Source organism: Roseibium aggregatum IAM 12614, from assembly GCF_000168975.1.
Taxonomy (GTDB): Bacteria; Pseudomonadota; Alphaproteobacteria; order Rhizobiales; family Stappiaceae; genus Roseibium; species Roseibium aggregatum.
On record NZ_AAUW01000017.1, the window covers coordinates 1 to 56,868 of the forward strand.

At 61.3% G+C, this 56,868-nt stretch carries 51 protein-coding genes, 1 tRNA gene and 3 pseudogenes (1 of these 55 only partly in view); 32 read left to right on the forward strand and 23 right to left on the reverse strand.

What is annotated here, in order from left to right; all coding sequences use genetic code 11:
- Positions 1–233, reverse strand: a pseudogene (locus tag SIAM614_RS20995) (sugar ABC transporter substrate-binding protein); the annotation flags it as partial.
- Positions 234–547: 314 nt separating this feature from the next.
- On the opposite strand from SIAM614_RS20995, the gene SIAM614_RS21000 reads away from it, so the two are divergent.
- Positions 548–1,597, forward strand: coding sequence for a substrate-binding domain-containing protein (locus SIAM614_RS21000; RefSeq protein ID WP_006937695.1), 1,050 nt, complete (start codon positions 548–550; stop codon positions 1,595–1,597).
- Between the two features lie 8 nt (positions 1,598–1,605).
- Here the strand turns inward: SIAM614_RS21000 and SIAM614_RS21005 are convergent, their stop codons facing one another.
- From SIAM614_RS21005 to SIAM614_RS21030, 6 genes and pseudogenes are all read right to left on the reverse strand, one after another.
- The gene (locus SIAM614_RS21005; protein ID WP_006937697.1) at positions 1,606–3,126 is read right to left on the reverse strand and encodes an aldehyde dehydrogenase family protein; all 1,521 of its coding nucleotides are present in this window, start codon (positions 3,124–3,126) and stop codon (positions 1,606–1,608) included.
- Complete coding sequence (locus SIAM614_RS21010; protein WP_006937698.1) at positions 3,123–3,896, reverse strand: enoyl-CoA hydratase/isomerase family protein; 774 nt, start codon at positions 3,894–3,896, stop codon at positions 3,123–3,125. Before SIAM614_RS21010 ends, SIAM614_RS21005 begins: the two co-directional genes overlap by 4 nt.
- On the reverse strand, positions 3,893–5,467 hold the full coding sequence (locus SIAM614_RS21015) for an acyl CoA:acetate/3-ketoacid CoA transferase (RefSeq protein WP_006937699.1): 1,575 nt from the start codon (positions 5,465–5,467) through the stop codon (positions 3,893–3,895). Before SIAM614_RS21015 ends, SIAM614_RS21010 begins: the two co-directional genes overlap by 4 nt.
- 3 nt (positions 5,468–5,470) lie before the next feature.
- Positions 5,471–6,469 carry a Gfo/Idh/MocA family protein gene (locus tag SIAM614_RS21020; RefSeq protein WP_040440755.1) on the reverse strand — a complete coding sequence of 333 codons (999 nt, stop codon included), beginning with the start codon at positions 6,467–6,469 and terminating at the stop codon, positions 5,471–5,473.
- A 494-nt stretch (positions 6,470–6,963) separates the two neighbouring features.
- Positions 6,964–9,080 (reverse strand): annotated as a pseudogene (locus SIAM614_RS21025) (sensor histidine kinase).
- A complete protein-coding gene (locus SIAM614_RS21030; protein WP_006937703.1) occupies positions 9,081–9,824 on the reverse strand; it encodes a response regulator transcription factor in 744 nt (247 codons plus the stop codon).
- Between the two features lie 212 nt (positions 9,825–10,036).
- On the opposite strand from SIAM614_RS21030, the gene SIAM614_RS21035 reads away from it, so the two are divergent.
- The 5 genes from SIAM614_RS21035 (at position 10,037) to SIAM614_RS21055 (ending at position 16,669) form a co-directional block, all read left to right on the forward strand.
- On the forward strand, positions 10,037–11,077 hold the full coding sequence (locus tag SIAM614_RS21035; protein ID WP_006937704.1) for an ABC transporter substrate-binding protein: 1,041 nt from the start codon (positions 10,037–10,039) through the stop codon (positions 11,075–11,077).
- 197 nt (positions 11,078–11,274) lie between these two features.
- Entirely contained in the window at positions 11,275–12,303 is a 1,029-nt protein-coding gene (locus SIAM614_RS21040; protein WP_040440781.1) for an ABC transporter substrate-binding protein, read from the forward strand.
- 235 nt (positions 12,304–12,538) lie between these two features.
- Positions 12,539–14,770 carry an ABC transporter permease gene (locus SIAM614_RS21045; RefSeq protein ID WP_006937707.1) on the forward strand — a complete coding sequence of 744 codons (2,232 nt, stop codon included), beginning with the start codon at positions 12,539–12,541 and terminating at the stop codon, positions 14,768–14,770.
- Positions 14,767–15,828, forward strand: coding sequence for an ABC transporter ATP-binding protein (locus tag SIAM614_RS21050; RefSeq protein ID WP_006937708.1), 1,062 nt, complete (start codon positions 14,767–14,769; stop codon positions 15,826–15,828). The genes SIAM614_RS21045 and SIAM614_RS21050 overlap by 4 nt, the downstream gene beginning before the upstream one ends.
- A gap of 1 nt (position 15,829) precedes the next feature.
- Positions 15,830–16,669, forward strand: coding sequence for an inositol monophosphatase family protein (locus tag SIAM614_RS21055; RefSeq protein WP_006937709.1), 840 nt, complete (start codon positions 15,830–15,832; stop codon positions 16,667–16,669).
- Between the two features lie 27 nt (positions 16,670–16,696).
- Here SIAM614_RS21055 and SIAM614_RS21060 read toward each other — a convergent pair whose 3' ends face one another.
- The gene (locus tag SIAM614_RS21060) at positions 16,697–17,620 is read right to left on the reverse strand and encodes a GlxA family transcriptional regulator (RefSeq protein WP_006937710.1); all 924 of its coding nucleotides are present in this window, start codon (positions 17,618–17,620) and stop codon (positions 16,697–16,699) included.
- 96 nt (positions 17,621–17,716) lie between these two features.
- On the opposite strand from SIAM614_RS21060, the gene SIAM614_RS21065 reads away from it, so the two are divergent.
- Positions 17,717–18,556, forward strand: a complete 840-nt coding sequence (locus tag SIAM614_RS21065; protein WP_208984062.1) for an MBL fold metallo-hydrolase — start codon at positions 17,717–17,719, stop codon at positions 18,554–18,556.
- Between the two features lie 132 nt (positions 18,557–18,688).
- Here SIAM614_RS21065 and SIAM614_RS21070 read toward each other — a convergent pair whose 3' ends face one another.
- A complete protein-coding gene (locus SIAM614_RS21070) occupies positions 18,689–19,696 on the reverse strand; it encodes a Gfo/Idh/MocA family protein (RefSeq protein ID WP_006937712.1) in 1,008 nt (335 codons plus the stop codon).
- Positions 19,697–20,114: 418 nt separating this feature from the next.
- Positions 20,115–21,023 (reverse strand): polyphosphate kinase 2, encoded by a 909-nt coding sequence (gene ppk2 / locus SIAM614_RS21075; RefSeq protein WP_006937713.1) that lies wholly within the window; start codon positions 21,021–21,023, stop codon positions 20,115–20,117.
- Between the two features lie 222 nt (positions 21,024–21,245).
- On the opposite strand from ppk2, the gene SIAM614_RS21080 reads away from it, so the two are divergent.
- The 9 genes from SIAM614_RS21080 (at position 21,246) to SIAM614_RS21120 (ending at position 30,217) form a co-directional block, all read left to right on the forward strand.
- Positions 21,246–21,863, forward strand: coding sequence for a TetR/AcrR family transcriptional regulator (locus SIAM614_RS21080; protein WP_006937715.1), 618 nt, complete (start codon positions 21,246–21,248; stop codon positions 21,861–21,863).
- A gap of 99 nt (positions 21,864–21,962) precedes the next feature.
- Positions 21,963–23,570, forward strand: a complete 1,608-nt coding sequence (locus SIAM614_RS21085; RefSeq protein ID WP_006937716.1) for a carboxyl transferase domain-containing protein — start codon at positions 21,963–21,965, stop codon at positions 23,568–23,570.
- 4 nt (positions 23,571–23,574) lie between these two features.
- Positions 23,575–24,000, forward strand: coding sequence for an ASCH domain-containing protein (locus SIAM614_RS21090; protein WP_006937717.1), 426 nt, complete (start codon positions 23,575–23,577; stop codon positions 23,998–24,000).
- The gene (locus SIAM614_RS21095) at positions 23,997–24,518 is read left to right on the forward strand and encodes an O-acetyl-ADP-ribose deacetylase (RefSeq protein WP_006937718.1); all 522 of its coding nucleotides are present in this window, start codon (positions 23,997–23,999) and stop codon (positions 24,516–24,518) included. Before SIAM614_RS21090 ends, SIAM614_RS21095 begins: the two co-directional genes overlap by 4 nt.
- A complete protein-coding gene (locus SIAM614_RS21100; protein WP_006937719.1) occupies positions 24,508–24,837 on the forward strand; it encodes a hypothetical protein in 330 nt (109 codons plus the stop codon). The genes SIAM614_RS21095 and SIAM614_RS21100 overlap by 11 nt, the downstream gene beginning before the upstream one ends.
- A gap of 3 nt (positions 24,838–24,840) precedes the next feature.
- On the forward strand, positions 24,841–26,835 hold the full coding sequence (locus SIAM614_RS21105; RefSeq protein WP_006937720.1) for an acetyl-CoA carboxylase biotin carboxylase subunit: 1,995 nt from the start codon (positions 24,841–24,843) through the stop codon (positions 26,833–26,835).
- On the forward strand, positions 26,822–28,453 hold the full coding sequence (locus tag SIAM614_RS21110) for an acyl-CoA synthetase (protein WP_006937721.1): 1,632 nt from the start codon (positions 26,822–26,824) through the stop codon (positions 28,451–28,453). The genes SIAM614_RS21105 and SIAM614_RS21110 overlap by 14 nt, the downstream gene beginning before the upstream one ends.
- Before the next feature lie 118 nt (positions 28,454–28,571).
- Positions 28,572–29,432, forward strand: a complete 861-nt coding sequence (locus tag SIAM614_RS21115; RefSeq protein ID WP_006937722.1) for a hydroxymethylglutaryl-CoA lyase — start codon at positions 28,572–28,574, stop codon at positions 29,430–29,432.
- A complete protein-coding gene (locus SIAM614_RS21120) occupies positions 29,429–30,217 on the forward strand; it encodes a crotonase/enoyl-CoA hydratase family protein (RefSeq protein WP_006937723.1) in 789 nt (262 codons plus the stop codon). Before SIAM614_RS21115 ends, SIAM614_RS21120 begins: the two co-directional genes overlap by 4 nt.
- 230 nt (positions 30,218–30,447) lie before the next feature.
- Here the strand turns inward: SIAM614_RS21120 and SIAM614_RS32525 are convergent, their stop codons facing one another.
- The 3 genes from SIAM614_RS32525 to SIAM614_RS21130 form a co-directional block, all read right to left on the reverse strand.
- Entirely contained in the window at positions 30,448–30,639 is a 192-nt protein-coding gene (locus tag SIAM614_RS32525) for a hypothetical protein (protein ID WP_198137366.1), read from the reverse strand.
- Positions 30,633–31,271, reverse strand: coding sequence for a hypothetical protein (locus SIAM614_RS21125; protein ID WP_198137367.1), 639 nt, complete (start codon positions 31,269–31,271; stop codon positions 30,633–30,635). Before SIAM614_RS21125 ends, SIAM614_RS32525 begins: the two co-directional genes overlap by 7 nt.
- 192 nt (positions 31,272–31,463) lie before the next feature.
- Positions 31,464–32,285 carry a response regulator gene (locus SIAM614_RS21130; protein WP_157140001.1) on the reverse strand — a complete coding sequence of 274 codons (822 nt, stop codon included), beginning with the start codon at positions 32,283–32,285 and terminating at the stop codon, positions 31,464–31,466.
- 515 nt (positions 32,286–32,800) lie between these two features.
- On the opposite strand from SIAM614_RS21130, the pseudogene SIAM614_RS32785 reads away from it, so the two are divergent.
- Positions 32,801–33,977, forward strand: a pseudogene (locus SIAM614_RS32785) (integrase core domain-containing protein).
- A gap of 56 nt (positions 33,978–34,033) precedes the next feature.
- Here SIAM614_RS32785 and SIAM614_RS21140 read toward each other — a convergent pair.
- From SIAM614_RS21140 to hemC, 5 genes are all read right to left on the reverse strand, one after another.
- Positions 34,034–34,109, reverse strand: a tRNA-Thr gene (locus SIAM614_RS21140).
- A gap of 247 nt (positions 34,110–34,356) precedes the next feature.
- Positions 34,357–36,366, reverse strand: a complete 2,010-nt coding sequence (locus tag SIAM614_RS21145; protein ID WP_006937729.1) for a heme biosynthesis protein HemY — start codon at positions 36,364–36,366, stop codon at positions 34,357–34,359.
- Positions 36,367–36,444: 78 nt separating this feature from the next.
- Positions 36,445–38,385 carry a COG4223 family protein gene (locus tag SIAM614_RS21150; RefSeq protein ID WP_208984063.1) on the reverse strand — a complete coding sequence of 647 codons (1,941 nt, stop codon included), beginning with the start codon at positions 38,383–38,385 and terminating at the stop codon, positions 36,445–36,447.
- Positions 38,386–38,505: 120 nt separating this feature from the next.
- The gene (locus SIAM614_RS21165; protein WP_006937733.1) at positions 38,506–39,222 is read right to left on the reverse strand and encodes a uroporphyrinogen-III synthase; all 717 of its coding nucleotides are present in this window, start codon (positions 39,220–39,222) and stop codon (positions 38,506–38,508) included.
- A gap of 7 nt (positions 39,223–39,229) precedes the next feature.
- Positions 39,230–40,156, reverse strand: coding sequence for a hydroxymethylbilane synthase (hemC, locus tag SIAM614_RS21170; RefSeq protein WP_040440758.1), 927 nt, complete (start codon positions 40,154–40,156; stop codon positions 39,230–39,232).
- A 93-nt stretch (positions 40,157–40,249) separates the two neighbouring features.
- On the opposite strand from hemC, the gene tsaD reads away from it, so the two are divergent.
- The 4 genes from tsaD to SIAM614_RS21190 all read left to right on the forward strand — a co-directional run bounded on the left by tsaD (position 40,250) and on the right by SIAM614_RS21190 (position 43,459).
- Complete coding sequence (gene tsaD, locus SIAM614_RS21175; protein WP_006937737.1) at positions 40,250–41,356, forward strand: tRNA (adenosine(37)-N6)-threonylcarbamoyltransferase complex transferase subunit TsaD; 1,107 nt, start codon at positions 40,250–40,252, stop codon at positions 41,354–41,356.
- A 104-nt stretch (positions 41,357–41,460) separates the two neighbouring features.
- The gene (locus SIAM614_RS21180) at positions 41,461–41,964 is read left to right on the forward strand and encodes an NUDIX hydrolase (protein ID WP_006937739.1); all 504 of its coding nucleotides are present in this window, start codon (positions 41,461–41,463) and stop codon (positions 41,962–41,964) included.
- A 27-nt stretch (positions 41,965–41,991) separates the two neighbouring features.
- Positions 41,992–42,465 carry an NUDIX hydrolase gene (locus SIAM614_RS21185; RefSeq protein ID WP_006937740.1) on the forward strand — a complete coding sequence of 158 codons (474 nt, stop codon included), beginning with the start codon at positions 41,992–41,994 and terminating at the stop codon, positions 42,463–42,465.
- Positions 42,452–43,459 (forward strand): NAD(P)H-dependent glycerol-3-phosphate dehydrogenase, encoded by a 1,008-nt coding sequence (locus SIAM614_RS21190; protein WP_006937743.1) that lies wholly within the window; start codon positions 42,452–42,454, stop codon positions 43,457–43,459. Before SIAM614_RS21185 ends, SIAM614_RS21190 begins: the two co-directional genes overlap by 14 nt.
- 378 nt (positions 43,460–43,837) lie before the next feature.
- Here SIAM614_RS21190 and SIAM614_RS21195 read toward each other — a convergent pair whose 3' ends face one another.
- Entirely contained in the window at positions 43,838–44,782 is a 945-nt protein-coding gene (locus SIAM614_RS21195) for an IS110 family RNA-guided transposase (protein WP_006935220.1), read from the reverse strand.
- A gap of 227 nt (positions 44,783–45,009) precedes the next feature.
- Positions 45,010–45,291 carry a hypothetical protein gene (locus tag SIAM614_RS21200; protein ID WP_006937744.1) on the reverse strand — a complete coding sequence of 94 codons (282 nt, stop codon included), beginning with the start codon at positions 45,289–45,291 and terminating at the stop codon, positions 45,010–45,012.
- An 87-nt stretch (positions 45,292–45,378) separates the two neighbouring features.
- Here SIAM614_RS21200 and SIAM614_RS21205 point away from each other — a divergent pair, with 87 nt between their 5' ends.
- The 9 genes from SIAM614_RS21205 (at position 45,379) to SIAM614_RS21245 (ending at position 52,010) form a co-directional block, all read left to right on the forward strand.
- Positions 45,379–45,669: a YciI family protein gene (locus SIAM614_RS21205; protein ID WP_006937745.1), complete on the forward strand. Its 291-nt coding sequence runs from the start codon at positions 45,379–45,381 to the stop codon at positions 45,667–45,669.
- Entirely contained in the window at positions 45,670–46,095 is a 426-nt protein-coding gene (locus SIAM614_RS21210) for an EVE domain-containing protein (RefSeq protein ID WP_006937746.1), read from the forward strand. It abuts the gene before it with no gap.
- Between the two features lie 27 nt (positions 46,096–46,122).
- Complete coding sequence (locus tag SIAM614_RS21215; protein WP_006937747.1) at positions 46,123–46,794, forward strand: class I SAM-dependent methyltransferase; 672 nt, start codon at positions 46,123–46,125, stop codon at positions 46,792–46,794.
- 151 nt (positions 46,795–46,945) lie between these two features.
- Positions 46,946–48,118: a M20 aminoacylase family protein gene (locus tag SIAM614_RS21220; RefSeq protein ID WP_006937748.1), complete on the forward strand. Its 1,173-nt coding sequence runs from the start codon at positions 46,946–46,948 to the stop codon at positions 48,116–48,118.
- A gap of 122 nt (positions 48,119–48,240) precedes the next feature.
- Positions 48,241–49,035 (forward strand): AlbA family DNA-binding domain-containing protein, encoded by a 795-nt coding sequence (locus SIAM614_RS21225; protein ID WP_006937752.1) that lies wholly within the window; start codon positions 48,241–48,243, stop codon positions 49,033–49,035.
- Position 49,036: 1 nt separating this feature from the next.
- On the forward strand, positions 49,037–49,807 hold the full coding sequence (locus SIAM614_RS21230) for a sulfite exporter TauE/SafE family protein (RefSeq protein WP_006937754.1): 771 nt from the start codon (positions 49,037–49,039) through the stop codon (positions 49,805–49,807).
- A gap of 180 nt (positions 49,808–49,987) precedes the next feature.
- Positions 49,988–51,100 carry a 3-isopropylmalate dehydrogenase gene (gene leuB / locus SIAM614_RS21235; RefSeq protein WP_006937756.1) on the forward strand — a complete coding sequence of 371 codons (1,113 nt, stop codon included), beginning with the start codon at positions 49,988–49,990 and terminating at the stop codon, positions 51,098–51,100.
- A gap of 81 nt (positions 51,101–51,181) precedes the next feature.
- Positions 51,182–51,601 carry a hypothetical protein gene (locus SIAM614_RS21240; RefSeq protein WP_006937758.1) on the forward strand — a complete coding sequence of 140 codons (420 nt, stop codon included), beginning with the start codon at positions 51,182–51,184 and terminating at the stop codon, positions 51,599–51,601.
- A gap of 13 nt (positions 51,602–51,614) precedes the next feature.
- The gene (locus SIAM614_RS21245; RefSeq protein ID WP_006937759.1) at positions 51,615–52,010 is read left to right on the forward strand and encodes a VOC family protein; all 396 of its coding nucleotides are present in this window, start codon (positions 51,615–51,617) and stop codon (positions 52,008–52,010) included.
- A 46-nt stretch (positions 52,011–52,056) separates the two neighbouring features.
- Here SIAM614_RS21245 and SIAM614_RS21250 read toward each other — a convergent pair whose 3' ends face one another.
- Both SIAM614_RS21250 and SIAM614_RS21255 read right to left on the reverse strand, forming a co-directional pair.
- Positions 52,057–52,488 (reverse strand): YqaA family protein, encoded by a 432-nt coding sequence (locus tag SIAM614_RS21250; RefSeq protein ID WP_006937764.1) that lies wholly within the window; start codon positions 52,486–52,488, stop codon positions 52,057–52,059.
- Positions 52,485–52,943, reverse strand: coding sequence for a MarR family winged helix-turn-helix transcriptional regulator (locus SIAM614_RS21255; protein ID WP_006937765.1), 459 nt, complete (start codon positions 52,941–52,943; stop codon positions 52,485–52,487). The genes SIAM614_RS21250 and SIAM614_RS21255 overlap by 4 nt, the downstream gene beginning before the upstream one ends.
- A gap of 60 nt (positions 52,944–53,003) precedes the next feature.
- Here SIAM614_RS21255 and SIAM614_RS21260 point away from each other — a divergent pair, with 60 nt between their 5' ends.
- On the forward strand, positions 53,004–53,402 hold the full coding sequence (locus SIAM614_RS21260) for an antibiotic biosynthesis monooxygenase family protein (protein ID WP_006937766.1): 399 nt from the start codon (positions 53,004–53,006) through the stop codon (positions 53,400–53,402).
- A gap of 119 nt (positions 53,403–53,521) precedes the next feature.
- Here the strand turns inward: SIAM614_RS21260 and SIAM614_RS21265 are convergent, their stop codons facing one another.
- A complete protein-coding gene (locus SIAM614_RS21265) occupies positions 53,522–55,741 on the reverse strand; it encodes an esterase-like activity of phytase family protein (protein WP_006937767.1) in 2,220 nt (739 codons plus the stop codon).
- A gap of 225 nt (positions 55,742–55,966) precedes the next feature.
- Between SIAM614_RS21265 and SIAM614_RS21270 the strand changes: the two genes are divergently transcribed.
- A protein-coding gene (locus SIAM614_RS21270) for a multidrug effflux MFS transporter (protein WP_006937768.1) crosses the window boundary here: on the forward strand, positions 55,967–56,868 show its 5' portion. It continues 298 nt past the right edge of the window; the window shows 902 of its 1,200 coding nt (coding positions 1–902); its start codon is at positions 55,967–55,969; the stop codon falls past the right edge of the window.

Here is a 56,868-nt window from a genome sequence, read left to right on the forward strand (position 1 = left end):
GTGATATCGAAGCCGAGCATCTGCACCGCGGTGGGCGGGTTGCCGGAGGTGACGCGGGCGCGCAGCACGGTCATGGCCTGGGTACCGCCGCCACCTGCGACCGGCATGTCCTGCCAGCCGATGCCCTGGCTTTCCAGGTCCTGCTTCAGGACGTTAAGAGCGGCAGCTTCACCGCCGGACGTCCACCAATGCAGAACTTCAACATCGGCAGCGGACGCCAGGCTTGTGCTCATTGCAAGGGCGGCGAGGCCCAGCTTCAGCGATTTCAAAGACATCATATTCCTCCCATAGGTGCCCAAAGGCGTTTCGAGTGCCGGAGACCGGCATTCGGGTGTCACGCAACGTTTATTGTAACGTTGCAAACTGGCGTGCTGTCAACGATTTTCATCACGCCCGAAAATCGACTGGTTTTGTTTGTTTTACATACTATTAAGGCATGTGTTTCGGTGCTGCAGTGCAGCGTAATTTTGTGTTGTAACGTTTTAAAAGCCCTGATTAGACTTGACCGGCTTTTTACGCTAGAACGCTGCGGCTGAAGTGAACGGGCATGACGCGAAAAACCTTTGACCCCTCTGGCGGACGCGCCGCGGAAAAACTGCCTCGTCCCACCTTGCGCACGGTTGCGCAGGAGGCCGGCTTTGCCGTGACCACGGTTTCCCGCGCCCTCGCCGGAGACCCCAGGATCGCGGAGGCAACGCGCGAACGCGTTTCCGAAGTGGCAGAGCGGCTCGGCTATGTCCCCAACCGGGCGGCGCAGCGTCTGCGCACCGGCCGCACCAAGGTCATCAGTCTTCTTTTGAACACCCGGCACGAGTTCCTCAGCTTCACATCCGAATTTCTCGGCGGCATGTCCGAAGGTCTTGCCGGAACGGGCTACGCAATCACCATCACCGCGGATGGCCTCGCCGACGACCGGCTGGAGGTGATCCGCAACATCCGCAGGCATTCTCTGGCTGACGCCATCGTCTTCACCCGGACCGAATGTTTCGACGACCGGGTCCGTTACCTGCTGGAACACGATTTCCCGTTCGCCACCCATGGCCGGACGGACTTCACCACGCCCCACCCCTATGTCGATTTCGACAATGAGGTGTTCGCCCGCATGGCCGTGGAACGGCTGGTCGAAAAGGGGCGCAGACACATCTGCATGGTCATGCCGAACGAACGCTACACTTTCGGCCAGCATCTGCGGTTTGGCGCCCGTCAGGCAGCCATGGCCCACGGTGTTCAGCTCACGATTCCCACCGGTGTCGATCTCGACAGTGACCCCGATGAGATCGCCGCAACCCTGCGCGCCCTCCACGCCGGCCCCAACGCGCCTGATGGCTACGTCTGCGTCGGCGAAGTGATGGCACTCGTCACCCTGGCCTATCTCAACGACATGGGGCTGACACCGGGTTTGGAGGTCGACGTTGTCGCCAAACGCGCCTCGCCCATTTCCAATCACTTCCGCCCGAGAATCGAGACCATCGACGAGGACCTGCGCGCCACCGGCAGAGCCATGGCCAAGGTTCTTCTCGCCAGGATCGGCGGCGCCCCCATGGAGGATATGCAGATCCTCCTGAAGCCAGAGGGCGCCTTTTCGATTTCGGACTAGCTCGCTCATCACGCCACCCACGGAGCCCGCGTCTTGCCGATGCGCATGGTCACGGTCTTGGCTTCCAGAAATTCGTCCAGTCCGTACTTGCCAAGCTCCCGGCCCTGGCCGCTTTCCTTCATGCCGCCAAAGGGCAGTTCGGCAAAGCCGTCCATCCAGGTGTTGGTCCAGACCGTGCCGGCATGCGCCCGGCGTGCGAATTCCAGGCAGGTGTGCACATTCTCGCTCCACACACCGGCCGACAGGCCGTAGTCGGCGTCGTTGACGAGATCGATCGCCTCGTCCAGCGTCTTGAAGGTGAGCACCGAAAGCACCGGCCCGAAGACTTCCTCGCGCGCAATCGGCATGTCGCTTTTCACATCCGCAACGATCGTCGGCTGGTAGAACTGCCCGGCAAGACCCGGCACCGACAGAGCCTCACCGCCCAGACGAACGGTCGCCCCGGCCTCTGCGGCATCACGCACATATTTGTCGATCTTGCTCTGGTGGTCGGGCGTAATGATCGCCCCGACCTTGGTCGATGGGTCCAGAGGATCGCCGAAGGGCACCTTTCGCGACAGCTCAACCGTCGCCTTCAGGAACGCCTCGGCAATGTCTTCATGCACGATGATCCGGGAGCCGGAATTGCAGCATTCACCCGCATTGAAATAGACGCCGAAGACGACCGCATCGACAGCGCTTTCAAGATCGGCGTCGGGGAAGATGACCTGTGGGTTCTTGCCGCCAAGTTCCAGCGAGACCTTCTTCAAGGTTCCGGCCGCCGCCTTGACGATGGCCTTGCCGACGCCGGTCGAACCGGTGAAGGTGACCATGTCGACCCGCTTGTCGGCCGTCATCGCCGTTCCAACCGGATCGCCATAGCCAAGGACGATGTTGACGACACCGGCCGGGATACCGGCTTCAATGCAGAGTTCACCCAGAATGACCGTCGTTGCCGGGGTCATTTCGGAGGGTTTGATAACTGCGGTGCAGCCGGCAGCAAGTGCAAAGGGCAGCTTCTGCGACACGATCAGGAACGGGAAGTTCCAGGGCGTGATGATCGAGACGACACCGACCGGCTCCTTGAGCACCAGGCCGAGCATGTCGCTGCCGAGTGAATTGTAGCTTTCGCCGTGCATCGTGCGCGCCAGCGAAGCGGCAAAGCGCCAGATGTCCGATGCCCCTTCGATTTCCGCCATGGCCTGGCTGATCGGCTTGCCGGATTCCAGCGTTTCCCAGTAAGCGATCCGCTCCCGTTCCCGGTCGATCAGATCTGCAATCTTCAGAAGAAGCGTTGCCCGCTCCTTGCCGCTGGTGCGCGACCAGCGCCCCTTGTCGAAAGCCAGTCGTGCGGCCGATACCGCTGCATCGACATCGCGCACGCCGCCCTTTGCGGCCTGCGTGACAACGCTGCCATGGGACGGGGACAGGCGGTCGAAGGTCGCACCGTCGGCGCTCTGGCGCCAGTCACCATCGATCAGGTGACGGGCGGTGAAAGGTTCGGCCGGCAGTTTGGCTTCGCTGATGGAGACGACGTTCAGGTCACTCATGACTTCACTTCCAGGAAATTCGGTTTGCGCTTTTCGCGGAAGGCGGTGACGCCCTCGTTGCGGTCTTCAGTCGGGCTGATCATGCCGGAGCCAAGCGCCTCGATCATCGCGCTGCGATCTTCGCCGACGGCTGCATGGATCATGTATTTGGCCACTTCCACGGCCCGGGACGACTTGCCGGCCAGATTCTCGGCCATTTCGAAAGCAGTTGAAGCAGGGTCCTCGGAAATCTCCGCAGCAAAGCCCGCAGCAAACGCGCGTTCTGCGGATATCCGCCGGCCGAACAGGGCCATTTCCTTCACCATCGGCTCCCCCAGAAGGCGGATCAGCCGCTGTGTGCCGGACCAGCCTGGTACAATGCCGACAGAGGCTTCCGGCAGCGCCAGCGTCGCCCTTGGTGCCATCACGCGGATATCGGCGGTCGCTGCAAACTCCAGTCCGCCACCAAAGGCGTGCGCGCCAAGCGCAGCCACCGTCGGCTTGGAAAGCCGCGCCAGCCGGTCAAAAACCCGGTGGCCTTCACGCACCCAGTGGCGGGCAAAATCGTAAGGCGACAACTCGGACCATTCGAGAATGTCCGCACCGGCACAAAAGGCCTTGCTCTCCTCCGCCGTGATCACCACGGCAAGGATCGAGGCGTCGCGTTCCAGCTCGTCACAATAAGGCTCGACCGCCTTCAGCATGTCGAGCGTGAACGCATTCAGCTTGGCCGGATTGTCCAGCTTCAGCTCGGCAATCGAACCGTGTCGGATGAGATGCAGCGCGCTCACAGGCTCAGCTCCATCGCGCCTCTGGACAGCAGCGCCTTCGGCATTTCGATCAGATCGTTGGCAAGCCGGACCCGTCCCTTGGAAGCATCGACGATGTCACGCGCCGGATCGATACCCGGCATGATTTCCGTTGCCACCAGGCCCGCATCGGTCAGATGGATGACGCAGCGCTCGGTCACATAGATGACGTCCTGGCCCAGCTCCTTCGCCCTGCGGCCGGAGAACGTGACTTGCTCGACTTCATCCACCATCTTGGTGAACTTGCCCGGCGTCCGGACCTTCAGCGCATCTTCCGTCAGCTCCAGATCGGCACCGGCCTCGAAAAGACCCGAAAACACGATCTTGCGCGCATTGGCGGTGATATCGACAAACCCGCCGCAACCGGCCGTCAGATAAGGTTTCTTGCCGAGCTTGGAGACGTTGACGTTGCCGTCCAGATCAATCTCCAGGAAGGACAGGAAGGAAACGTCGAAGCCACCGCCCTGGAAGTAGGTGAACTGCTGCGGCGACGGCATATAGGCATCGGCGTTCGAGGCACAGCCAAAGGCAAAGCCTGTGAGCGGCATGCCGCCGGTCGCGCCCTGCTCGATCGCCCAGGTGACGGCCTGTTCCTGACCGGCTTCCAGAAGCACGCGCGGCACCATGGCCGAAATGCCGAAACCGAGGTTTGCCGTCTGGCCGGATTTGAGCTCCATCGCCGCCCGGCGGGCGACGACCTTCTCGATGCCATGCTCGGCCAAGGAGAAACTGGACCATGGCCGCATGATCTCGCCGGAAATCGCCGGATCGTATCCGGTCTCCGTGGTCTGGCGCTGGTCCGGATCGACGACGATGAGATCGACCAGATGACCGGGCACGCGGACATCATGCGGGCGGAGCGATCCGGAAGCAGTCACGCGCTTCACCTGCGCAATCACCAGACCGCCATGGTTGCGCACGGCGATTGCCTGCTCCAGACCGCCCAGATAAGCACCTTCATGTTCATAGGTAAGATTGCCGCGCTCGTCCGCGGTCGTTGCGCGGATGATCGCGACATCCGGCACGATGTTGGGAAAATGCAGCCAGGTTTCGCCGCCGAGCTCCAGCCGGGACACGATGGGCCGGTCTGCCGCGACATCGTTCATGGCGCAGCCCTGACGGATCGGATCGACAAAGGTGTCCAGTCCAACTTTGGTCATCACACCCGGGCGGCGCGCGGCAACATCCCGGTGCATGTCGAACAGAATGCCGGAGGGCACGTTGTAGGCAGCCACCCGGTTCTCCACCAGCATCTGCCAGATTGCCGGCATCGGCAGGTTGGACGGGCCGGAGGGATAGGACCCTGCGATGATGGTCGACAAGAGACCGTCCTTGGCAAGGTGGTCGATCCCCTTGATGCCGTACATGTCGCCGGCGGCAATCGGGTGGAGCGTCGTAAGGTTTCTCGGGTGCCCTTCGCTGTCGAACCTTGCGCCAATGGCCTCAAGGATCTTGTCCGGGCACCCGAGACCGGAGGAAGAGGAAACGGTGATGACCGCGCCGTCCTGAATGCGGGCGGCGGCATCCGCCATGGAAACGATCTTGGAGGTCATTGCTCAGAAGCCTCCATAATTGACGGCGACGGCCTTGCCGGACTGCGCTGCTTCGCGCACGGCAAGGGCAACGGCGAGCGATTTGACCCCGTCGACACCATCGGCGGAGGGGCGGCCCTTGCCGTTGACCGCGTCGGCAAAAAGACCGAGCGCGCGGTGGTAGAGGTTATGCGTGTCGTAGGAGATCGCATGTTCGCCATCCGCATCGACCAGCCGGACTTCGCCGACAGGTTCCTGGGTCATGACGTTGCGGGCAAAGATCGAGCCCTCGGTGCCGTGAAACTCGATTCCGGTTCCGGCAAATTTATGCGTGAAACTTTCATGTGACTGCACCATGGTGCCCGACGGCATCGACCAGACGGACATCACGCTGTCTTCGACACCTTCTCCGAGGCCGGAGGCAGCCGCCTTGGCAACGACCTCCTGCGGGTCTTCCCCAAGATGGAAGCGGATCGTGTCCGCGTCATGCACGGTGATATCGGGAATGACACCGCCGCCTGCAGCCGCATCGTTGATGCGCCAGCCCCGCAGGGCGTCCGGCAGATTGACCGCATGGAAGACGCGCGCACTCAGCACCTTGCCGATGCGACCGGAAGCGATCAGTTCGCGGATGGCCAGATGGGACCCGGCATTGCGCAGATGGTGATTGGTCGCAAAGACCACACCCTTGCCGGCCGCAGTGCGAACCATTTCACCGGCCTCATCCAGGGTCATGGCCAATGGCTTTTCGCACAGCACATGCTTGCCGGCAGCAATCGCGGCCAGTGCCTGCGCATGATGCTTTTCGTTGGTGGTGGAAATATAGACCGCGTCGACACTGTCATCGGCCAGGAGCGCATCCAGATCCGTGAAGCTCTCGGCAATGCCGTGTTCACGGGCATATGCCTCACCGCGCACCGCATCAGAACTCAGGACTGACTGGATGTCAGCATCCTGCGAACGGATGGCATCGATCATGTAACTCGACGCAATACGGCTCGCACCGATAAGGGCCCAACGCATCCAATTCCTCCCGAAAATTATGATATTTTGGAACGTTCCAATTTCTTGATCGGAACAATTACTGGAACGTTCCAAATGAGTCAAGGGAGGAATTTTGTGGGGAGGTAAAATTGGAGAGAAAGACGAGATCGATGATCAGGTTAGACAACAATCAGCAACACATTCGCATTGCTCAAAGTCTCCAGACATCTCCCGCCTTATCAACGGCTTAAGGCAGGTAGGCTCTCGCCTACTCGGCCCTGCATCAGAAATTGCCCCTGCCTCACGACACCCCCTTGTGTCACCCCGGGCGAGCAACGCGAGACCCGGGGCCTGCTCATTTCCAGAGCGTTTGCGAGGTGCAGCAAAGAGCCAAGAGAACAACAGTGGCTTCAGCAAGCGGCTCCGCGAGTAGGCCCCGGATCTGCGCTTCGCTTGTCCGGGGTGACTCAGGGAACGAGATGCTTGCCAGCGTGGTGAGTAAGGAAACGTTCTGCGGGTGGATAGTCAGCGCCTCAGGAAACCGCTTCAACGCATGGGGCTGTCGATCCAACCTCTTCCACATCCTGCGGAAACCGCAGCTCGACGGTCGTGCCCTTGCCCGGTTCGGAAAAGATATTTGCCGTGCCGCCGCTTTGGCGAACGAAGCCGTAGACGACGGCAAGCCCCAGCCCGGCGCCGCCTTCACTGGTTTTGGTGGTGAAATAGGGCTCAAAGGCCTTGTCGACCTCTTCCCGGGTCATGCCGATGCCCGTGTCCCGGACGGAAACCACGACCGCATCGCCAGTTGAAAATGTTGAAACCCTCACCTCACCGCCGTCGGGCATTGCCGCTGCCGAATTCAGGCAGAGATTGAGCACGGACTGCTCGAAGAGTTCCGGATCCAGCACCAGCGGCGGCAAGCTGTCGTCCAGCTCCAGCTTCAGGCTGCATTTTTCGCCGATGGCGATTTCCAGAATGTCCGCCATGCCGCGCAACAAGGAGGACATGCCGATACGGCTGAGATTGGCCGGTTGCTGGCGGCCGATGGTCAGCATGCTGCTGGCGAGCGAGCGGCCCCGGTCGGCCGCCTTGCGGATGCGGGCGATGTTGCGGGCCTGACGGTCGCTGAAGCCGCCGTCCCGCTCCAGCAGCCCGAGGCTTCCGGTGATGATGCCGATGGTGTTGCCGACCTCGTGGCTGAGCTGGTGCGTCAGGCGCATGATGCCGTCAAGCCTCTGCGCCTTTGCCGCCTCCGCCTCCTGCCGGTCCAGCAATGTCACGTCCCGTGCGAGCAGCACGACACCGTCGTCGCTCTGCCGCGAGAGCGATATTTCCGTAACCAATCCGTCTTCGGAACGATGGCGCACGGAAAAGGGCGCGCTCAGGGGCCGGCCGTCCGGGGCGCCGGGAAGCAGCTCGGTCCGAATTTCCGGAACAGGCGCAAGGAACTGGACCAGCGGCAACTTTCGGGCAGCACCTTTGTGACCCAGCAGTTCGAGGACCCTGCGGTTCATGGTCACCGGCTGGCCGGTGGCATCGAAGATGGCAATGCCCTCGTTCATGCTGCGGAAGGTGGACCGGATCGTCCTGGCCGCCGCCTCGGCGGTGCGCCTTAGGCGGGTGACCCGGTCGACACTTTCCTTGAAGGCAAGGAAAGCCTGCTGCAGATCCAGAAGCTCCGTTTCATTGCCCTGATAAACCGGTGGACCGACATCCTTCTGCCCCTTGGCAAGCGCGTTCATGCCGCTGGACAAAGAGACGATGCCTTTCGACACCCGGATAACCGAGCGGATCGACATCACTGCCATGGTCAGCACCAGCAGCGAGGCCACAGCAACGATCACCAGAAGCTGCTGCAAGGTGGCCGAGGTCGACTGGAAATCCCTGTTGAGGGTTTCGGTCACGATGCCCGACTGGGTTTCGGTGGCAAGGGAGAGTTCGCGCGCCACCGTATGCAGCCGGGCAATCGCGCTGCGCACGGCGAACATTTCCAGGAGATAACTTGTCTGCGCCTCGAAAACCCGTTCATAGGGCCTCAGATCCGAAGCGGAAGCGGCGCCAAAGCCGTGCCCGCCACATAGCGGCGTTTCAATTCGCCAAGCTGAAACAGGCTGCCCGCGCTCGAGACCGAATGCACGATCGCATTGAGCCGCTGACGCAGTTCCTTCTGGCTAGCTGTATCGGCAACTGCGATCATGCCCAGCGCCGAGGAAACCTGCTCCTTGTAGTGCTGTGCGGTTTCGGCTTTGGCAGACAGCACCAGCGTCTGCGCCCTGATCTGACCGAGCAGTTCGAAGATCCGCGTGTTGGCCGCCCGGTAGGTTTCCTTGCCGGGCGGATAGTCAGGCAGCGCATTCAACAACTGGTCGACCTGCTCCACCAGCAGCCGGCTCTTGCCAGAGACGGTGTAGGGCGAGGTCGCATTCATCAGGAAGGGGGCGCTGGAGACGAGGTCGGACACTTGCCGGGAAACGAGAGCGGCATCGGCCAGGCTGGTGAAGGCCTGCAGCCCATATGCGGCGGTTTCATCGCGCGCCTTTAGAAGACCGTAGATCGCGATGGCCGACAGGGTGAAGGCAACGGCGCAGATCAGGGCGATAGCCGCAGGCAGCCTGAAGGCGATGGAGGAGAGAACCGGCCGGCTGATCATCTAAGGCGCATGGGCCGGATCCCGGTGCAGGATGTAGCCCTTCCCCCGGCGGGTCTTGATATGCTGCGGTAGGTCCGGATTGCGCTCGATCTTGCGGCGAAGGCGCAGGACCAGAACATCGACGTTGCGGTCGATCAGCCGGTCCGTTTCCGCCCCCAGCTGTTCCAGGATCTTCGTCCGGCTCACCGGTTCGTTCGGTGTCGCGGCCAGGATCTCCAGCAGAGAAAACTCCGATGACGTCAGCGTCCGTGTGGGGTGAGACGAGCAAACAGCCTTGCGATTGACAAGATCGATCACCCAGTCGCCCAGAAGCAGCGCAGTCGGTTCGTGCTGAACGCTGACGGTCTCCTTGTCGGCGCTCCGCAGCGACGGGTGCAACCGCCGCAGCACCGCCTTGATCCGCGCCGTGAGTTCAATCGGCTCGAACGGCTTGACCACATAATCGTCGGCGGCCGTTTCAAGGCCCAGCACACGCTCTGCCGCGCTCCCGGCCGCCGTCACCATGACGATGCCGATATCCGTCTGCGACCGCAGTTTCTGCGCAAACACCCGGCCGGACATGCCGGGCAGGTTGTGATCGACCAGAACCAGGTGGAACGCATGCTCCGGCAGGATCCTGGCAGCCTCTTCCGCCGAGCGCGCAGCAACCGGCAACCAGCCCTCGGCTTCCAAGAGGTCCGAGATCAGTTCCGCCATATCCGGATCGTCCTCCACGATCAGGATCTTGATGCCTTCGTTCAGCAAACCTATGTCCTCCCGGATGGCATCATATGCATAGAGCCGTGTTATGCAAAGCCTTGGTTTTTCAATTGCTTGTCACAATTGTAAAGCTTGTAATATTTGTAACTATTTTCTTTTGCCAGCGAAACAACGGTAACCATTCTCCTGTTGCGAAGACTGCCCCGTCTGCCATGGTAATAGCTGTTCGGGACCAGGGTTCCAGACTGGGAGGAAACATGAAATTCATCACGTCACTCGGAGCGGGTGCGGTCGTAGGACTGTCGCTTTCGCTCAACGCCGCCTCGGCGCAGGACCTCAATGTCCTGTGTGCGGTGCAGGTCGAGTGGTGCCAGATGATGAAGGCCGTCTTCGAGGAAAAGACCGGCCTTGACGTTTCCATGGAACGCAGAAGCACCGGCGAGATCCTCGATAGTATCCGGGCCGAACGTGACGCCCCGAAGATCGATGTCTGGTGGGGCGGCACCGGCGACACGCATCTGCAGGCCGCAGGCGAAGACCTGCTGGAGCCCTATCAGCCGGAACACTTCGACGACACGCTGCCCTGGGCACAGAACTTCTTTCTGATGTCAGGCGGCAAGGCCGCCGGCATTTACGCGGGCGCGCTCGGATTTGGCTATAATTCTAAATTCCTGGCTGAGCACGGCGTTGAAGCGCCCTCCTGCTGGAAAGACCTGACGGCCCCGCAGTACGAGGGCCTTGTTCAGATGCCCAATCCGAATTCCTCTGGAACCGCTTATACGATGCTGGCAACGCTCGTCCAGCTTCTGGGCGAAGACGAGGCTTTCGAGTATCTGGCCGCTCTTGCCAGGAACATCGACCGCTTCACGGTCTCCGGTGCAGCGCCTGTCCAGGCAGCCGCACGCGGTGAAACGGGCATCGGCATCTCCTTCATCCACGACGCGGTGACGCAGAAACTCGAGGGCGCCCCCATGGTCATCGTCGCCCCCTGCGAGGGCACCGGCTACGAGATCGGCGCCGTCAGCATCGTCAAGGGTGCTCGACATCCGGAAGCTGCGCGCCTGTTTGTCGATTTTTCGCTGAGCCCGGAAGGGCAGGAAACCTGTGCCGCCTCCGGACAGAACCAGATACCTGCGAATGCAAAGGTATCTCTGCCGCCGGCAGCCCCCGATATCTCACTCATTCGCATGGTCGATTACGACTTCGCCACTTTCGGCTCGCCCGACCAGAGACGAAGACTTCTCGACCGTTTCGACAAGGAGGTGCTGCAGACGGCAACCCCTGTAGCCACCCAGTAAAGGACGCGATTTTCCCTTCCAGAGCGAAGGGAAAATCCGGAGTTCGTCATTTGATATTCGACCGGCAGCGGACCGTGGAGGCGGCTCCGAACGGGCAAGCTTTGCCTCAAGCCGGTCAGCACATCAGCCCTCGGGCTGAAACAAACGCCTGCCCCTCCGGGCAGGTAACAGGCTGAAAGCCAAAAGTGGAGGAAACCATGTCTTTGAAATCACTTTCCGTCGCACTGCTTGCAACGGCAGCAACCTATACGGTTGCCCCGGCCCTGGCAGCGGGCGATCTCAACGTCATCTGCTCGGCGGATGTCGTGATCTGCGAACAGCTGCAGGGCGACTTTGAAGCCAAGCACGACATCAAGGTCAACATGGTGCGTCTGTCATCGGGCGAAAGCTATGCAAAGATCCGCGCCGAATCCCGCAATCCGAAAACCGATATCTGGTGGGGCGGCACCGGCGACCCGCATCTTCAGGCAGCCTCTGAAAACCTGACCCAGGAATACAAGTCGGACAAGCTCGCCGAGCTTCATGAGTGGGCGCAGAAACAGGCGGAAAGCTCCGGCTTCAAGACCGTTGGCGTTTATGCCGGCGCACTCGGCTGGGGCTACAACACCGAAATCTTCAAGGACAAGGGCCTTGCCGAGCCGACCTGCTGGGCAGACCTCCTGAAACCGGAACTCAAGGCTGAAATTCAGGTCGCCAATCCGAATTCTTCCGGCACCGCCTATACGGCGCTTGCCTCCCTGGTTCAGATCATGGGTGAAGATGAGGCTTTCGACTATCTGAAGGAGCTCAACAGCAACGTTTCCCAGTACACCAAATCGGGTTCGGCACCGGTGAAGGCGGCTGCCCGCGGCGAAACCGGCCTCGGCATTGTCTTCATGCATGACGCCATTGCCCAGGCTGCATCCGGCTTCCCGGTCAAGGCCATCGCCCCGTGCGAAGGCACCGGTTACGAAATCGGCTCCATGTCGATCGTGAAGGGCGCCCGCAACCTGGACAACGCCAAGGTCTGGTACGACTGGGCCCTGTCTCCGGAAGTCCAGTCCCGCATGAAAGACGCGAAGTCCTTCCAGCTTCCGTCCAACAAGGCTGCCGAAGTACCGCCGGAAGCACCGAAGTTCGAGGACATCAAGCTGATCGACTACGACTTCGCCACCTACGGCAACCCGGACACCCGCAAGAGCCTCCTGGAGCGTTGGGACCGTGAGATTGGCGCTATCGCCAACTGACCCCAACACCCGAAGAAGCCCGCATCTGGCCTCAAAGCCTGGTGCGGGCTTCGCCCGGACCGGCTGCGTGGTACGGCAGGCATCCAATACGCTGAAATCTGTCGCCACCGGCATCTGACACATCGAAGACAGTGCCACAGCCCGTCCACATGTCCGGACGGTTGCGCCGACGCATCATGACAAGGATGCGGCGGGGCGCGTCCGTTATTGAAAAACCATAAATACAGGGGTGGCCATGCTGAGTGGCAACAAACGGCTGAACGCTCTACTCGGGCTGGGAATCGGCGCCTTTCTGATCGTGCCCTGGTACAGGGTGGAAGGTGGCTTCTTTTCCTTCGAATGGCCATCGGAGTTTCCGTTCTCCTCCGATCTCGCTCCCGGACTTCTGCAGATCCTTGCCGAAGGCCGTGTCTGGCTTGCGCTCGCGCTGGCGCTGTTTCTGATCGGCGGCAGCGCCCGCTTCATGTCCGACGCCAACAGGCGCGGCCGACTGCTTGTCGTCACCGGCACCATCGGCATTCTCTTCATGGCGCTTCAGGGGCTTGCCATCAGCTTCACGGGCTGGGCCTGGACCTTTCCCGAAACCGTCTTCGGCGCCTTGCCGCTCGGCCAGCCTGCCATGGGCGCAGGCGCCATCCTCACCTCACTGATTTTCGTTCTCTTCATCGCCTTCGGGCTTGCCGAACGCGGCTTCATGAAGGGCGACGCCTTTGTCGTCGGGTCGATCTCCATCCTGATCTTCCTGGTGACGGTGTTCATCTTCTATCCCATTGGCTCGATGTTCGCCGGCTCGGTGCAGGATTTCGACGGCTCCTTCAAGCCGGACGGGTTCATCCGCAACATGCAGGATCCGGCCATCTGGAGCCTCGACTGTGTCGTCGGTGGCAACCGCTGCGGCGTCGCGTGGCGCACGCTGTTCCTGGCCGTGATGACCGGCCTTGGTTCAACCATTCTCGGCCTTGCCTTCGCACTGGTTGCCACGCGCACGCGCTTTCCCTTCAAAAGGGGCCTTCGGCTACTCACTGTCCTGCCGATCATCACCCCGCCCTTCGTGATCGGCCTGGCGCTAACACTGCTCTTCGGCCGTTCCGGCGTTGTCACCGAAGGGCTGGACACGCTGTTCGGGATCGAGCCCAGCCGCTGGCTCTACGGGCTCACCGGCATCTGGATCGCGCAGGTTCTGTCCTTCACGCCAATCTCCTTCCTTGTCCTGATCGGGGTTGTCGAAGGCGTCAGCCCCTCGATGGAAGAAGCCTCGCAGACCCTGCGGGCCGACCGCTGGCGCACCTTCTGGCGCGTCTCGCTGCCCCTGATGAAACCGGGTCTCGCCAACGCCTTCCTGATCGGCTTCATCGAAAGCATGGCCGACTTCGGCAACCCGCTGGTGCTCGGCGGCAGTCATGGCGTGCTCTCGACCGAAATCTTCTTCGCCGTCGTCGGCTCGCAGGTCGACCCGTCCCGCGCCGCCGTGCTCGCGATCATTCTGCTCAGCTTCACGCTCAGCGCATTTCTGGCCCAGCGCCTGTGGCTGTCGGGCAAGAACTTCGCCACCGTCACCGGCAAGGGCGACAGCGGCGCCCATGCCGGTCTGCCGAAGAGCCTGTCCGTCACCGTCTACGGCATCGTGCTGCCCTGGATGGGCTTCACCATCGTCGTCTACGGCATGATCCTGTTCGGCGGCTTCGTGAAAACCTGGGGCCTCGACAACTCGCTGACACTGGAACACTACGCCAGGGCTTTCTCGGTCACCTTCCAGGATGGCGCTCTCGTGTGGACCGGCGTTGCCTGGAACTCCTTCTGGACGACCATGGAAATCGCCCTGATCTCCGCACCACTCACCGCCGCAGTGGGCCTGCTGACGGCCTATATCATCGTGCGGCAGAAATTCGCCGGCAAGAACGCCTTCGAATTCGCCCTCATGATGAGCTTTGCCATTCCCGGCACTGTCATCGGCATCAGCTACATCATGGCCTTCAACCTGCCGCCTATCGAGATGACCGGCTCGGCCCTGATCCTGGTTGCCTGTTTCGTCTTCCGGAACATGCCCGTTGGCGTGCGCGGCGGTATCGCCGCCATGAGCCAGCTAGACAAGAGCCTGGACGAAGCTTCGCTGACGCTACGAGCCAACAGCGCCCGCACCCTGCGCAAGGTAATCCTGCCGCTGCTGCGGCCGGCCATCACCGCCGCGCTGGTCTACTCCTTCGTCCGGGCGATCACTTCCATCAGTGCGGTCATCTTCCTGGTCAGCGCGGAATACAACATGGCGACGTCCTACATCGTCGGCCTCGTCGAAAACGGCGAATACGGCATCGCCATTGCCTATTCCTCCATGCTGATCTTCGTGATGATCACGGTCATTGCCGGCTTCCAGCTCCTCGTCGGCGAACGCCGCCTGCGCCGGGAGAACCGCGTCTCCGGCATGGCCCAATCCAGTAAAATCCGTATCGCGCAGGAGAAAACTGCATGACTGACCTCAAACCCGGCTCCGTCGTTTTTGAAAACATCCGCAAGGACTTCGGCACCTTCACCGCCATTCCGGACTTGTCGATCACCATCGAACCCGGCACGCTGGTGACCCTGCTCGGCCCGTCCGGCTGCGGCAAAACCACCACCTTGCGCATGCTGGCTGGCCTGGAACACCCGAGCGCGGGCAGGATCCTGATCGGCGGACGGGACGTCACCATGGTTCCCGCGCATGAGCGCGACGTCTCCATGGTGTTCCAGTCCTATGCTCTCTTCCCGCACATGAACGCGCTCGACAATGTGGCCTACGGTCTGGAATCCTCCGGATACAAAAAGCGCGAGGCCCGCGAACGGGCCGAGGAAGGTCTTGCCCAGGTCGGTCTTGCCGGCATGGGTCACCGCCTGCCCGCGGAGCTTTCCGGTGGTCAGCAGCAGCGTGTCGCGGTCGCTCGTGCGCTGGTGCTGAACCCGCAGGTGCTGCTCCTGGACGAACCCCTGTCCAACCTCGATGCCCGCCTGCGCCGGCGCGTCAGGACGGAAATCCGTGAGCTGCAGCAGCGCCTCGGCTTCACTGCCGTCTATGTCACCCACGATCAGGACGAAGCCCTTGCGGTGTCCGACCGGATCGTGGTCATGAAGGACGGCAAGATCGCTCAGGAAGGCGCTCCGCGTGAACTCTACGAAGAGCCCGTTTCCGAATTCATTGCCGATTTCATGGGCGAGGCGAATGTCGTGTCCTGCGAGATCGTCGGCCGGGAGGGCGATGATGCCCTGATCGATGTCGGCGGCCTGCAGCACCGCCTGCGCGCGCGGCAAGCCACCAGGGGCAAGGCCAAGCTGGCCGTGCGGCCCGGCTCCGTAGTGCTCAATCCGGAAGGAGCGGCAGGTCTCGGCGGCGAAATCCTGACGGCTGCCTATCTCGGCGATCACGTGGAATACGAGATCGAAACCCCCGTTGGAAATTTCTTCGTCATCGATCACTCGGTCGAACGATCCTTCGCGCCGCGCACCGCCGTCTCGCTCGGGTTCCGCAACCGGGGCCTTGCCCTTATCGAGGCATGAAATGACAGTCGCGACTGAAGACATGACCCCGTTGAACGACGCGCTGGCGGCAAGGTTCGCTGCAGCTCAGGACATTGCCGAAGAAGCCGGAGCCCTGGCACTGGATTATTTCCGCCGGCGCAGGGATCTAACCATCGAGATCAAAGGCGGGCTGCAGGACGTCGTCTCCATCGCCGACAAGAACGTGGAAACGCTCATCCGCGACAGGCTGCACACGTCCTTTCCGGAGGACGGCATTCTGGGTGAAGAACATGGCGTCGACCAGGGCAGCAGCGGGTTCACCTGGGTGGTCGATCCCATCGACGGCACATCCGCCTTCGTCCATGGTCTGCCGAGCTGGTGCGTCTCCATCGCGCTGCTGAGCGGCTCGGATCTGGTCATGGGCGTTATCCGTGTGCCCTGCGGCGATGAGAGCTTTGCGGCCGTCAAAGGGGGCGGCGCAACGCTGAACGGCGAAGCTCTGCGGCTCGATTCATCCAAGACGCTGCAAAACAGCCTGACCGGCATCGGCGCCAACAATGCCGTGCCGCCGGAGATGATCGGTGCGCTTATAACCGGCCTGATGGCACGCGGCGGCAACTACATCCGCACAGGGTCCGGCGCCCAGATGCTGGCCCTGGTGGCTGCCGGAAGGCTGGCGGGGTTCTACGAACCATCCATGCATGCCTGGGATTGCCTTGCCGGTTATTGCCTGGTTTCTGAAGCCGGTGGCAGCTACCGCCCGTTTCCCGTTGAAGGCGCCGCCATTCTGGAGGGCGGCCCGGTCCTTGCAGCCGGCCCCGGCGCATTTGAGGAGCTTTCCGCACTGGCAAGCGAAAGCGAGCGTTTGCTGAACTCTTGAGCGCGGGGTTGCCCGATTTCGCGCTCATCAGTCTGCAAGCTTCAGATCCTCCCGCCGGTACTGGCCCCGAAACGCACCCGGCGTCAGGCCGGAAAGGCGGGAGAACAGACGGACGAAGGACGGTGGGTCATTGTAACCGACGGCAAAACAGACATCCGAGACTGGCCGGTCCGTTTCGATCAGGAGGTCTCTCGCCCGCTCGATGCGCAATTCCTGGAGATACTGTTTCGGCGCAAGGCCCGTTGCCGCCTTGAAGCGCCTTTGAAAGGTTCGCGAGGGCAGCCCGCTTTCGCGCGCCATGTCGGCAACGCTGACATCGTCACCGGACCGGATCTCCAGGAAATGCTGCACCTTCAGGATGGACGCGTCGCCGTGACGAAGATCGGGCAGGAAGCGTCTGAACCGGCGCTGGTCGCGGCGGCGAAAATCGACAATGAAATGCCGCGCCGTGGCAACCGCCACCGGGTATCCCAGAAACCGTTCGATCAGCGCCAGCGCAAGATCGACCCAGGCCATCAGACCACCCGCCGTGATCAGGTCGGAATATTCGATCAGCAACCTGTCCGTATCCAGCCTGAGGTCCGGATAGGCAGCCGAAAGACGCTGTTCCAGCCCCCAATGGGTCGTCACTTTGCGCCCTGCCCCCAGCCCCGCAGCCGCCACGAACGTCAGCCCGGTACAGGCAGAGCACACGACGGATCCGTTGCCGTGCAGATGCTGTAAAAAGCCGGGCAGTACCGGAACATCTTCCAGACGAACCCTTCCGGCCGAAGGCGGCAGGATCACCGCGTCGTAGCGCTTCGACACCGCAGAGAAATCCTCCAGAACATCCAGCGACACCTCCGCCTCGCTGATGTGCCCGGCATGACCGAGCACGTCCTGCAGCCCGTAGACGGCGGATTTCAGGGATCCCGGATAAGCGAGAATTGCGATGGCGAGCGACTGACCCATTTGGCTGATTTAGCACATTCTTTGTCATTTGCGCCAATCGTTCCGGAAGGCACTCGAAGCTAGGTTTACGTTCTACAAACAGACATGGAGACCCCGATGCCCGGCACTCTCGAAAAATCCGCCACCCGCCTTGCACTTGGCGATCTGACCCTCACGGCCCTGTCGGATGGGTACCTCGACATTCCCGCCGCCTATTTTTCCAACGTGACGCCGGCAGAACAGGAGGCCGTCAACCCAAGCACCCGTTTCGGAGCCAATACCTGGCTGATCGAGACGGGCACACGCAAGATCCTGGTTGACGCCGGATCGGGTCATTTTCTGAGGGAGCGGTTTCCGGCAAGCGGCGCCCTCACCTGGCAGGCTCCGGAAAAGGCCGAAGAGCGGGCAGCGGTGACCGATATCATCATCACCCATATGCATGCCGACCACATCGGCGGTCTGTCACTGAACGGCAGTAGCCTCTTTCCGAATGCGGTCATTCATGTTCAGGCGACCGAGTGGAACTTCTGGACCGATGCGGCCCTGCTCTCCGCCGTGCCGGAAGACAAACGGCCGATGGTTCACCTCATTCAGGCGCTCGCAAAACCGGTCGGCAATCAGCTACGGCTTCATCGCGGCGATGCAGACCTCGGCAATGGCATCACCCTGCTTTCAGCGCCCGGTCACACACCAGGTCATCAGGCGGTGCATCTTTCTGCCGGCGCCGAGGAAATGATCCTGCTGGCCGATGTCGTCGTGTCCGATGCGCTGCAATTCGCCAACCCGGAAGTCCGCTACGCGCTCGACAGCGACCCGGCTCTGGCCGTTCAGACACGAAAGACTCTCTTCGACCGGTTGTCGGCGGACAGGATCCCGTTTGCGGCAACCCACCTGTCTACGGACCGGTTCGGATATCTGGAAACACGCGGCAATGGTTTCGCTTTTGCGGAGGTTTGAGCGCAAGGCGGCTTTTCAGTCACGCCAAGTTCTCTCATGACTGCGCAGGCCCTCGCGCAGCGGTCTCCTAAAAAAACAAGTCCCGGCTCAAGGCCGGGACTGCGCTGTGCGAAGGCAGAACGTTGATAAGGATCAGCCGATGCTGACCCAGCCGTCTTTTTCTGCCGATGCGAAGATTGCGTCGAGGATCTTCATGTTCTGCACCGCGTCTGCCGCACCGTAGGGAAGCGGCGCTTCACCGGTAATTGCCCGGCCGAACACATCCACCAGTTCGCCATACTGATCGCAGGGCGCGATGATGTCCGACTGCATCGAGGCATCGCCAAGCAGCGAGCCGTCGTCAAGACGAATCTGCACCGCCTCGCCCTGCGGCGCGTTGAACGGGATGACGATTTCCAGGCGCTTCTTCGTTCCAACCAGTTGAATGCGCTGATAGGGCGTGAGCTGGGTCGAGACGGTGAAGTTGAGATGCCGGTTGTTGCCGAAGTCGAGCAAGGCACTGGTCATCCGGTCCGTACCGAACTCCGGATCCCGGTCGATCAGCGACACCACCCGCTGCGGCTCGGCGTCGAAGAAGTACCGCCCGGCCAGCATGGTGTAACAGCCGATATCAAGCAGCGCGCCGCCGCCAATGTCGGCCTTGTTGCGGATATTGCCAGGATCATCATTGTAATAGCTGAAGAAGGTGTGGATCGCTTTCAGCTCGCCCAAGGCACCGGAGCGCACGATCTCGCGCGCCTTGATCCACTGCGGATGGGCCCGCACCATGAAGTTTTCGGCCACCAGCTTGTCTTTCGGCAGCTCCAGAAGCTGCGCAGCCTCCTCGGCATTGAGAGCCACCGGCTTTTCGCACAGCACGTGCTTGCCGGCATTCACCGCCTGGATCGTCACCGGCACATGCATGTGGTTGGGCAGCGGATTGTAGATCGCATCGATGTCCGGGTCGCCAAGCAGCTCCTCATAGGATCCGTAGGCTTTTTCGATACCCAGTTCCTTGGCAGCTTCCTGCGCCCGGCCAAGATCGCGCGAGGCGATTGCATAAGCGGTGCCCGTCTTCGAGCGCTGGATGCCGGGGATGACCTTTTCCAGGCCGATTTTCGCGGTCGAAACGATCCCCCATTTGATAGACTTTTCCGTCATGCCGGCATCCTTCCCATGATTTTGAGGTACGCACCCCAGATGGCATAAAACGATTTAACTCCGCAAGGGCAGATAAGGCGGAGAACGTCCTACATTTTCTGGTGCCTGCGAAAATCCAAACCAGCGTCTTGGATACGATAGATTCGCCTTATCCAATGGTGTCACCCTTGGACAAGCGCAGCGCAGATCCGGAGCCTACGCGCAAAACCCCTTGCTGAAGCCTGCGAAACTGTGGCCAGGCGCACACCACAGCACCACCGCTCTGGAAACGAGTGGGCCCCGGGTCTCGCGTTGCTCGCCCGGGGTGACACCGAAATTCTTACGCCGGTATTTGAGGCAGTTTCACCGCCTCACAACGTGAGCGACTTCCAGTCCAAGCGATCCAATTGCGACGTACAGACATCAGAGGTTACCCGCCTCAGAATTTCTCCGGCACGTAGAGGTGTTCCGGCAGGACCTTGCGTTCATAGTCGGAGTTATAGACGCGCTCCGGCAATTCGATCGGGTCGTGCGGCACCTCTTCGTAGGGGATCATCGACAGAAGGTGACTGATGCAATTGAGGCGGGCCTGTTTCTTGTCGTTGCCTTCCACGATGAACCAGGGGGCTTCGGGAATATTGGTCCGCTCGAAGGTCTCTTCCTTGGCCTTGGTGTAGTCTTCCCAGCGCACCCGGGATTCCAGATCCATCGGCGACAATTTCCATTGCTTCAGCGGATCGTGGATGCGCATCAGGAAGCGGAGCTGCTGCTCCTCGTCGGTAATCGAGAACCAGTATTTGATCAGCCGCACGCCGGAGCGCACGATCATGCGTTCGAATTCCGAAACGTCGTTGAAGAACTGCTCGACCTGGTTGTCATCGGCAAAACCCATCACCCGCTCGACGCCGGACCGGTTGTACCAGGAGCGGTCGAACAGCACCATTTCCCCTGCCGCCGGCAGATGCGGCACATAGCGCTGGAAATACCATTGGGTCTTTTCACGGTCGGTCGGCGCCGGCAGCGCAACCACACGCGCGACACGCGGGTTCAGCCGCTGGGTGATGCGCTTGATGACCCCGCCCTTGCCGGCCGCGTCACGGCCTTCGAAGATGATCACGATCTTCTCGCCGCTATGCTGAACCCAGTCCTGCAGTTTCACCAGTTCGGCCTGCAGGCGCAGCAGCTCATGGAAATAGGTGTTCCGGTCGATGGAAGACTTGTGTTTCTTGTCCGAGATGAAGGCGAGATCTCTGGCGATAAGAAAATCGTCGATCTCCATTTCCAGCTCTTCGTCCAGGCTGTCGGCCCATTCCGCTTCAACCCAGGTTTTTGCACTTTCTTCGGTCATCAATCGGTTCCTTTGAAATACATCCCGGAGGCACGACCAGGATCGGCGGTGCGTTCAACCGGACGCAGAATGCCCAAGGACTGTGAACAGGTTATCCATGAAAGTTTTTTGACAGTCGCGCCTGTTCCCCTGGCATTCTTTCTAGCAGCAACGCTTTCGCACTCAAATCGCCCTTGAAAATGAACAAACGTTCATTTACTTTTTAGGGTAGGGAGGATCGAAATGGCAAGCGCAGCCGCAAAACCGCAAAGCCGTTCCAGAACGGGAGCCAAGGGTCAGGAGACTGCCGCGCGTGTGCGCAAGGCAGCCCTGAAACGCTTTGCAGTCAACGGTTATGCCGCTGTCTCGATGCGCGAAATCGCCGCCGATGTCGGTGTCCAGCCAGGCGCGCTCTACAATCACTTCCCGACCAAACAGGATATCCTGAAAGACCTGTTGCTTGCGCATATGAGCGAGCTTCTGGCCGCCTGGGACGCAGCGGCCTTTCCGGTGGACATGGACCCGCTGGAGCGTTTTGTCCGTTTTCACATCCGCTATCACCTGGAACGGGCAGATGAAGTCTTCATTTCCTACATGGAGCTTCGCAATCTCGAACCGGACAACTTCGAGACCGTCGAGACGGAGCGCCGCCGCTACGAAGGCATCCTGACGGAGATTCTCGAAAAAGGCTCTCAACAGGACCGCTACAGCCTGCGCGAGCCGAGGGTCACGACCCGGGCGATCATCGCCATGCTGACCGCCATTCCAAGCTGGTACCGCGAAGGCGGGCGCCTTTCCAGACAGGATATCGAAGAGATTTACCTCGACCTGGCGCGCAAGGCCGTCGCGCCGGAAAAATGAGACATACCGGCCCTTCAGGCGTGAAACCGGACGCATGGGGAGCCAACTCAAGAACGCGATCAACCGCCCAAAGGGTTGTTCCAAGGGAGACCGGGTGACATGAGCATCCTGAAATCGAGCCTATCGCCGAGAAGCGAACAGTTTGCAGCCAACCGCGCCGCGCATGAGGCGGCCATGGACACCGTCAAGGCGGCCGCCCGGAAAGCCCTGGATGGCGGCGGTGAAACCGCCCGTCAGCGCCACGTGTCCCGTGGCAAGATCCTGCCGCGCGAACGCGTCTCCCGCCTGCTCGATCCGGGCTCACCTTTCCTGGAAGTCGGCATGCTGGCCGCCCATGACATGTATGATGGTGCCGCGCCTGCTGCCGGCATGATCGCCGGCATCGGCCGGGTTGAAGGCCGCGAGGTCATGATCCTTGCCAATGACGCCACCGTCAAAGGTGGCACCTATTATCCGATGTCGGTGAAGAAGCACCTGCGCGCCCAGGAAATTGCCTCGGAAAACAATCTGCCCTGCATCTACCTGGTCGACAGCGGCGGCGCCAACCTGCCCAATCAGGACGAGGTGTTCCCGGACCGCGACCATTTCGGCCGCATCTTCTTCAACCAGGCCAACATGTCGGCCAAGGGCATCGCCCAGATCGCGGTCGTCATGGGTTCGTGCACCGCAGGCGGCGCCTATGTGCCGGCCATGTCGGACGAGACCATCATAGTCAAGAACCAGGGAACCATCTTCCTTGCCGGCCCGCCGCTGGTGAAGGCTGCCACCGGCGAGGAAGTCACGGCGGAAGATCTCGGCGGCGGCGATGTCCACACGCGCCTGTCCGGTGTTGCCGACCACCTTGCCCGCGACGATGCCCACGCATTGGCGCTTGCCCGCCGAGCCATCGCCAGCCTCAACCGCACAAAGACACCATCCGTCGCCCTGCAGACACCGGAAGATCCGCTCTATGATCCGGAGGAAATTCTCGGCGTCGTTCCGGCCGATCTGAAAACGCCCTACGATATCCGCGAGGTGATCGCCCGCACGGTCGACGGGTCGCGCTTCGACGAATTCAAGGCCCGCTACGGCACCACTCTGGTCTGTGGCTTTGCCCATATCCATGGCATGCCCGTCGGCATCATTGCCAACAACGGTGTGCTCTTCTCCGAAAGCGCGGTGAAGGGAGCTCATTTCGTCGAGCTCTGCTCCCAGCGCAAGGTGCCACTGGTGTTCCTGCAGAACATCACCGGTTTCATGGTCGGCCGCAAATACGAAAGCGGCGGCATTGCCAAGGACGGCGCCAAGCTGGTGACCGCAGTTGCCACCACCTCCGTTCCAAAGATCACCATGCTGGTCGGCGGCTCCTTCGGCGCCGGCAACTATGGCATGTGCGGCCGCGCCTATTCGCCCCGCTTCCTGTGGACCTGGCCCAATTCCCGCATCTCCGTCATGGGCGGCGAACAGGCCGCCGGCGTTTTGGCCACCGTCCGCCGCGACGGTATCGAGCGCAAGGGTGGCAACTGGTCGGCGGACGAGGAAAAGGCCTTCAAGCAGCCGATCATCGACCAGTTCGAACAGCAGGGTCACCCGCTTTACGCAACCGCCCGGCTCTGGGACGATGGCATTGTCGACCCGCGCAAGACCCGTGATATTCTGGGCCTCTCCCTGTCGGCAGCACTGAACGCCCCGATCGAAGACACGCGCTTCGGTCTCTTCAGGATGTGATCCGATGTCCATCGACGCGCTGAAAGCAAAATACCCCGGTGCCGAAACCTTCAAGTTCGGCGACAATGCGGACCTGTGTGCCCAGCTCATCGCCCTTGTGCGCGCAGGCAAGAAAACCGCCACATGCGGTGCCTTGCAGAGTTATGAGGACGGCGGCGAGGTCCTGCCCGTCCATGGTCGACGCGACATTGCCCTCAACTGGGACGACACGCCCGCGCTGGTGATCGAGACGCTTGAAGTCTCCGTCGTACGCTTCTGCGATGTCGGGGAAGACTTCGCCCTGGCGGAAGGAGAGAACGAAGACCTGGCAGGCTGGCGCCAGGATCATCAGACCTTCTTTGAGCGCAACGGCGGTTTTGATCCGGAAATGGACCTCGTCTGCGAGCGCTTCAGGGTTGTTGAAGATCTGCAGCCGGAGCTGAAACCGTGAGCAGGATCGAGACCCACATCGGCGACATCACCCGGCTTGCCGTGGACGCGATCGTCAATGCAGCCAATTCATCGCTGCTTGGCGGCGGCGGTATCGACCGGGCTATCCATCGTGCGGCAGGACCGGAACTCCTGGCCGAATGCAGGACGCTCAACGGCTGCGGGACCGGCAATGCCAAGATCACCAAGGGCTACCGCTTGCCCGCCCGCCACGTCATTCACACGGTCGGCCCCGTCTGGAAAGGCGGCAGTGCAGGCGAAGCGGACCTTCTTGCATCCTGCTACGAAACCAGCCTGCGTCTCGCCGCGGACAACGACTGCTGGAGCATAGCTTTTCCGGCCATTTCCACCGGCATTTACGGCTATCCGGCCACCAAGGCGGCAACCGTCGCGGTGACAACGGTCACCCGGGTTCTGGACGACCTGCCGGATATTCTGAGCGTCACGCTGGTCGCCTTCGACGAGACCAGCCATGCCCATCTACAGGAAGCACTCGGGAGGAAGACGGATGCAAGGTGAAGTCCGCTCGATGGTGGAATGCGGCCCGGATATCGAAGCTGCGTTTCGTGACCAGCACCCCGATGTTCACCTGACACAGCCGCTGACCGCCATCCTCGTCGCGCTTGACGAAGGCAGCATCGACAAGGGCGACACACTGTCCGTCGGTGGCCTGAAGGTGGACGTGCTGGCGACCGGCCGCAGCGCCCTTCTGGCCGACGGCAGCCGAAACTCCGTCACCGTGTTCAGCGCGCTGCCGATACAGCATATGCCGGATCTTGCTCCGGACCGAAATGCCGACACCCCCGGCGCAATAGTCACTCCCTGGGAGGAGAACTGATAAATGTTCAAGAAGATCCTCATTGCCAATCGCGGCGAGATTGCCTGCCGGGTCATGGCAACGGCCAGAAAGCTCGGCATCAAGACCGTTGCGGTCTATTCCGATGCCGACGCCAGGGCCAAGCATGTGGCCATGGCTGACGAAGCCTTCCGCATCGGCCCGGCACCGGTGTCGGAAAGCTATCTGAAAGCGGACAGGATCATCGAAGCCTGCAAGCTCAGCGGCGCCGAAGCGGTGCATCCGGGCTATGGCTTCCTGTCGGAAAATCCGGACTTCGTCGACGCCCTGGACAAGGCCGGCATTGCCTTCATCGGCCCGAGCGCCTCTTCCATCCGGGCCATGGGCCTGAAGGACGCCGCCAAGGCGCTGATGGAAAAGGCCGGCGTGCCGGTGGTGCCAGGGTATCATGGCGAGAACCAGGACGCGGACTTCCTCAAAGAGCAGGCCGACCGGATCGGCTATCCGGTGCTCATCAAGGCGCGTGCGGGCGGCGGCGGCAAGGGCATGCGCCGGGTCGATGACCCGAAGGATTTTGCCGACGCCCTGAAGGGCGCGCAGCGCGAAGGCGAAGCCAGCTTTGACGACGGCCGCGTGCTGATCGAGAAATACCTGACGAAACCGCGCCACATCGAGATCCAGGTGTTCGGAGACAGCCACGGCAATGCGGTGCACCTGTTCGAGCGCGATTGCTCGCTGCAGCGCCGCCACCAGAAGGTGATCGAGGAAGCCCCCGCCCCCGGCATGCCGGAAGAAATGCGCCAGGCGATGGGCGACGCTGCCGTGACAGCGGCCAAAGCCATCGATTATTCCGGTGCCGGCACCATCGAATTCATCGCTGATGTCTCCGAAGGCCTGCACTCCGACCGGTTCTACTTCATGGAAATGAACACGCGCCTTCAGGTCGAGCACCCGGTCACCGAGCTCATCACCGGGGAAGATCTGGTCGAATGGCAGCTTCGCGTGGCCTCCGGCGAACCCTTGCCGAAACGCCAGGAAGACCTTGCCTTCAACGGCTGGGCCTTCGAAGCCCGGCTCTACGCTGAAGACGCACCAAAAGGCTTCCTGCCCGCCATCGGCACGCTGGAGCATCTCGCCTTGCCGGAGGACAGTGCCCGGGTCGACAGCGGCGTGCGTCCCGGCGACGAGATCACGCCCTTTTATGACCCGATGATCGCCAAGGTGATCGTCCATGGCCCGACCCGTCAGGCCGCACTCGGCAAGCTGCTGGCAAGCCTTGAGGCGACGGAGGTTGCCGGCTGCGTCACCAATGCCGGGTTTCTGGCGGCCCTGTGCCGCCACAAGGGCTTCGCCGCGGGCGATGTCGACACCGGCCTTATCGACCGGGATCTGACCCAGCTCATCGAAGAGCCCTCCATTCCGGTGGATGCCATTGCCCTTGCCGCCCTCAAGGCGCTCGGCCTGACCAAGCCGGCCAGCGGCAACGACCCCTTCGACACGCTGGCCGGATGGCGCATCTGGAGCGCATCACGCCAGTACGCGCTCCTGGAAATTGCCGGCGAGCGCCGGGACGTCGAGGTCCACGCCCTCGGCCATCAGCGGTTTGCCGTGCAACTGGAGGAAGGCTCGCGCGAATACGCGCTGGTGAAGGTCGACGGTGGCGCGATCACCTATGACTGTGACGGCCACCGGGCCCGGGCCGTGGTGGTGGAGGACCGCAAGGGCCTGACAGTCTTCCTTGGCGGCCATGCCTTCCCGGTGGCCCTGCCCGACACCCTCAGCGCCGACGAGGAAGCCGGCGGCGCGGATGACCAGCTCGTCGCGCCGATGCCGGGCCTTGTGAAGGTTCTGAACGCCAGGGCAGGCGAAGCCGTGACCAAGGACCAGCCGCTGGTGATCCTGGAAGCCATGAAGATGGAACACACGCTGAAGGCCCCGCGTGACGGCGTCATCGGCGAGGTTCTGGTGGCAGAAGGTGAACAGGTGACCGACGGCACGGTTCTGCTTGCGCTCGCGGAGGAAGCCGATGCTGCCGCATGACGCCACAAGCTACGACGACCTTTCCGGCAGGTTCAAATGGGAGATCCCGGACCGGTTCAACATCGGCGTTGCCATATGCGACGACTGGGCGGCACGCGAACCGAACCGGGAGGCGCTGGTCTATACGGACGAGGACGGCAGCGCCACCAGCTACACCTATGACGACCTTCGGCGGCTTTCCAATCAGCTTGCCAACCTCCTGACCGCCCGCGGCGTCCAGCCAGGTGACAGGATCGGCGTCCTGATGCCTCAAAGGCCAGAAACAGCCTTTGCCCATATCGCGGCCCTGAAACTCGGCGCGATCTCCATTCCGCTCTTCACCCTCTTCGGGGAAGAAGCTCTGGAATATCGGCTGAAGGATTCCGGCGCCAAGGTGGTGATCACGGATGCAAGCGGCGCGGCCAAGCTGGCAACCATCCGCGACCGGCTGCCAGAGCTGACGACCGTCCTCTGTGCCGATGAAGACGTTCCGTGGGCGGAGAGCCTTCACCATCACATGGCCGGACACGAAGGCACATTCCATCCCTTCGACACAGGCCCGGACGACCCGGCCATCATCATCTACACCTCCGGAACCACAGGCCAGCCCAAGGGCGCCCTGCACGGCCACCGGGTGCTGCTCGGCCATCTGCCGGGCGTCGAGATGAGCCACGATCTGCTGGGCCAGCCGGGAGACCGGATCTGGACCCCGGCGGACTGGGCCTGGATCGGCGGCCTGCTCGACGTGCTCATGCCCGCGCTCTACCTCGGTGTGCCGGTGGTTGCCTGCAGGTTCCGGAAGTTCACCGCGGAAGCAGCCTTCCAGCTTCTGCAGGACCAGAAGATCCGCAACACCTTCCTGCCGCCAACCGCGCTGAAGATGATGCGGCAGGTGGAAGCTCCCGAAAAACGCTGGCGCTTCACCCTGCGGTCCGTTGCCTCCGGCGGCGAAACGCTCGGCGCGGAGCTGATCGACTGGGGCCGTCGCACGTTCGGCCTGACGATCAATGAATTCTACGGCCAGACCGAGTGCAACATGATCGTTTCCAGTTGCGCCAGACTGATGGAAGCGCGTCCCGGCATCATGGGCCGTCCTGTTCCCGGCCACCATGTCAGCGTCGTCAGCGACAAGGGCGAGGAACTGCCTGCGGGCACACTCGGCAACATTGCCGTCAAACGTCCTGATCCTGTGATGTTCCTGAACTACTGGAACAACATGGAAGCGACGGAAAAGAAATTCGCAGGCGACTGGCTTTTGACGGGCGACACCGGCATCAAGGACGACACCGGCTGGATCCGTTTCGTCGGCCGGGACGACGACGTCATCACCTCATCCGGTTACCGCATCGGTCCGGGCGAGATCGAGGATTGCCTGATCAAGCACCCGGCGGTCGCCATGGCCGGTGTCGTCGGCAAACCCGACAGTCAGCGCACGGAGATCGTCAAGGCGTATATCGTTCTGAAAAAGGGTTTTGAGCCGACCGACAAACTTGCCGGGGAAATCGCCGACTTCGTCAAGACGCGGCTTGCAGCCCACGAATATCCGCGCGAAGTCGCTTTTGTCGACGCCCTGCCCCTGACCACCACCGGCAAGGTGATCCGCCGCGAGTTGCGCGCCCGAGCCGAGCAGGAAGAGTGATCGTGTCAAACACCGTTTAACGAATGCCTCCGCGATTTGCTTGGTGCCGTCCCCCGGACGAAGCGCAGCGAAGAACCGGCCTCACCTTTAGGCCTCACGAGAAGCTAGAGAAGAAAACATGTCTGAATTCGTCACCCTGTTTGAAATGGGCCCGCGCGACGGTCTGCAGAACGAGAAGATCTTTGTGCCGACCGCGCAGAAGATCGACCTGGTGGACCGCCTCTCCGCCTGTGGCTTCCGCAAGATCGAGGTGACCAGTTTCGTCAGTCCGAAGTGGGTGCCGCAGATGGCCGACGCCCAGGAGGTGATGGAAGGCATCTACCGGCACCCGTCCGTGACCTATGCGGTGCTGACGCCCAACGTCAAAGGCTATACGGCCGCCAAGAAGGTGTCGGCCGACGAAGTCGCCATTTTCGGCTCCGCCTCGGAAGGCTTCTCCAGGAAGAACATCAATTGTTCGGTGGCCGAGAGCATCGAACGGTTCAAACCGCTTCTGGAAAAGGCACACGAGGACGGCATCCCGGTGCGAGGTTACGTTTCTTGCGTCACCGACTGCCCCTATGATGGCCCGACACCGCCGGAAAAAGTTGCCGAAGTTGCCAGCACCTTGTTCGATCTCGGCTGCTACGAGATCTCCCTTGGCGACACCATCGGCGCCGGAACGCCGGAAACCATCGGGAAGATGCTGGACGCCGTGCTGACGGCAATACCGGCCGATAAGACTGCCGGCCATTTTCACGACACCAAGGGCAGAGCCATCGAGAATATCGAAGTCAGTCTGGAAAGGGGCCTGCGCACCTTCGACAGCGCTGTCGGCGGCCTCGGTGGCTGTCCCTATGCACCGGGTGCCAAGGGCAATGTCGCAACCGAAGCCGTGCTCGACCTGATGACCCGGAAGGGCTTCGAGACCGGCATCGACCGGGTAAAGCTTGCTGAAATCGCCGACTTTGCCCGCACCCTCAGGAGCGTTGACGCATGAGCTTCGAGACAATCTCCCTTGGCGTTGACGACCGGGGCGTCGCAACGCTGACATTGAACCGCCCGGACAAGCACAATTCGCTTTCCGCCACGATGATCACCGAACTGACGGACGCTGCCGCACAACTGGCGGCGGACGACACCGTCCGTGTCGTTGTCCTGACCGGGGCCGGGGCCAGCTTCTGCGCAGGCGGCGATCTTGGATGGATGCGCGAGCAGTTCGAGGCCGACCGCGAGGACCGCATGGCTGAGGCGCGCAAGCTTGCCATGATGCTGCAAAGCCTCAACGAACTGCCGAAACCGCTGATCGGCCGCGTGCAGGGCCAGGCCTTTGGCGGCGGCATCGGCATGATGAGCGTCTGCGACACCGTGGTTGCCGTCGACAGTGCCAAATTTGGCCTGACGGAAGTGCGCCTCGGCCTCATCCCGGCAACCATCAGCCCCTATGTGCTGGCCCGCATGGGCGAAGGCAAGGCACGCCGGGTGTTCATGTCGGCCCGTCTGTTCGGCGCGGAAGAAGCACGGGGCCTCGATCTCGTCGCCAGGGTCGTGAGCGAAGCGGACCTTGATGCCGCCATCGAAAAGGAAATCAAACCCTATCTCTCCGCCGCCCCCGCTGCCGTTGCCGCCTCCAAGGCGCTGGCCCGCAACCTGGGCCCGGAAATCACGGAAGAAATCATCGACGACACCATCCGCCGACTCGCCGAGACCTGGGAATCCCCGGAAGCCCGGGAAGGCATCTCCGCATTCTTCGAAAAGCGGAAGGCGAACTGGGTCAGTTCGTAGTTTGCAGCGGCTGATGTCAGCACCGGGTCTACAGACGATCAACCCTCTTTTCGCCGGCACCCCACACACCCTCATGCTGAGGAGGACCGTCAGGTCCGTCTCGAAGCATGGGCCAGGAGCTCCGGCGTGTGCGGCCCATCCTTCGAGACGCGCGCAAGCGCGTTCCTCAGGATGAGGATGAAGTTGTGGTTAGCAGACTGCCGAATGAAAAGTGAGGGGTTAGCCCGGCCTCAATGCCCGGCGCTGCGCCTGGCGTGTTCGATCAGGGCCGCGATACGGGCGACTTCCTTCTGCTCCGACTGCGGCGGTTCCTGCGGCGGGCCGCCGTACATGCGCTCACGCCGCTGGCGGATCTTCTTGCGCTGATATTCGCTGATCCCATCGGGCAGCTCCATGCCGGCCCTGTCGATGTTGATCAGCACCCGCTGAAGGTCCGGCACCAGTTCGGACGAAATGGTGAAAGTGGCGCCGTCCGGGCGCTTGAAACCAGCGTCGTGGTGGTCTCCGCCCCATTGAGCAGGACGGCGGACCTCGGACCGAGCGACCCGATTGTGGATTGGAACCAGGCCGCCCAGCCGGAGGCCTGCCACAGACGGATATCGATCTTTTTCAGATCCTCATACATCACCCGGACGCGCCGTCCGAACTGGATGAACTCGAACCCGTTGCTGAAGAAACGGACCCACGACGTTTCCTGCCGCGCGGACACGGTGAACAGCAGGGGTGCAATCGAGGCAGGGGCAAGACAGAGAAGCGCCATCAGCGCCGCGCCGCCGCTCCAGTCGGCCATCCCAATGAAGGCGATGGAAAAGAAAACAGCACCGAAAGCAAACCCGATTGCATCAAGCACAAGAACGGGCGGATGACAGACCGGCTTGACCGAACCGGACGGCACGTTCGGCCGCGGCAGAGCGGCATAGATCCCGGCGGCGGCGATGATGCAGAGCAGGCTGCTGAGCACCGACATGAAAAAATATCCGCCGACAATACCGAGCACACACAGACCGAGAGGCAATATCCGGCGCAGTAATTCAAGTTTTGCTGTTTTGCCCACACCGCTCTCCATGCATTCAGCCAGTGGACCGATACGAACTAGGGGGAGACTTCCGATTCTGCCATTGAATCAACTGAAGCGTTTTAAATCAAGAATACTGACAAACTATCCAGCCCTGACTTCCAAATACGGCGCCGAGAGGCACATGGAAACGACCGGTTTGCACTTTACACCGGCCTTGCCGGCGGACGCTCAGGACACCTTGCGTTCACGTTCCATGAAGCTGAACATGTCGCGCACCTTGCCGAATTTTGGCGTGTCCAGTTCCAGGAACTTGTGCATGAGCGTGTCGATATCCTGGGCAGTGAACGGCTTCTTCAGGAACCCGTTTATGCCAACAAATGCCGCTGACCTCTCCAGGTAAGTCGTGTCGTTGGTCGACATCATGTAGATGCCGATCTTGCTGGACAGGTCGCGGATCGACCCGGCTAGCTCGATTCCATCAACGTCGGGCATGTGGAAATCCGTCAGTACGATCCGGAACTTACCCGACGCCAGAGCGCGAAGCGCGGCCGGCGCACTGTCGGCTTCCGAAATCTCGAAGTCGAACCGGCTGGCCTCCAGAACCTTGCGCGTCAGTTTGCGCATTGTTCCGCTGTCATCGACGATCAGGATCGGGTAGGTCATCGTCATCGTCATATAGGTGGAAACGATTTCCGAAACCTCGGCCTGATTGAACGGCTTCTTGAGGAAGTGATAAGCGCCGAACTTCTTCAGCGTGTTGGCATTGCGGTCGTCGAGGTCGCTCGAAATTGCAACGGTCAGGCAGCCTGTCGACTTTGTCTCGCCCATCGCGGCGATCACCTCCGGACCATTCAGCCCGGGCATATTGATATCGATAAACGCCATGTTGATCTGCTTTTTCTTCAGAACCTCGACGGCGGCGCGGCCATTGTCGACATTGTCTATCTCGATGTAGCGCTTGGACCGGTGAACGGCGATGCCGCTGTTGATGACTTCACGCGCGACACCGCTGTCATCAGCGACAAGAATGCGGATCATTTTATGCAGCAAGTGTCATCACCTCTTGTGCGGCGCTCGCATTGTCTTCTGAGGCCTGTCGAAATTTTCAAGTACAATAAGCAAACAAGTGTATATTTTCGGTTACTTAAAATTGTCAGGTAAATGACAACCGAAAATACCAGCAAGAAATACATGCAATCTTTCGAAACAAACTCTGCATTTATTTCTACATATTACCTGACACACCCTCTCCAGCTGCGGCAGACATCGGAAAAACCTGGCTTCAGCACTGCTCTTCCGCAACAAGAGATGACATGTCGCGTCTACAGGCGAGTTCCTGAAAAAGGGGATAAGAGCACCGGCGTGCCTAATGACCCCTGCCCGGTTTGAAGCTTGCGAAAAGTCTGCCGGAAAAAGCCGGTTCAGGCGACAACGCACGGCATAAGGCTCTGCCCTGTTCTCAAAGACCAGGCTGAAATGTTCTGAACCTTTGCCCGACCTGAGACATAGGTTACAGACCGTTCCGGACACATAGGTAACACTTTTCGTTTTTGCGGGAGGTGTCGATGCCGTGGAAAGAGGTGTCCGTCATGGAGGAACGTCTTCGCTTCATCGCCCGTCTTCTGGATGGGGAAGGCATGAGTGCTGTGTGCCGTGAGTTCGGCATCTCGCGCAAGACCGGCTACAAGATCTGGGATCGCTACCGGCAGGACAGCCTGGAAGCACTTTGCGACCGGTCCCGCCGTCCGGTGCGCTATGCCAACCAGCTGCCGGACCAGGTTGAGCGGCTGATTGTTTCCACGAAGAAGGACAAACCGCACTGGGGTGCGCGCAAGATCCGGGAGATCCTGGTCAGGAAGCTCGCCGGCGATGTGCGGATCCCGGCCCAAAGCACGGTGCATGCGGTGCTTGATCGCCACGGCCTTGTCAAGCGCGCCCGCAAGCGGCAGCGCGCCTACAAGGCCGAAGGCACGGCACTGTCGGCAGGCGTTCGTCCCAACGATCTGTGGTGTACCGATTTCAAGGGCGAGTTCAAACTGGGCACCGGCAATACTGTTACCCCTTGACGGTCAGTGACCATGCCTCGCGCTATCTGTTGATGTGCGAAGCCTTTGACAGCACGAAGAAAGGCCAGTCATTGACGCCTTCGTGCGCCTGTTCAAGGAACGCGGCCTGCCAGGGGCGATCCGCACCGACAACGGACTGCCATTTGCCTCACCTAACGGGCTCTACAATCTGTCGAAGCTGTCGGTGTGGTGGCTACGCCTGGGCATCGGCATCGAACGCATCAAGCCCGGACATCCCCAGCAGAACGGCCGACATGAACGCATGCATCTGACGCTCAAGAAGGAGGCGACCCGCCCACCGGGCATGAACAGCCTCCAGCAGCAGGCGAAGTTCGATGCTTTTCTCAAGGAGTTCAACGAGGAACGCCCGCACGAGGCGCTCACCATGCAGATACCCGATGAAGTCTACAAACCTTCACCCAGACCTTACCGGGGCTTGCCGGAGCTGGACTATCCCTTCCACGACCGGGATGCGCTTGTGACTGCCTGCGGGCGGATCTGCATGTATCGAAAGAAGATCAATGTCTCCACCGTGCTTGCCGGTCAAAAGCTCGGTATCAAGGAGGTCGACGAGGGAATTTGGCTGATCAGCTTCATGAGCTATGATCTGGGATACATCGACCTGGAGCAGAGAACACTACAGACAATCGACAACCCGTTCGGCACGAGGTTGTAACCCATGTCTCCGGTACAAACTGTTACCTATGTCTCCGGGTCGGACACTTGGGAAAGTGGTGCCGCTGAAGGGACTCGAACCCCCGACCCCATCATTACGAATGACGTGCTCTACCATCTGAGCTACAGCGGCGTTTTCCGGCAGGTGCCGGACATCGCGCGATTTGGCGCGGACACTCAGGTCATGCCCGAGTGCGCCGCTAATTACCGGAGCTTGGCGTCAGATGCAAGAGGCTAAAACCGGTTCTTTCAGGAAGATCACATCTTCCCTTTTCGCAAGATCCGGCAAACAGCCGTGCAACGGCACCTTCTGATGCTGACAGCGGCAGCGCCGTAGCGTGTGGCCCCAAAACTGAAGATGAAATGGTTTGGTCCACACCCTAGTTGAAAAAGCGCGGACGCGGGGTCTTGGACGCCTCGCTGTCGTCGTCTTCATCCGGGCCCGGATCGTCCGGCATCCGCGACAGGGGAAACTCGATCGGCCGATTGAGATCCTCTTTGGAACTTCCGGATTTCGTCTCGCCGGACTTCGCTTCGCCCGCTTTCGCATCACCAGCCTTCGCCTCATCGGCTTTGGTGGAAGAAGACTTCGCCTCCGCGTTCTTGGAAGCGTCCTCACCCTTGGCATCTGTCTTGGGTAGCGTCTCGGGACCATTGTGACCTTGGGCTTTGCCCGCAGCTTCACCAGCGCCTGAAGACGTTTTGGCTGCTGTCACCGGCTTGGCTTCTGTCGCGGACGCCTTGGCAGGAGCAGCCTCTTTCTTGGGAGCAGCCTTTGCGGCCGCGGCGTCGGGCAAGTCCTTCAGGGCAGGGCTGAACTTGACGTCGTCCGTCGTGCCCTCATAGCCCTGCTTGCCGACCGGCATCGTTGTTGCCTCAGAGGCCGCGCCTGCGGCCTTGTCCGCATCGGACTTGGGCTCCGACGGTTTCGGATCGGTGGTCTTGGTGACAGGCTCCACCTCCAGCACGACAGCGCTGTCTTCCACATCAGAAACCGGACGAACAGGTTCGGCAACAGTGGCAGACGGCAGGGCCGGTGCGTCGAACAGGCTGTCCTCAAGCAGCGGACCATCCTCGTCCGACAGGCTGCCAGGCGTTGCCCACTGGAACGCATCGAGCTTGCCGGTGACCGGTGAAACCGGCTGCCACTCGGCGGAAATGATGCCGTCGGCCATCCAGACCTTGTCCAGCGGCGCACTGACGGCACGGGCCAGCCAGTCGCGCGTGCGGCCCCGGTCGCCGTTTTCGGCTTCCTCCACTTCCGCCATCAGCAGGAACGCCTGACGGGTGGGTTCGGACTGCAGAACCTTTTTCAGCTGCTGGCGCGCTTCCTCGAACTCGCGCGCCTCCATGGCGGCGCGGGCGATGGCCAGCGCGCCTTCGGGGGTGTTGGCCCGTTGTGCGGACAGCGATTTCACCCGCTTCAGGCGATCGACAGCCGAATCGCCGGTGCGGACATGGGCATAGGTTTCCGCCAGATCCGGGTGCGGGAACAGACGCCACGTGGCTTCCAGCACCTTGGACGCCTTGCGGATGTCGCCCCGGCGCGTGGCCAGACGTGAGGTCAGCACAGCCGCAGGCACCAGGTCGAGCGCCAGGCCGTGCGCTTCCTTGGCCAGCGAATAGGCCCGCTCCGGCTCACCGTCCTCAAGTTTCATGGCAAGGGCCGTCAGGATAACGGCGCGCTGACGCCGGTAGGTTTTCTTGTCCAGCATCTTGGCGGCATAGTTACGCTCCAGCGTCTTCAGCGCTTCGTCCCAGTGATGGGCGACCGCCTGATAGCCGAGCACGGCCTTGCCGGCCCATTCCAGACCAGGCGAGGTCTTGGCCGCTTCTTCCGCGTAATGGCGCGCAGCGACCGGTTCCTTGTGGCGCTCGGCTTCGATGAAGAGGCCGTGCAGACCAAGGGCCTTGGTGGCAGGGTCTTCCAGCATTGCCTCGAACCGCTGACGCGCTTCGTCGTCCTTGCCGGCAAGCTGCGCCGTCTGCGCCAGAAGCAGTTTTGCCGCAGGTTCATCGTCCAACAGCTTGTCGGCATCCAGCGCATAGCGGCGCGCCAGTTTGGCGTTGCCCGTTCCCAGTGCGATCAGGCCCTGCGACAGGGCATTGTAGCCCTTGTCTTTCCGGCGGCGGCGGAAGAACCGGCTGGCAATCTGCGGCGACTTCAGAACAACGCGGATCGCCCAGACAATCACCAGGAAGACCGCCAGGAAAACAGCGGCGGCAAGGCCGACAATTACAGGCGACTGCTCCCAGATGTCCGTCCCGACCTGCTGACCGTTTTCATAAACCGGCCAGGAAATCTGGATTGTTCCCGGCAGGTCCGCCATCCAGGCAAAGCCCAGGGCAACGGCAAACAACAGCGCGAAAAAGAACAGAACGCGGATCATTCAGCTCGCTCCCTGCGACGGCCGGCTTCTACCGGCACTTGGTTCCATTGACGGGCGGGCGAGTGGGCCGGCCTGCATTCAACTATCCTTCGCAGCAAGCGCGTTGAGCACTTCCTGCGAGGCCTTGTCCGTAAGATCATTGACCTCGACACGGGCTTCGGCGCGGGTTGCCCAATCGGCCCCTGCGGCCTGTGCCTGTTCGGGCAGATCCTTGTAGGCGACAAGCGCCGCTTTCAGATCACCCTTGTTGACGGCATTTTCCATGCGCTGCAGGGCAGCAGAAGGGCTTTCGCCTTCCCCGGATCCGGACCGGCGAACGGTGAACAGCGACTGTGCGCTGGACACCAGGCTGTCGAGCACATCGCCGGAGCGGTCCGGTTCGGAAAAGGTCTGATAGATCGACCGCGCAACTGGCGGAAACTGGGCAATCAGCACCGACACCGGCTCAACACCGGTCTTGGCGTTGGCTTCCAGCGCCGACAGGTCGAGATCCCCCGGCAGACCTGCCTTCACTGCGGCCAGTTCCGTTTCGTAGGGACGGCCGGAATCGACGGCCGACTTCAGCGCCGAAACCGAAAGCGCCCGCGCGGCAACCTCCCGCGCCGTGGCATCGCCCATGGTCGCCTCGACAGCGGCAAGACGCGAGGAAATCGTATCGAGTTCGGAGCGCAAGCCTTCCAGAGCCGCCGTGTTGGCCGCTCCGACCGACTTGATGTCGGCAGCCAGCGAAGACAGGGTCTCGGTAGCCCGCGCCTGGCTGTCGGCAAGGGTTTTCAGCGAAACATCCGATGTCGAGACGGCGGTCTGTGCCGCTTTCGCAGTCGCTTCGGTGTTGGAAAGACGGGTTTCCACCTCCGAAAGGGTCGACTTCAGATCCGAAAGCTGGCCCTCTAGACCTGTGACGGAACCCGAAAGCTTGTCGGCTTCGGAAGAGGTCGAGCTGGTCGAGCTTTCCAGCTCGGCAACGCGGCTTTCCAGCGGCGCCAGATCGACCTGGCTGTCGCTCTTCACAGTCTCTTCCAGCGCAGCCAGACGGCTTTCCAGCGGCTGCAGATCGGCCGGCACCCCTTCGCCGGTACCACCACCTGCCGAAGCCACGCTGCTGCGCAAACCTTCGACGTCCTGCTTCAGGGCATCGACCGCAGCACTCAGATCTGACGATGAGGCATCCTGCAACCTGGCCTCCAGAGCTGAGACCTTGCTTTCCAGTGCCGAGACGTCGCTGGAACTGCTCTGGCTGGAAACCGAAGACGTTACGTCGCCAAGTTTTTTCTCCAGATCGGCAATCTTGCTTTGTGCCGCGCTGAGCGCGCTGGTCAACTGCTGGTTCGGCTCCGGCGTCAGTTTGACAAGCCCCGCCTGATAAAGACCGAAGCCGCCGCCGAGCACCAGAATGCCGCCGATAACGGCTGAGAGCAGAACGCCGAAAGCGCCGACACCGCCGCGGTCTTCAGCGGCGGGCGGATTGGAGAAGGTTGTCGATCCACCGGGCCGGGAGCTGCTGCTTGCCGACGACGTTCCCGGTTGGCTCGCGGAAGATGCTGAGGAGCTTGCCGGAGACGCCGGTTTGCCGGTCGCTGTTGACGCCCCGGTCGTGCCGGTGCCGGATGGCTTACCGGCAGTGGAAGACCCGGCAGCGGTTGAAGATGTCGAGGAATAACCGGATCCGGTCGAAGACGACTTCGTTGAAGACGAGGAAGGCGACGATGCGCTGCCTGAAGTGCCGCTGGCACCCGATGAGGAGGCACTTCCTGTTGACGAAGAACTGCCGGATGCCGAGGTGCTGCCGATGCCGCCCGGTTTCGATGCGCCCGCAGACGTGCTGCTGGAAGCTGAACCAGAGGCCGGTTTCGTCTCCGACGGTTTGGCGCCAACCTTTTCCGCGGTCAGATCAATCGTCACCGGCCGCTTGCCGCTGCCGGAGGAAGACGCGGTGCTGCTGCCGGGCTTGTCCTTGCCGCTGGCGCTGCCACTACCCGATGAGGATGTCCCGCCCGGGGATTTCTTGTCCGTCGTCATCTCATCTCCTCCTGAACCCTGCCGGTCCCAAGACCTTCACTATACACACCTCTTTGCGAAGCGGTACCGCCGCAGCAAAGACTTTTGCGCGCTGCAAAAGAACGACTCCCCCGGATCGGGTTAACACTGTGTTAACGCCAGATCCAGCAAGGAAGTTTCATTCGGCGCAGCCGCAACACGCACCTGGCTTGCCTCGGACAGGGGCTCGGCCGACTGCCGCGAAAGGGCATAGACAGGCAAACCGGATAAAATATGGTCGAGACCATGGCTGCGAACCAGCGCCAGAAAAGCCTCGGCTGTGCGTCTGGAATAAATGAGCACACCGTCGAAAGCATTGCCGTTCAGGCTATCCACAACGGTGGAAGACAATCGCGCCACTGCTTCCATGCGGTAAACCACAACGGTGCGGCAAGAAACGCCGCCTGCGGCGAGAAGTCCCTCCAGATCCCCCGACCGGTCCTCCGCCGCGGGGTAAAGCACCTCGCCGGAGGACAAGCCGCTTCGGTGATCGAGAATCAGTTGCGCCAGCGCATCGATGTTGCCGTTGGCCGAATGAACCTTGGTAAATCCCGCCTCCCGGCAGGCAAGCGCGGTTGCGTCGCCAACCGTGAAGACCGGCAATTTCCTGAAGTCATCGATCCGGCTGTGCGCCGACAGGATGGCAACGGCCCGCCGGCTGGAGAAAGCCAGTGCCGACATTCCCTCCACCCCGATCTCGGCACTATCCACCTCAACGGTCTTCAGAACGGGCGCCTCATCGGCAACATGCCCCAGAGCCCGCAGTCTTTCTGCGGTGCGCCGGCAATCCGGCTGGGGACGCGTCACCAGAAAGCGCATGATTGGCTCAGGCTCCAACCATGAAATCCGGCCCCATGCAGGATTTCAGGTCTTCGCCCACCGACCGGCCGATCTGCACGGCGTCGGACTTCAGGCCACTGGCCGTAGCTTCATGAACTTCCGATCCATCCGGCTTCAGCACGATGCCCCGGAAGTGCAGCGTGTCGCCGTCAAGCGTCGCCAGACCGCCGATGGGCGTGCGGCACGATCCGTCCAGAACCGCGAGAAAGGCGCGCTCGGCATCAAGGCGGATCTGGGTTGCCTCGTCGTGAATGGCCGCCAGCATTTCGAGGGTGGCCGTGTCGTCCGCCCGGCTTTCGATGCAGATTGCGCCTTGGCCGACCGCCGGCAGAAACTGGTCGGTTTCCAGAAGGCTGGTGATTTCCGCTTCGAGGCCAAGACGGCGCAGACCGGCCGCCGCCAGAAGCGTGGCGTCTACAGCACCTTCCGCCAGCTTGCGCAGGCGGGTTTGCAGGTTGCCGCGATACATCACCACTTCGATGTCCGGACGCAGCCGCTTGATCATCGCCTGGCGGCGCAGCGAGCTGGAACCGACGACGGCGCCATGGGGCAGGTCGGTCAGGGTCTTTGCCTTGGGCGACAGGAATGCATCGCGCACATCTTCGCGCGGCAGGAAGGCTGTCAGCGCCAATCCGTCGGGCAGCACCGTTGGCATGTCCTTGGACGAATGAACGGCAAGATCGATGCGCCCATCCAGAAGCGCTTCCTCGATTTCCTTGGTGAACAGCCCCTTGCCGCCGACTTCCGAAAGCGGCCTGTCCTGGATCCTGTCGCCGGATGTCTTGATGACCACGATCTCGAACGAGTCTTCGGCCAGACCATGGGCCGCCATCAGCCGGTCGCGGGTTTCGTGAGCCTGTGCCAGCGCCAGCGCACTGCCCCTTGTTCCGATACGCAAAGGATTTGATTGCAAGGTTTACCGTCCAGATGCTACGCCCGGCCGAAATGACGGGCACCGATTTATGTCTTTTCGGATGTCCTAACACAGGCCACCGCATTTAGACCAATGACCTCAGTCAAAACAGATGACAATGCGACCAATCTGACGGTCCTGGGGATTGAAACAAGCTGCGACGAAACGGCAGCGGCGGTGGTGCGCGGCCCAGTGCACAAGGAAATCCTGTCCAATACGATCCGTTCGCAGATCGACGAGCACACGGAGTTCGGCGGCGTGGTGCCGGAAATCGCCGCCCGCGCCCATATCGAGATCCTCGACCGGATCGTTGCCGAAGCCATGGCCGAAGCCGGCTGCGGATGGGACGACATCGACGCCATTGCCGCAACCGCGGGCCCGGGCCTGATCGGCGGGGTCATCGTTGGCTTCATGACCGCCAAGGCCATCGCCATGGCCGCGGGCAAGCCGATTGTCGGCGTCAATCACCTGGAAGGCCACGCCCTCACCGCACGCCTGACCGACGATCTGGAGTTTCCGTTCCTCCTTTTGCTGGTGTCCGGCGGCCACAGCCAGTTTCTGCTGGTGCGCGGTGTCGGCGACTATGAACGCCTCGGCACGACCATCGACGATGCCATCGGCGAAGCCTTCGACAAGACCGCCAAGCTGCTGGGCCTGCCCTATCCCGGAGGCCCGCATGTGGAGAAGATGGCAGCGAAAGGCGACGTCACCCGCTTCCGCCTGCCGCGGCCGCTGCTGGACCGGCCGGGCCTCGACATGTCCTTTGCCGGGTTGAAGACCGCTCTTCGGACCCAGGCGAAAAAGCTGGAACCGGTTGACGAACAGACGATTGCCGACCTCTGCGCCGCCTTCCAGCGGTCGGTTTCGGACGTCCTGGCCGCCCGCACCCGCTCCGCGCTTGACCTCTTCCGCACGCGCCATCCGGGCGTCAAACCGGCAATTGTCGTGGCCGGCGGCGTTGCGGCGAACCAGGAAATTCGCACCAGCCTTCTTGCGGCCGCTGAAGAGGCGAATGCCCGCTTTGTTGCCCCGCCGCTGCGCCTTTGCACCGACAATGCAGCCATGATCGCCTGGGCCGGCATCGAGCGGCTTCGGCTCGGCCCCGTGGACGACATGAGCCTGTCGCCCAGGCCCCGCTGGCCGCTGGATGCGGCCAATGCCGGCGTGCTCGGCGCGGGCAAGAAGGGCGCGAAGGTTTAGGCGGCAGCCTAATAAAACGTCGCTCGAATGGGCGCCGACCCTTTTGCGCGGCCAAAGACCCTGTTAGGAAACCTCAGCCTTTCCAACAAGGACAGTTTTCAGCGATGCGCGTCTACCACAAGGCCTATGTCTATCTGACCTGCGGCACGGACCTTCTGGTCTTCAACGAACCGGACACGCCCTGGCTCGGGCTTCAGGTCCCTGGCGGAACGATCGATCCGGGGGAAAGCTTCCTGCATGGCGCCATGCGGGAATTTACCGAGGAAACCGGCCTCGATCTGGATGTCGCCTTCGATCATTTTTCCAGCCAGGACATCCCGTTCGAAACGATCCCGCCGGTCGGCCAGTACCGGCCCGCGCCCAACCGCCCGCTGCTTGGCCGACACATCCGCCGCAATTATCATGTTCGCCTCGCAACCCGGCCCGGCACCGAGTGGGAACATTACGAAATGCATCCCAGCAGCGGCGGCGAACCGATTCGCTACCGCTTCTTCTGGGTCGACCTCTTTGGCGAGCGTGCGAGCAACGAGGAAAACTTCTTCGCCGCTTTCGGCGCGCCCCTGAGCGCCCTGCGCGAGCGAGTGGCGCAGATCGCCAACGCGGCATAAATCTGTTTTTTCAAGGACTTGCCGGTTATGATCTACTACAAGGCCTACGTTTATCTGACCTGCGGTACGGAGCTTCTGGTGTTTGAGGAGCCGGATTTTCCCGATGCCGAGATCCAGGTTCCCGGCGGCACGGTCGACCCCGGCGAGAGCTTTCTGCAGGCTGCCCGGAGAGAATTTGCCGAGGAGACCGGACTTTCGTTGGATATCGCGTTCGAATCGTTCGCCGACCAGGACCATTTCTTCAAAGATGTTCCCCGTTGTCTCGACGGCTTGCATCGCCGGCGGCATTTTCACGGCCGTATTCGTGAAAAACCCGCGACAGAATGGGAACACTTCGAAACGTCACCGAACTCAGGCGGACCTCCGATAAGGTTTCGTCTGTTCTGGATTGACCTGTTCACCATGGATGCGCCGACCGAGGCCCGCTTTTTTGAAGGGTTTGGAGCGCAGCTTGAAACATTACGGACGCGCGTGGAAAGGCAGAGCAATGGGCGCCATTAGGTCTATCGGCGTCGTTGGCGGAGGTGCGTGGGGCACGGCCCTGGCCCTGACCGCGGCCCGTGCCGGCCGCGAGGTACGCCTTTGGGCGCGCGATCCCGGCACGGTTTCCGATATCCGGGTTCGCCGGCAGAACCCGCGCTATCTGCCGGGCATCACCTTTGACGAGGACCTGGAAGCGACTTCGTCGCTGGAAGAGGTCGCCGATGCCGATGCCATTTTGCTGGTGACACCGGCCCAGACCACCCGGGCCATGCTGGCCGCCCTGAAGCAGACCGGCAAGGTGCGTGGACCTGTTGTCCTGTGCGCCAAGGGCATCGAACAGTCCTCCGGCAAGCTTCTCTCCAAGGTCATGAGCGAGGAACTGCCCGGCATCGAACCCGGTGTCCTCTCCGGCCCGAGCTTTGCCGACGACGTCGCAAGGGGCCTGCCGACCGCCGTGACTGTTGCGGCCAATACCGCCAAGACGGCGCTCAGCCTGTGCGAAGCGCTGCAATCGCCCTGTTTCCGGCCCTATGCCTCCATCGATGTTCTTGGAACCCAGATCGGCGGCGCCCTCAAGAACGTGCTTGCAATCGCCTGCGGGGCCGTGGTCGGCCGCAAGCTCGGCGCCAGCGCCCAGGCGGCCCTGACCGCACGCGGCTTTGCCGAACTGTCGCGCCTCGGCACCGCCATGGGCGCGCAGGGCGAAACCCTCACCGGCCTTTCCGGTCTGGGCGATCTGGTGCTCACCTGCTCGTCCAGCCAGTCGCGTAATTTCTCCTTCGGGCTAAGGCTCGGCGAAGGCTTCATGGCCTCCGAGCTGATTGCGGCCGGTGGCAAACTGGCGGAAGGGGCCTATTCCGCCCGCGTCGCCGTCAAACTGGCAAGCAAATACGATGTCGAAGTGCCGATCTGCGAGACCGTCGCCAAGATGATCGACGAGGACCTGACCATCGACGACGCCCTCAACATCCTGATGGCCCGCCCGCTGAAGTCGGAAACGGCGGGTCTTTAGGCCGCTTCGAACAAACCCGCTTCCGGCATCGAGACAAGCGGGTATCTGGTTCCACAGAATCTCGCAGCTACGCACTCAAAGACTGGCAGCAAACAAACGTGTCACCCCCGGACAAGCGAAGCGCAGATCCGGGGCCAACTCGCCGCGCCACTTGCCGAAGCAGACAAGGTGCTCTGAAGAGGCACATCCCATTCCAGCTCTCTGGAAACGAGTAGGCCCCGGGTCTCGCGTTGCTCGCCCGGGGAGACACTTGTGCTTGCTGCGTGTCTTTAGTCCAAAGACAGTTGCCCTGTCACGAGGGGGAGGACAGCTCTCCAAGCTCACCCACTCCCTCATCCTGAGGAGCCGCCTTGGCGGCGTCTCGAAGCAACCATGTTTTTAGGTGCTCATCGGCTGCCATTCCCTATTGTCCCTGACCATTGCGTTGAGGATGGTCAGGAGTTTCCTGGAGCAGGCGATGATTGCCTGTTTCTTGCCTGTTCCACCTTTGATGAGGCGTTCGTAGAAGGTTTTGATGATGGGGTTGTGGCGTGCCGCTGACAGGCTTGCCATGAAGAGCATCCTGCGCACCTTGGCCCTGCCGCCGGCGATCCTGCGTTGCCCCCGCATCATGCCACTGTCTCTGGCGAAGGGCGCGACGCCAACCAGGGCAGCAATGGCCCGCCGCGAGACCTGCCCCAGTTCGGGCAGGAACGCCAGGAGGCTGACGGCGGCGACCGGCCCGATGCCCGGAACGGCCCTGAGCTGGTCATAGCGCTGGCTCACCTCGGCCTTTTCGCGAATGCAGCTCTGGATCATGCGGTCCAATTCCGCAAGCTTGGCCTCTATCGTCTCCAGTATATCCCGGTGCATGCGCTCCAGATCAGCATCGTCATTGAGGCCGAGCTGATTGCGCAGCCGGGTCTTCTCGGCAACAAAGCTGTCCCGAGCAGAGGCATAGCGCGCAAGCTTCGCCTCGACGTCACCCGGACGAGGAGCCGACGGCGGATCAAACACCTGCGCATAGTGGGCCAGAACGGCTGCATCCAGCCGGTCGGTCTTGGCCAACCGACTACCGGCCTTGGCAAAGTCCCGGGGGCGGGCCGGATTGACCACACAAACATGGTATCCCTGCTGCTGCAGCGCCTGCACCGCCTTGCGTTCATAGCCACCCGTCGCCTCAAGGACCACGCGCTCGACTGGATGGGATGACAACCATCCCTCAAGAGCCGCATGGCCGTCACCATCATTGGGAAACCGCTGGCTTTTGCCGACTGGCAGAACATGCACATCCAGCGCTGCCTTCGACACGTCAATTCCGACAAAGTGCTTGGTCTCGTCCATCTGTCCCTGCCTTATCTACGCACTCTTGCGCGAGCAACCATTCGGGATAAGTTGGAAAGTGGACCGGGAACCTGGCTTCGAACGGACTTGCCGAGTACCCAGGATGGTACGGTCTCCGGCCCACTTGGGAGGGCAGCAACCGGCCCTCCCAAGACCAATCTAATCAAATCTCAACAGATAAGGATGGGCTACATACTCGTGACAATCAGCTTTTCTTTCTAACTGCTTCAGGCGAATGCAGCGACAAAACGAATGAGCTCAAGTAAAGCCACTATGGCTGCAGAGCCCGTCGCTATTCCAGCCATAATTCGTTCAGGATCATCAAGACGCTTTACGGTCTGCAGTTGATGGCCGTTCCAAAAGATCTCATTTGTTTTTGGATCTATCGCGAAGAGACTAAGACCTTTGATGCTGATCGGTCGTAGATACTTATTCGACCACCAATTTGGCGCCTCAGCCGTTGCGTATCGATTTTCGAACACAACATCCCAATCCAGGTTATCGGTCATTTACTCCCCTCCTATCTTTCCCCCATTGAGTTTCCCCCGCCCCGGCCCTAGGTTCGACGCAGATTCGACCAACCCGGGGAAATCTTCATGCTCTATGCCCTGATCTGCACCGACAAGCCCGGTGCCCTGCAGACGCGTCTCGACAATCGCGCCGCTCATCTCGACTTTCTGAAAGGCCTTGGCGACAGCCTCAAGGCTGCCGGTCCGTTTCTTGACGACGACGGCAACATGACCGGCTCGCTGGTCGTGATCGAAGCGTCCAACCGCGACGAGATCCTGGCGATCTCCCAGGAAGATCCCTATGCCCTGGCCGATCTTTTCGAAAGCGTCGAGATCCGCCCCTGGAACTGGGCGGTCAAGAACCCGGAGGCAAACTGAGTGCAGTACTGGCTGATCAAGTCCGAGCCCGACAAATGGTCCTGGGAACAGCAGAAAGCCCGGGGCGACAAGGGCGAGCAATGGGACGGTATCCGGAACTACCAGGCACGCAACAACATGCGGGCCATGGAAATCGGCGACAAGGCGTTCTTCTACCATTCCAACATCGGAAAGGAAGTCGTGGGCATCGTTGAAGTCTGCAGCGACATCCATCCGGATACCACCATTGACGATCCGCGCTGGGAATGTGTGGACTTCAAGGCTGTCTGCGACATGCCGAAGCCGGTGACCCTGGCCGACGTGAAGGCCGAACCGCGCCTTGCCAAGATGTCGCTGGTCACCTCCATGCGCCTGTCGGTGCAGCCGGTCACGGAAGAGGAATGGAAAATCGTCTGTGAAATGGGCGGCCTGAAAGAGCCTGCGTAACGTCCTCTTCTGAAAGACCTGCCCTGAATGGCCCTCATCAAGGATCCGGCAGCCTTCATCCGCCAGGAAACCACGGTCAAACCAGTGCCGCATGCGGAGGAAATCCTGCTGCATGTGGCTGATGAGGCCATGGATCTCTGGCAGAAAACCGAAGACGAACTGGGCGAGCTTGGCCTGCCGCCACCGTTCTGGGCCTTTGCCTGGGCGGGCGGTCAGGGCCTTGCCCGCTATGTGCTCGACACGCCCGGGCTGGTCAAAGGCAAGCGCGTTGTCGATTTTGCCTGCGGATCCGGCCTTGTCGGCATTGCCGCCATGAAAGCCGGGGCCGCCTCCTGCCATGCGGTCGACATCGATGCCTTCGCCCTGACGGCAACCCGGATGAACGCTGCACTGAACGATGTCGAAGTCACGACGGAGACCGCGGACATCACCGCCGGAGAGCCGCCGGAAGCGGACCTCGTGTTTTGCGGTGACGTTTTCTACGACAAGCCCATGGCCGACAAGGTGCTGGCCTTCCTCGACAGGCTGCTGACGAACGGCATCGAGGTTTATGTCGGCGATCCAGGTCGGTCCTACCTGCCGTCGGCGCGCTTGACGGAACTGGCGGCCTACAGCGTTCCGGTGGTCGGCGCGCTGGAAGACAGTGAAATCAAACGCACGCGTGTGTTCCGGTTAGAGCAAAAATCATCCGCAAAATGACGCCTTGGCGGATCACTCTTGCAATCGCCAGCCGGGTGGATAACTTTTTCTGCAATCCCACTTCCTCTTTTTGCAGCTTGCGATAGGTTAGGGACCTAACCCTTCAAGCTTCAAGCGCTTTCCCGTTCAGACGTGTTTCTAGGAGTCTTTCATGCCCATCGTTAATCGCCTCGCGGATCTGGCCGACGAGATCACTGCCTGGCGCCGCGACATTCACGAAAACCCCGAAATTCTCTACGAGACTGTCCGGACTGCCGAAAAGGTGTCCGAGCTGTTGCAGAGCTTCGGTGTCGACGAAATCGCAACGGGCGTCGGCAAGACGGGCGTTGTCGGTGTGATCAAGGGCCGCAACGGCGGTGCCGGCAAGACCATCGGCCTGCGCGCCGACATGGACGCATTGCCGATCGAGGAAATCACCGGCAAGGAATATGCCTCCAAGATCCCGGGCAAGATGCACGCCTGCGGCCATGACGGCCACACCGCCATGCTGCTGGGCGCGGCCAAGTATCTCGCCGAGACCCGTAACTTCGACGGCACCGTCGTCGTCATCTTCCAGCCGGCCGAAGAAGGTGGCGCAGGCGCGAAGGCGATGATCGACGATGGTCTTCTGACCCGCTGGCCGATTGAGGAAGTCTACGGCATGCACAATTTCCCGGGCATGCCGGTTGGCGAATTTGCCATCCGCAAGGGGCCGATCATGGCCGCGACCGACGAATTCCGCATCACGATCACCGGCCGGGGCGGCCATGCCGCCAAGCCGCACGAGACAATCGATCCGATCGTGATCGGCTCGCAACTCGTGACGGCGCTGCAGACCATCGCCAGCCGCAACGCCAACCCGCTTGATTCGGTGGTTGTGTCGGTCACCGTTTTCCAGGGCGGCAACGCGTTCAACGTCATTCCGCAGGAAGTGCTGTTGCGCGGTACGGTCCGCACGCTCAGCCCGGAAATGCGCGATCTTGCCCAGGCCCGGATGGAATCCATCGTCAGTTCGGTTGGCGATGCGTTCGGTGCCAAGGCGGTGCTGCAGTTCACCCGCGGCTATCCGGTCACGGTGAACCACGATGAACAGACCGATTTTGTGGCGTCTGTTGCCGAAGGCATTGCCGGGGTTGGCAAGGTCAACCGCGAAATCGAGCCGATGATGGGCGGTGAGGATTTCTCCTACATGCTGGAAGAGCGTCCGGGGGCGTTCATCTTCGCCGGCAACGGCGACAGCGCCGGCCTGCATCATCCGGCCTATGACTTCAACGACGACCTGATCCCGGTCGGGTGTTCCTATTGGGTGAAACTCGTCGAGACGGCTCTTCCGACAGCAGCCTGATGCTTTTCAACACCTCCATCGTCATCCCGGCTCGCACAAAGACTGCCCGGGATGACGGCAAGTGGGTTTTGGCTTAAGAGTGACGCCGGTTCCGACCGGCGTTTTCATTTGGATTTTCGAATATGGCACTTTCCCCGTTCAAGCTTCCCTTTCTGGCAGCCTATGTCGTGGTCGGGGCCATTGTCGGTGTCCTGGTCATCCACCCGCTGAACCTGGTGGTGGTCTGGTGGGAACTGGCCCGTTTTTCGGAAACAGCGCCCAATCTCCTTGAATTTCTGATGGCCCGTCTCTGGCTGGTGCTGCTTCCCCGGCATCTGGACGTGGCGATTGCCTACACCGTGCTCGGCGCCATTGTCGGTCTGGCCTTCGGCATTTTCACCCGCAACTACATGCGCACCACCGAAGCCTACCGGTCGCTGCGTGAGGAACAGACCGCGCTGATTCCCGATCTGTTGAAACAGGGTGAAACCCGGCGTGTGGAATTCAAGTCCTCGCTGCGCTGGGACCTGAACGAAAACCGGACCAACAGGTCACTGGAAAAGGTCATCGCCAAGACCCTGGCAGGCTTCTTCAACGCAGATGGCGGCCACCTTCTGATCGGCGTCGATGACAACGGCACGCCGCTCGGGCTCGACAAGGATCTGGCAACGCTGAAGAGCCCGGACCTCGACGCCTTCGAGCGCACGGTCAACGACATCGTCTCCAAGACACTCGGCGGCGACCTCTGCCCCTACATCCATACGGTCTTTGCAAAGGTCGAGGGCAAGGACGTGGCCATGGTAATCGTCAGCCCGGCCCCCCGGGCCGTCTACATGGAAGAGAACAAGGCTTCGGTCTTCTACCTGCGCAGCGGCAATTCCACCCGCGCACTGGATGTTCGAGAAGCGGTCAATTACGCCAACAAGAGATGGTCGTGACATGCCGGACATTGCAGGGTTCTTCTTCCCCGATCAGTTACACCTCGCTGCATCTCTGACACTGATCGTCACCAGTTTCTTCACCTCTGCCCTGACCGCGGCTGTCGGCCTTGGCGGCGGGGTCGCCCTGATCGCGATCATGGCGACCGTCATGCCGGCCAGCGCGCTGGTGCCGATCCACGGCGTGGTTCAGCTCGGCTCTAACGCCGGGCGCGCCCTGGTGCAGCTGAAGCATGTCGACTGGCTGATTGCGCTCTGGTTTGCAATCGGCGCAGCACTTGGTGCTGCGGTCGGCGGTGCTATTGCCGTGGAATTGCCGCCGGCCGTTCTCAAGGCAGGCATCGGCCTGTTCGTCTTGTGGGTCGTCTGGGGCAAGGCGCCTCGTTTCGGCAAGGCCCCCAAGCGGGTCATGGCGGCCGCGGGTTTTGCCTCGACCTTCCTCTCCATGTTCTTCGGCGCGGCCGGCCCGATCGGCGGTGCCGTGCTGTCGACCCTGGGGTTGCCGCGCCATGGTTTTGTGGCCAACCAGGCAGTCACCGCGCTGATCATGCATGTCTTCAAGATCGTCGCCTTCGGTGCCCTTGGCTTTGCCTTCGCGCCCTGGTTCGGACTGATCATTCTCATGATCGCCAGCGGCTTTCTCGGCACGCTTGCCGGCAGCCGCCTGCTCGGCCGGATGAATGAAAAGAGCTTCAAGACCGGCTTCAGATGGGTGATGACCGCCCTGGCGCTGAACCTCCTCTACCAGGCAGCGCGAGGTTGGCTCGGCTGACGTCTGCCGGTGCGCTCAAAAAAGCGGCCGCAGCGCCCTTGCCGCTGGACGCTTTCGGCGGTTCTTGACCTTTGCCCACGGCTTGCTTGAGTTCTTCGCAACTGGCTTCATCTTGAAAGACGACGGCCGACGCGCTAACCCATCGCCATCAGATTTCTCAAAATGCGGGATGGAACACCCATGGCTTCACAAAACCTTCTGCTTCTGCCGGGTGACGGCATTGGCCCGGAAATTATGCAGGAAGTGAAAAAGGTTATTCGCTGGTTCAACGAAAAGGGCGGCATGTCCTTCGAAACCGACGAAGGCCTGGTTGGCGGCTCCGCCTATGATGCACATGGTCAGTCGATCTCCGAAGAAGACATGGCCAAGGCCATGGCTGCGGACGCCGTGATCTTCGGCGCCGTCGGCGGCCCGAAGTGGGACGATGTTCCTTACGAGGTTCGCCCGGAAGCCGGCCTGTTGCGGCTGCGCAAGGACATGCAGCTTTTCGCCAACTTGCGCCCGGCCATCTGTTATCCGGCGCTCGCCGATGCGTCCTCGCTGAAAAAGGACGTGATCGAAGGTCTCGACATCCTGATCGTGCGCGAGCTGACCGGTGGTGTCTACTTTGGTGAGCCGAAGGAAATCATCGATCTCGGCAACGGCCAGAAGCGCGGCATCGACACGCAGGTCTACGACACCTACGAGATCGAACGCATTGCCGGCGTCGCCTTCGAGCTGGCACGCACGCGCGGCAACAAGGTCACGTCCATGGAAAAGCGGAACGTGATGAAGTCCGGTGTTCTGTGGAACGAAGTCGTGACCCAGACGCACAAGAAGGGCTATCAGGACGTTCAGCTCGAGCACATGCTGGCCGATGCCGGCGGCATGCAGCTTGTCCGCTGGCCGAAGCAGTTCGACGTCATCGTAACGGACAACCTCTTCGGCGACATGCTGTCCGACGTTGCCGCCATGCTGACCGGCTCGCTCGGCATGCTACCGTCTGCGTCGCTCGGCGCTCCGGACGGTGTCACCGGCAAGCGCAAGGCGCTCTATGAGCCCGTCCACGGCTCGGCCCCGGACATTGCCGGCACAGGCGCGGCCAACCCCATCGCCATGATCGCCAGCTTTGGAATGGCGCTGCGCTACTCCTTCGAGGAAGTCGCGGCCGCCGACAAGCTGGACAAGGCCATCGCCAACGCCCTCGACAAGGGCCTGCGCACCAAGGACATCGCAGCGCCGGGCCAGGCAACCGTTTCCACCGTGGAAATGGGCGACGCCATCATTGCTGAACTGGACGCCCTGAGCGCCTGACAGGCAATCGCCATTTGCAAGCAGAGCCGTCACCGGTTATCCCGGTGGCGGCTTTCCCTTTTTCAAGAAACCGCTGGTCCCATGATCGAAGACAAACTCGCCCCCTTTCTCGGCACCTGGATCCTCGACACGGAGGAAAGCGACTTCGAACAGGGCGAACCGCCCCGAAGCGCCACGCTGAAGATCGACGAGAATTTCGGCGTTGCCGTCTTCACCATGAACCAGGTGGCCGCCGATGGTGAAGTGACCAATGACACCTTCGAGGCCATGCCGGACGGGCCTGAAGTGCGCCTCGGCAAAAGCGGTCTGGTCGACGCCATGCGTCTTGTCTTCCAGGGCGACCGCAACCTGATTTCCGAAGCCCGCCGCGGCGGACTGACCATCATGAAGGCCGACCGGGCACTGTCCGACGACGGCAGAACCCTGACCGTGACCCAGACCGTCCACCTGGTGGATGTCGCAAGTTACACGAATGTGTCCGTCTACCGGCGCGCTCAGTAGGACCAGGTCTTCAATGAAACAGATGATTGGAGCGATTGCCCTTGTCGTGCCGGACTATGACGAGGCCATCGCCTATTACACCGGCAAGCTCGGCTTCGACCTGATCGAAGATACGCACCTTGGCGGCAACAAACGCTGGGTACTGGTCGCCCCGAAGGGCAGCACCGAAACGCGTCTCCTGCTGGCAAAGGCAGACGGAGACAGCCAGCAAGCCGCCATCGGCAACCAGACCGGCGGCCGCGTGTTCCTGTTCCTGCACACCGACGATTTCGACCGCGATCATCAGGCAATGCTCGGAGCCGGCGTCACCTTTCTGGAGGCTCCCCACCAGGAAGCCTATGGCAAGGTTGCCGTCTTCCGGGACCCTTTCGGCAACAAGTGGGATCTGATCGAACGTATTGAAAGCTGAACCTGAAGCGCAGCGAAGACTTCGCACTCCCGGCTGAGCCAGACGCTCAGATAACCTGCAACGTGATCAGGGCGACGGCGACATAACGCGTGGTCTTTGCAATGGCGACCAGCAGGGTGAAACTCCAGAACGGCTCCTTCAGCACGCCGGCTGCCAGTGTCAGCGGGTCGCCGATGATCGGGGCCCAGCTCAGCAGCAGGCTCCAGCGTCCGTAGCGATGATACCAGCCCGTCGCCTTGGCGAGCTTGTCAGGCTTGACCGGAAACCAGGACGCGGTCGACCATGCGGTTGCGGCCCGCCCGAGACCCCAGTTGACCATCGATCCAAGGGTATTGCCGAGGCTTGCCGCCGCAACCAGCAGAACGACCGGTTCCGTTCCAAGCGCAATCAGGCCGGAAAGGCCAAGTTCGGATTGGGCAGGCAGCAAGGTGGCGGCCAGAAACGACACGCCGAACAGGCCCAGCAGGCTGGCACTCATCGGGAGCTGCCGGATTGGGCTTTCTGCATGGCGGCAATGGCCCTGTGCATGAAATCCAGGAACTGTGCCTTTTCCTGTTCCGAAAAACCTTCGAGCGCCTCCCCGTTCTGCGCAATTGCAGAACTGATGGCGTCCTTTTCCAGCCCCTTTGCTTTCTCGGTCAGGAAAATCTTCTGAACCCGGCCATCTTCTTCGCTCGCCCGCCGGGTGATCAATCCGTCCCGCTCCATCCGGGCCAATGTGTTGGCCAGTGTCGCCTGCTCGATATCAAGCAATTGCACCAGTTCCTTTTGCGTGCGCCCTTCTTTCGCCCACAGCGCGACCAGCGCCGGAAACTGCCCCGGCGACAGGCCAAGGGGCCGGATACGGCGATGGAGACCGGCAGCAAACAGCCGGGCCATGTGGTTTGCCAGATATCCGGCTGAGGAATCTTTTTCGAAGGTCATCCCTTGCATATACGATAGATAGCTTACTATATAAATAAACATAGCTTGCTATATAAAAAGGAGACGAGAATGACATCACTCTGGACGCGGCGTGCCGTTCACCTGGCTGCGCTTTGCCTGCTGACCGCCAACCTGGGAGTTTCCGCCATGGCGAACGAAATAACCTCAAAAGCCCCCGTCACGCTGATCAATTCCTTCGAGGTTCCGCAAGACCGTCTTGCCGATGCCATTCGCGGCTGGGAAAAGGCGCGCGATTTCCTGAAACAGCAGCCAGGTTACGTCACCACCCGCCTGCACCAGTCCCTGTCCCCGCAGGCGAAGTTCCAGCTGGTCAACGTCGCGCTCTGGGAAAGTCCCGATGCCTATCAGACCGCCATTCAGAAGCTTGGCAAAAGCGGCATCGTCGCGGAGTTCAAGGGCATCGACTTTCATGCCGCGCTCTACACAGTGATCCGGGAAGACGAGTGATGCGGCGCCTAGCAGGCCGAGGATGGCAATAGAGAAAAAGGAAAGGCCCGGCCGCATAAAGCCGCCGGACCTTCGCTCAGGTCTTGGGAGGACCTTGTTTGAAGCGCTCGTCGAGCGCCTTAGTTCAGGCGGCTTGCCGGGCCGAGATTGATCAACCGGGTTTCACCCGGCGCGTCGTCGACACCATCATTGTCGGTCACCAGGATCAGGCGGCCGTCGGCAGTGATCGTCAGGCCTTCCGGCTTGTCGAGTACCCAGCCCTTGCCTTCTGCCAGGGCCGGCAGGATGTCCATGGCGTAATGCTTCTGAACAACCGGCAGGTCGGAGCCGTAGGCAGCCGGTGTCACGCCGTCCAGGGAGATCGTGGTGATCTGCTTGATGGCCGCGTCTTCACCGCCCTTGTTGTCGCGCTCCAGAATGGCGAACCTGCCATTGCCCATGGAGACGATTTCAGACAGGCCAACCCAGCCACCGGCTGCGCTCTTCGGCTTGTCGAGCGGATAATGGACAAAGCCCCAGGACTTGCCAGCCGGATCGTAGATGGCCAGCTTCACCATGCCCTTCGGATCGTCCTTCCATTCGCGCTGAACGGCGACGGCAACCAGCGTCTTGCCATCCATTTCGAACTCGGCAACGCCTTCAAAGGAGAACCGCGCGGACTGAGCGTTGAGTTCTTCGGGAAGCGTGATTTCTTCCTGAACCTGACCGTCGGCCCCGACCTTCAGCAACAGGTGCTGCAGGTCCTTGTCCGGGTTGCCCTCGGATGCCAGCCAGAAGCCGCCATCCTTGGCAACGGAAATGCCTTCCAGGTCCAGTTTCGCCTGTTTGCTACCCTGAACGGTTGCATAGGCTACGATCTTGGCCGGCTTGGAGGAGATATCCAGCGTGTAGATGCGGGCATCGTCATAGAAGCTGTCGCTGACCGCATAGAGCTTGTTGGCATCTGCCGGATCCGCAGCCAGACCGGACAGAGCACCCCAGCCGATCGGCGCACCCTTTTCCGGATCGACGTCGGAAGCAACCATCGGATAGGACGAGGCGTCCGCACCGAACTTGTAGAGGGAGACCTGCGCACGAACGTTGTCTTCCGCACTGTCGACCTCGTTTGCCACCACGAACAGATCGCGGCTCGGGATTGCCAGAGAGCCTTCCGGACCGACGTGCGTCGGCAGGAACTGGACAAATTCCGGCTCGGCACCGGTGTCCTTGTAGACGGCGACAAAGTTGCCGCGTTCCGAGTTGACGAAAATCAGCTTTTCACCGCCGAATTCACCAACGGTCACGCCTTCCGGCTCGGTACCCTTCTTGGCTGCACGTTTGGCCGGATAGTGACCGTAGGACATGGCCAGATGTTCCATCTGGTTGCCACTGTCGAACAGGACCTCGCCCTTGGTGTTCCAGATGGTGAAGCCGCGCGAACCACCTTCGTAGTCGCCTTCGTTGGCCGTCACGAACCGCTCGTCATCAAGCCAGGCAACCGCATCCGGTTCACGCTTGACGTCTTCGATCGACCCGGAGGCATCGCTCATGCGTGCCTTGATGACCGGGATGTTCTCGGCGGACGACGTTCCGGCAGAGAAATGGCTGACAACCTCGCCGGAGGCCAGATCGACCACGGCAAGGTGGTTGTTTTCCTGCAGGGTGACGACAACCTGGTTCCTGGAATTGATGGAAACGAATTCCGGCTCCGGATCTGTCGGCGCGATTTCGGCAAGACCGGTCAGGTCGACAATGCGGACCGCGTCACAGTTGGTCGGCGCGCCGGTCTCGTCCAGATCGAAGATCGCCAGATGCCCGGCCGGCATCTGCGGAATCACGCCGTCGTTCAGGTCTTCGTCGCGCTCGTTCTCGATGGCGATGGCAATGAACTTGCCGTCCGGGGAAATGGCGATGCTGTCCGGCTGTCCCTTGGCGTCGCATTTCGCGGTGATGCCGAGACCGTCGAGCGCAATCACGGCCAGATGACCGGAGGCATTGACGTAATCTTCGGAAGTGTTGACGCCGGCATAGGCAAATGTTTTGCCCACGGTGACCGAGGTCGGCTCACCGCCAAGGGCGGTACGGCCCATCGGCTGCAGGTTCTGCGGGTTGGCCGCATTGACGAAGACGATGGCTTCGCCCGGGCTGTCGGTAAAGACGAGAGTGCGGCCGTCCTTGGTGGCGGAAATGATTTCAGCAACGGTTTCGGTCGCCTGATCCGCGCCTTCCGGCAGAGTCTTATAGACCGGGAAAGTATTGATACGTTCGAAATAAGCGGCCTGTGCCGCCGAGACCGCGCCAAGGCCGAACAGAACTGAAAGGCTGACACCTTTTAAAAAGCGCCCACGAAGGTTCGCCATTGCACTCGCTCCCATAAATATCGGGTTGATGGTGCGCGCAAGCTAGTGGGACAGATTACAATATCGGTGACAGTTGCATGAAGCTTTCATGACAACGCACGACTTGGCTTGAATTTGCATTTCGAGCGCTTACGTCATATGAAGGACGGGTGGCGTTTACCGCCTTCTCCATCTTCCTTTCTTTCCCATATTTGTGCCTCCGGCGCATTTTCATCGGATATTCCAATGCAGATCGGTTTTATCCGCTCCGCCATTGTGCTGGGGCTTCTCGCGGCTGTCGGTCCATTTGCAATCGACCTTTATCTACCTGCCATGCCGGAAATCGTGCAGGCATTGCAGACGGACGACGCGGCGGTTCATATGACCTTCACGGTCTATTTCATCGCTTTCGGGTTTGCGCAGCTCATCTACGGCCCGCTGGCCGACCGGTTCGGCAGGAAGATACCAGCCTTTCTGGGGCTCGTCGTTTTCATCATCGGCTCGATCATGTGCGCCACCGCGATTGACGTTTCGGCGCTGACCCTCGGCCGTTTCGTGCAGGCGCTCGGTGCCGGTGCCCCCATGGTCATCGTGCGGGCCGTGGTTCGCGACCTGCACACAGGTCCTAGGGCCACCCGGTTGATGGCACTGGTCATGCTGGTCTTCAGCGTGTCGCCCATGCTGGCGCCGCTGACCGGCAGCCTGATCATCCAGTTCGGCAGTTGGCGTCTGATCTTCGTGGCCCTTGGGGTAATCGCCCTGCTGGCCATGCTGCAAATGGCCTTCCTGCTGCCCGAAACGCTGCCGGCCGAGCGCCGGGGCAAGATCGACCCGACAGCGATGCTCCGCAGCGCCATCTACCTGATGCGCGACGGCAGGTTCATGGGGCTGACGTTGATCGGAGGGTTCTCGCTGGCGAGTTTCTTCGTCTTCATCGCCGCCGCTCCCCTGGTCTACATGACCCAGTACCAGTTGACGCCGATGGCCTTCAGTCTTGTCTTCGCGCTGAACGCGATCGGCTTCTTCGCCTCGTCCCAGTTCGCCGCCGCCCTTGGTGAGCGCTTCGGCATGGGCCGGGTGGCACTCATGGCGGTCAGCGGCTTTGCTGCGGCCAACGTCCTCCTGGTCATTCTGGTCTGGAGCGGCAT

Bases quoted from the DNA above. Each gene is read 5' to 3' on its own strand.
- SIAM614_RS21000 (WP_006937695.1), top strand. From the start codon at position 548: ATGACGCGAAAAACCTTTGACCCCTCTGGCGGACGCGCCGCGGAAAAA.
- SIAM614_RS21005 (WP_006937697.1), bottom strand. From the start codon at position 3,126: ATGAGTGACCTGAACGTCGTCTCCATCAGCGAAGCCAAACTGCCGGCC.
- SIAM614_RS21015 (WP_006937699.1), bottom strand. From the start codon at position 5,467: ATGACCTCCAAGATCGTTTCCATGGCGGATGCCGCCGCCCGCATTCAG.
- SIAM614_RS21020 (WP_040440755.1), bottom strand. From the start codon at position 6,469: ATGCGTTGGGCCCTTATCGGTGCGAGCCGTATTGCGTCGAGTTACATG.
- SIAM614_RS21035 (WP_006937704.1), top strand. From the start codon at position 10,037: ATGAAATTCATCACGTCACTCGGAGCGGGTGCGGTCGTAGGACTGTCG.
- SIAM614_RS21040 (WP_040440781.1), top strand. From the start codon at position 11,275: ATGTCTTTGAAATCACTTTCCGTCGCACTGCTTGCAACGGCAGCAACC.
- SIAM614_RS21045 (WP_006937707.1), top strand. From the start codon at position 12,539: ATGCTGAGTGGCAACAAACGGCTGAACGCTCTACTCGGGCTGGGAATC.
- SIAM614_RS21050 (WP_006937708.1), top strand. From the start codon at position 14,767: ATGACTGACCTCAAACCCGGCTCCGTCGTTTTTGAAAACATCCGCAAG.
- SIAM614_RS21055 (WP_006937709.1), top strand. From the start codon at position 15,830: ATGACAGTCGCGACTGAAGACATGACCCCGTTGAACGACGCGCTGGCG.
- SIAM614_RS21060 (WP_006937710.1), bottom strand. From the start codon at position 17,620: ATGGGTCAGTCGCTCGCCATCGCAATTCTCGCTTATCCGGGATCCCTG.
- SIAM614_RS21065 (WP_208984062.1), top strand. From the start codon at position 17,717: ATGCCCGGCACTCTCGAAAAATCCGCCACCCGCCTTGCACTTGGCGAT.
- SIAM614_RS21070 (WP_006937712.1), bottom strand. From the start codon at position 19,696: ATGACGGAAAAGTCTATCAAATGGGGGATCGTTTCGACCGCGAAAATC.
- ppk2 (WP_006937713.1), bottom strand. From the start codon at position 21,023: ATGACCGAAGAAAGTGCAAAAACCTGGGTTGAAGCGGAATGGGCCGAC.
- SIAM614_RS21080 (WP_006937715.1), top strand. From the start codon at position 21,246: ATGGCAAGCGCAGCCGCAAAACCGCAAAGCCGTTCCAGAACGGGAGCC.
- SIAM614_RS21085 (WP_006937716.1), top strand. From the start codon at position 21,963: ATGAGCATCCTGAAATCGAGCCTATCGCCGAGAAGCGAACAGTTTGCA.
- SIAM614_RS21090 (WP_006937717.1), top strand. From the start codon at position 23,575: ATGTCCATCGACGCGCTGAAAGCAAAATACCCCGGTGCCGAAACCTTC.
- SIAM614_RS21100 (WP_006937719.1), top strand. From the start codon at position 24,508: ATGCAAGGTGAAGTCCGCTCGATGGTGGAATGCGGCCCGGATATCGAA.
- SIAM614_RS21105 (WP_006937720.1), top strand. From the start codon at position 24,841: ATGTTCAAGAAGATCCTCATTGCCAATCGCGGCGAGATTGCCTGCCGG.
- SIAM614_RS21110 (WP_006937721.1), top strand. From the start codon at position 26,822: ATGCTGCCGCATGACGCCACAAGCTACGACGACCTTTCCGGCAGGTTC.
- SIAM614_RS21115 (WP_006937722.1), top strand. From the start codon at position 28,572: ATGTCTGAATTCGTCACCCTGTTTGAAATGGGCCCGCGCGACGGTCTG.
- SIAM614_RS21120 (WP_006937723.1), top strand. From the start codon at position 29,429: ATGAGCTTCGAGACAATCTCCCTTGGCGTTGACGACCGGGGCGTCGCA.
- SIAM614_RS21145 (WP_006937729.1), bottom strand. From the start codon at position 36,366: ATGATCCGCGTTCTGTTCTTTTTCGCGCTGTTGTTTGCCGTTGCCCTG.
- SIAM614_RS21150 (WP_208984063.1), bottom strand. From the start codon at position 38,385: ATGACGACGGACAAGAAATCCCCGGGCGGGACATCCTCATCGGGTAGT.
- SIAM614_RS21165 (WP_006937733.1), bottom strand. From the start codon at position 39,222: ATGCGCTTTCTGGTGACGCGTCCCCAGCCGGATTGCCGGCGCACCGCA.
- tsaD (WP_006937737.1), top strand. From the start codon at position 40,250: ATGACCTCAGTCAAAACAGATGACAATGCGACCAATCTGACGGTCCTG.
- SIAM614_RS21180 (WP_006937739.1), top strand. From the start codon at position 41,461: ATGCGCGTCTACCACAAGGCCTATGTCTATCTGACCTGCGGCACGGAC.
- SIAM614_RS21185 (WP_006937740.1), top strand. From the start codon at position 41,992: ATGATCTACTACAAGGCCTACGTTTATCTGACCTGCGGTACGGAGCTT.
- SIAM614_RS21190 (WP_006937743.1), top strand. From the start codon at position 42,452: ATGGGCGCCATTAGGTCTATCGGCGTCGTTGGCGGAGGTGCGTGGGGC.
- SIAM614_RS21195 (WP_006935220.1), bottom strand. From the start codon at position 44,782: ATGGACGAGACCAAGCACTTTGTCGGAATTGACGTGTCGAAGGCAGCG.
- SIAM614_RS21200 (WP_006937744.1), bottom strand. From the start codon at position 45,291: ATGACCGATAACCTGGATTGGGATGTTGTGTTCGAAAATCGATACGCA.
- SIAM614_RS21205 (WP_006937745.1), top strand. From the start codon at position 45,379: ATGCTCTATGCCCTGATCTGCACCGACAAGCCCGGTGCCCTGCAGACG.
- SIAM614_RS21215 (WP_006937747.1), top strand. From the start codon at position 46,123: ATGGCCCTCATCAAGGATCCGGCAGCCTTCATCCGCCAGGAAACCACG.
- SIAM614_RS21220 (WP_006937748.1), top strand. From the start codon at position 46,946: ATGCCCATCGTTAATCGCCTCGCGGATCTGGCCGACGAGATCACTGCC.
- SIAM614_RS21225 (WP_006937752.1), top strand. From the start codon at position 48,241: ATGGCACTTTCCCCGTTCAAGCTTCCCTTTCTGGCAGCCTATGTCGTG.
- SIAM614_RS21230 (WP_006937754.1), top strand. From the start codon at position 49,037: ATGCCGGACATTGCAGGGTTCTTCTTCCCCGATCAGTTACACCTCGCT.
- leuB (WP_006937756.1), top strand. From the start codon at position 49,988: ATGGCTTCACAAAACCTTCTGCTTCTGCCGGGTGACGGCATTGGCCCG.
- SIAM614_RS21240 (WP_006937758.1), top strand. From the start codon at position 51,182: ATGATCGAAGACAAACTCGCCCCCTTTCTCGGCACCTGGATCCTCGAC.
- SIAM614_RS21245 (WP_006937759.1), top strand. From the start codon at position 51,615: ATGAAACAGATGATTGGAGCGATTGCCCTTGTCGTGCCGGACTATGAC.
- SIAM614_RS21250 (WP_006937764.1), bottom strand. From the start codon at position 52,488: ATGAGTGCCAGCCTGCTGGGCCTGTTCGGCGTGTCGTTTCTGGCCGCC.
- SIAM614_RS21255 (WP_006937765.1), bottom strand. From the start codon at position 52,943: ATGCAAGGGATGACCTTCGAAAAAGATTCCTCAGCCGGATATCTGGCA.
- SIAM614_RS21260 (WP_006937766.1), top strand. From the start codon at position 53,004: ATGACATCACTCTGGACGCGGCGTGCCGTTCACCTGGCTGCGCTTTGC.
- SIAM614_RS21265 (WP_006937767.1), bottom strand. From the start codon at position 55,741: ATGGCGAACCTTCGTGGGCGCTTTTTAAAAGGTGTCAGCCTTTCAGTT.